This window comes from Janthinobacterium sp. BJB426, assembly GCF_002735705.1.
Taxonomy (GTDB): Bacteria; Pseudomonadota; Gammaproteobacteria; order Burkholderiales; family Burkholderiaceae_D; genus Janthinobacterium.
The window spans coordinates 171,736-227,289 of record NZ_PDZL01000004.1; the positions used below are offsets into that span (position 1 = coordinate 171,736).

Annotated in this window: 55 protein-coding genes and 1 tRNA gene (2 of these 56 cut by a window edge); 36 read left to right on the top strand and 20 right to left on the bottom strand. The window is 62.2% G+C overall.

The window, feature by feature from the left end:
• A protein-coding gene (locus CSQ93_RS08565) for a branched-chain amino acid ABC transporter permease (RefSeq protein ID WP_035823444.1) crosses the window boundary here: on the top strand, positions 1-342 show its end. 639 nt of this gene lie to the left of the window's left edge; 342 of the gene's 981 nt are visible here — the last part of the coding sequence; its start codon lies off the left edge, out of view; the stop codon is at positions 340-342.
• 76 nt (positions 343-418) lie between these two features.
• Positions 419-2,485, top strand: a complete 2,067-nt coding sequence (locus tag CSQ93_RS08570; RefSeq protein WP_099377702.1) for a 3-hydroxybutyrate oligomer hydrolase family protein — start codon at positions 419-421, stop codon at positions 2,483-2,485.
• Positions 2,486-2,531: 46 nt separating this feature from the next.
• Here CSQ93_RS08570 and CSQ93_RS08575 read toward each other — a convergent pair whose 3' ends face one another.
• The 4 genes from CSQ93_RS08575 to sugE all read right to left on the bottom strand — a co-directional run bounded on the left by CSQ93_RS08575 (position 2,532) and on the right by sugE (position 5,302).
• Complete coding sequence (locus CSQ93_RS08575) at positions 2,532-3,323, bottom strand: EAL domain-containing protein (RefSeq protein ID WP_099377703.1); 792 nt, start codon at positions 3,321-3,323, stop codon at positions 2,532-2,534.
• A gap of 44 nt (positions 3,324-3,367) precedes the next feature.
• Entirely contained in the window at positions 3,368-4,525 is a 1,158-nt protein-coding gene (locus CSQ93_RS08580; protein WP_099377704.1) for an iron-containing alcohol dehydrogenase, read from the bottom strand.
• 85 nt (positions 4,526-4,610) lie between these two features.
• Complete coding sequence (locus tag CSQ93_RS08585; protein ID WP_099377705.1) at positions 4,611-4,970, bottom strand: NADH-quinone oxidoreductase subunit A; 360 nt, start codon at positions 4,968-4,970, stop codon at positions 4,611-4,613.
• A gap of 11 nt (positions 4,971-4,981) precedes the next feature.
• Entirely contained in the window at positions 4,982-5,302 is a 321-nt protein-coding gene (gene sugE, locus CSQ93_RS08590) for a quaternary ammonium compound efflux SMR transporter SugE (RefSeq protein WP_035823456.1), read from the bottom strand.
• Positions 5,303-5,617: 315 nt separating this feature from the next.
• Here sugE and mnmG point away from each other — a divergent pair, with 315 nt between their 5' ends.
• The 13 genes from mnmG (at position 5,618) to CSQ93_RS08655 (ending at position 17,456) form a co-directional block, all read left to right on the top strand.
• Positions 5,618-7,567 carry a tRNA uridine-5-carboxymethylaminomethyl(34) synthesis enzyme MnmG gene (gene mnmG / locus CSQ93_RS08595; protein ID WP_099377706.1) on the top strand — a complete coding sequence of 650 codons (1,950 nt, stop codon included), beginning with the start codon at positions 5,618-5,620 and terminating at the stop codon, positions 7,565-7,567.
• Positions 7,564-8,208 (top strand): 16S rRNA (guanine(527)-N(7))-methyltransferase RsmG, encoded by a 645-nt coding sequence (gene rsmG / locus CSQ93_RS08600; protein WP_099377707.1) that lies wholly within the window; start codon positions 7,564-7,566, stop codon positions 8,206-8,208. Before mnmG ends, rsmG begins: the two co-directional genes overlap by 4 nt.
• Positions 8,209-8,366: 158 nt before the next feature.
• Positions 8,367-9,137: a ParA family protein gene (locus CSQ93_RS08605; protein WP_046681849.1), complete on the top strand. Its 771-nt coding sequence runs from the start codon at positions 8,367-8,369 to the stop codon at positions 9,135-9,137.
• A 64-nt stretch (positions 9,138-9,201) separates the two neighbouring features.
• The gene (locus CSQ93_RS08610) at positions 9,202-10,086 is read left to right on the top strand and encodes a ParB/RepB/Spo0J family partition protein (protein WP_099377708.1); all 885 of its coding nucleotides are present in this window, start codon (positions 9,202-9,204) and stop codon (positions 10,084-10,086) included.
• A 270-nt stretch (positions 10,087-10,356) separates the two neighbouring features.
• Entirely contained in the window at positions 10,357-10,725 is a 369-nt protein-coding gene (locus CSQ93_RS08615) for an ATP synthase subunit I (RefSeq protein WP_099377709.1), read from the top strand.
• 51 nt (positions 10,726-10,776) lie between these two features.
• Positions 10,777-11,586 carry a F0F1 ATP synthase subunit A gene (atpB, locus tag CSQ93_RS08620; RefSeq protein ID WP_051959258.1) on the top strand — a complete coding sequence of 270 codons (810 nt, stop codon included), beginning with the start codon at positions 10,777-10,779 and terminating at the stop codon, positions 11,584-11,586.
• A 59-nt stretch (positions 11,587-11,645) separates the two neighbouring features.
• Complete coding sequence (atpE, locus tag CSQ93_RS08625) at positions 11,646-11,924, top strand: F0F1 ATP synthase subunit C (RefSeq protein ID WP_034752695.1); 279 nt, start codon at positions 11,646-11,648, stop codon at positions 11,922-11,924.
• Between the two features lie 43 nt (positions 11,925-11,967).
• Entirely contained in the window at positions 11,968-12,438 is a 471-nt protein-coding gene (locus CSQ93_RS08630; protein ID WP_034752697.1) for a F0F1 ATP synthase subunit B, read from the top strand.
• Positions 12,439-12,440: 2 nt separating this feature from the next.
• Positions 12,441-12,986, top strand: coding sequence for a F0F1 ATP synthase subunit delta (locus tag CSQ93_RS08635; RefSeq protein WP_034783838.1), 546 nt, complete (start codon positions 12,441-12,443; stop codon positions 12,984-12,986).
• Between the two features lie 78 nt (positions 12,987-13,064).
• Entirely contained in the window at positions 13,065-14,606 is a 1,542-nt protein-coding gene (gene atpA, locus CSQ93_RS08640) for a F0F1 ATP synthase subunit alpha (RefSeq protein ID WP_077398373.1), read from the top strand.
• A gap of 62 nt (positions 14,607-14,668) precedes the next feature.
• Entirely contained in the window at positions 14,669-15,544 is an 876-nt protein-coding gene (gene atpG / locus CSQ93_RS08645; protein WP_046681852.1) for a F0F1 ATP synthase subunit gamma, read from the top strand.
• A gap of 29 nt (positions 15,545-15,573) precedes the next feature.
• The gene (gene atpD, locus CSQ93_RS08650) at positions 15,574-16,974 is read left to right on the top strand and encodes a F0F1 ATP synthase subunit beta (RefSeq protein ID WP_010393778.1); all 1,401 of its coding nucleotides are present in this window, start codon (positions 15,574-15,576) and stop codon (positions 16,972-16,974) included.
• A gap of 62 nt (positions 16,975-17,036) precedes the next feature.
• The gene (locus CSQ93_RS08655) at positions 17,037-17,456 is read left to right on the top strand and encodes a F0F1 ATP synthase subunit epsilon (RefSeq protein ID WP_058050961.1); all 420 of its coding nucleotides are present in this window, start codon (positions 17,037-17,039) and stop codon (positions 17,454-17,456) included.
• A gap of 73 nt (positions 17,457-17,529) precedes the next feature.
• Here the strand turns inward: CSQ93_RS08655 and rsgA are convergent, their stop codons facing one another.
• From rsgA to CSQ93_RS08685, 7 genes are all read right to left on the bottom strand, one after another.
• The gene (gene rsgA, locus CSQ93_RS08660; protein WP_099377710.1) at positions 17,530-18,594 is read right to left on the bottom strand and encodes a ribosome small subunit-dependent GTPase A; all 1,065 of its coding nucleotides are present in this window, start codon (positions 18,592-18,594) and stop codon (positions 17,530-17,532) included.
• A 275-nt stretch (positions 18,595-18,869) separates the two neighbouring features.
• On the bottom strand, positions 18,870-19,424 hold the full coding sequence (locus CSQ93_RS08665; RefSeq protein WP_099377711.1) for a hypothetical protein: 555 nt from the start codon (positions 19,422-19,424) through the stop codon (positions 18,870-18,872).
• Positions 19,425-19,487: 63 nt separating this feature from the next.
• The gene (gene speD / locus CSQ93_RS08670; protein ID WP_099377712.1) at positions 19,488-19,859 is read right to left on the bottom strand and encodes an adenosylmethionine decarboxylase; all 372 of its coding nucleotides are present in this window, start codon (positions 19,857-19,859) and stop codon (positions 19,488-19,490) included.
• A 2-nt stretch (positions 19,860-19,861) separates the two neighbouring features.
• Positions 19,862-20,032, bottom strand: a complete 171-nt coding sequence (locus CSQ93_RS29170; protein WP_199534316.1) for a hypothetical protein — start codon at positions 20,030-20,032, stop codon at positions 19,862-19,864.
• Complete coding sequence (locus tag CSQ93_RS08675; RefSeq protein ID WP_099377713.1) at positions 20,029-21,492, bottom strand: DUF4178 domain-containing protein; 1,464 nt, start codon at positions 21,490-21,492, stop codon at positions 20,029-20,031. The genes CSQ93_RS29170 and CSQ93_RS08675 overlap by 4 nt, the downstream gene beginning before the upstream one ends.
• 10 nt (positions 21,493-21,502) lie before the next feature.
• A complete protein-coding gene (locus tag CSQ93_RS08680; protein ID WP_099377714.1) occupies positions 21,503-22,531 on the bottom strand; it encodes an SPFH domain-containing protein in 1,029 nt (342 codons plus the stop codon).
• A gap of 27 nt (positions 22,532-22,558) precedes the next feature.
• Entirely contained in the window at positions 22,559-22,945 is a 387-nt protein-coding gene (locus CSQ93_RS08685) for a DUF350 domain-containing protein (protein ID WP_034783828.1), read from the bottom strand.
• A 59-nt stretch (positions 22,946-23,004) separates the two neighbouring features.
• Here CSQ93_RS08685 and CSQ93_RS08690 point away from each other — a divergent pair, with 59 nt between their 5' ends.
• Together CSQ93_RS08690 and CSQ93_RS08695 are read left to right on the top strand one after the other, a co-directional pair.
• Positions 23,005-24,516, top strand: coding sequence for a polyamine aminopropyltransferase (locus tag CSQ93_RS08690; RefSeq protein WP_099377715.1), 1,512 nt, complete (start codon positions 23,005-23,007; stop codon positions 24,514-24,516).
• Positions 24,516-26,147 (top strand): NAD(P)/FAD-dependent oxidoreductase, encoded by a 1,632-nt coding sequence (locus CSQ93_RS08695; RefSeq protein WP_099377716.1) that lies wholly within the window; start codon positions 24,516-24,518, stop codon positions 26,145-26,147. The genes CSQ93_RS08690 and CSQ93_RS08695 overlap by 1 nt, the downstream gene beginning before the upstream one ends.
• Before the next feature lie 64 nt (positions 26,148-26,211).
• Here the strand turns inward: CSQ93_RS08695 and mmsB are convergent, their stop codons facing one another.
• The 3 genes from mmsB to chvE all read right to left on the bottom strand — a co-directional run bounded on the left by mmsB (position 26,212) and on the right by chvE (position 30,096).
• Positions 26,212-27,429 (bottom strand): multiple monosaccharide ABC transporter permease, encoded by a 1,218-nt coding sequence (gene mmsB, locus CSQ93_RS08700; RefSeq protein WP_099377717.1) that lies wholly within the window; start codon positions 27,427-27,429, stop codon positions 26,212-26,214.
• Entirely contained in the window at positions 27,419-28,960 is a 1,542-nt protein-coding gene (gene mmsA / locus CSQ93_RS08705) for a multiple monosaccharide ABC transporter ATP-binding protein (protein WP_099377718.1), read from the bottom strand. Before mmsA ends, mmsB begins: the two co-directional genes overlap by 11 nt.
• A gap of 113 nt (positions 28,961-29,073) precedes the next feature.
• Positions 29,074-30,096, bottom strand: coding sequence for a multiple monosaccharide ABC transporter substrate-binding protein (gene chvE / locus CSQ93_RS08710; RefSeq protein ID WP_223278970.1), 1,023 nt, complete (start codon positions 30,094-30,096; stop codon positions 29,074-29,076).
• A gap of 430 nt (positions 30,097-30,526) precedes the next feature.
• Here chvE and CSQ93_RS08715 point away from each other — a divergent pair, with 430 nt between their 5' ends.
• The 15 genes from CSQ93_RS08715 to gabD all read left to right on the top strand — a co-directional run bounded on the left by CSQ93_RS08715 (position 30,527) and on the right by gabD (position 47,382).
• Positions 30,527-31,684: a fumarylacetoacetate hydrolase family protein gene (locus tag CSQ93_RS08715; protein WP_099377719.1), complete on the top strand. Its 1,158-nt coding sequence runs from the start codon at positions 30,527-30,529 to the stop codon at positions 31,682-31,684.
• A 27-nt stretch (positions 31,685-31,711) separates the two neighbouring features.
• A complete protein-coding gene (locus CSQ93_RS08720) occupies positions 31,712-32,479 on the top strand; it encodes an SDR family NAD(P)-dependent oxidoreductase (RefSeq protein WP_099377720.1) in 768 nt (255 codons plus the stop codon).
• Positions 32,476-34,263 (top strand): IlvD/Edd family dehydratase, encoded by a 1,788-nt coding sequence (locus tag CSQ93_RS08725; protein ID WP_099377721.1) that lies wholly within the window; start codon positions 32,476-32,478, stop codon positions 34,261-34,263. Before CSQ93_RS08720 ends, CSQ93_RS08725 begins: the two co-directional genes overlap by 4 nt.
• Before the next feature lie 91 nt (positions 34,264-34,354).
• On the top strand, positions 34,355-35,329 hold the full coding sequence (xylF, locus tag CSQ93_RS08730) for a D-xylose ABC transporter substrate-binding protein (protein ID WP_099377905.1): 975 nt from the start codon (positions 34,355-34,357) through the stop codon (positions 35,327-35,329).
• A gap of 76 nt (positions 35,330-35,405) precedes the next feature.
• Positions 35,406-36,977 (top strand): D-xylose ABC transporter ATP-binding protein, encoded by a 1,572-nt coding sequence (gene xylG / locus CSQ93_RS08735; RefSeq protein ID WP_099377722.1) that lies wholly within the window; start codon positions 35,406-35,408, stop codon positions 36,975-36,977.
• Positions 36,974-38,116 carry a sugar ABC transporter permease gene (locus CSQ93_RS08740; protein ID WP_099377723.1) on the top strand — a complete coding sequence of 381 codons (1,143 nt, stop codon included), beginning with the start codon at positions 36,974-36,976 and terminating at the stop codon, positions 38,114-38,116. Before xylG ends, CSQ93_RS08740 begins: the two co-directional genes overlap by 4 nt.
• A gap of 32 nt (positions 38,117-38,148) precedes the next feature.
• Positions 38,149-39,348 carry a XylR family transcriptional regulator gene (locus tag CSQ93_RS08745; protein WP_099377724.1) on the top strand — a complete coding sequence of 400 codons (1,200 nt, stop codon included), beginning with the start codon at positions 38,149-38,151 and terminating at the stop codon, positions 39,346-39,348.
• Positions 39,345-40,118 (top strand): aldose epimerase family protein, encoded by a 774-nt coding sequence (locus CSQ93_RS08750; RefSeq protein ID WP_099377725.1) that lies wholly within the window; start codon positions 39,345-39,347, stop codon positions 40,116-40,118. Before CSQ93_RS08745 ends, CSQ93_RS08750 begins: the two co-directional genes overlap by 4 nt.
• An 84-nt stretch (positions 40,119-40,202) precedes the next feature.
• A complete protein-coding gene (locus tag CSQ93_RS08755; RefSeq protein WP_099377726.1) occupies positions 40,203-41,216 on the top strand; it encodes a 2-dehydro-3-deoxygalactonokinase in 1,014 nt (337 codons plus the stop codon).
• Entirely contained in the window at positions 41,213-42,943 is a 1,731-nt protein-coding gene (araD, locus tag CSQ93_RS08760) for an L-arabinonate dehydratase (protein ID WP_099377727.1), read from the top strand. Before CSQ93_RS08755 ends, araD begins: the two co-directional genes overlap by 4 nt.
• Positions 42,944-42,957: 14 nt before the next feature.
• Positions 42,958-43,854 carry an SMP-30/gluconolactonase/LRE family protein gene (locus tag CSQ93_RS08765; RefSeq protein ID WP_416208729.1) on the top strand — a complete coding sequence of 299 codons (897 nt, stop codon included), beginning with the start codon at positions 42,958-42,960 and terminating at the stop codon, positions 43,852-43,854.
• A gap of 13 nt (positions 43,855-43,867) precedes the next feature.
• Positions 43,868-44,521 carry a bifunctional 2-keto-4-hydroxyglutarate aldolase/2-keto-3-deoxy-6-phosphogluconate aldolase gene (locus CSQ93_RS08770; RefSeq protein ID WP_099377728.1) on the top strand — a complete coding sequence of 218 codons (654 nt, stop codon included), beginning with the start codon at positions 43,868-43,870 and terminating at the stop codon, positions 44,519-44,521.
• Positions 44,522-44,585: 64 nt separating this feature from the next.
• Positions 44,586-45,008, top strand: coding sequence for a CoA-binding protein (locus CSQ93_RS08775; protein ID WP_099377729.1), 423 nt, complete (start codon positions 44,586-44,588; stop codon positions 45,006-45,008).
• On the top strand, positions 45,005-45,847 hold the full coding sequence (locus CSQ93_RS08780) for a PPK2 family polyphosphate kinase (protein ID WP_099377730.1): 843 nt from the start codon (positions 45,005-45,007) through the stop codon (positions 45,845-45,847). The genes CSQ93_RS08775 and CSQ93_RS08780 overlap by 4 nt, the downstream gene beginning before the upstream one ends.
• Before the next feature lie 80 nt (positions 45,848-45,927).
• Entirely contained in the window at positions 45,928-47,382 is a 1,455-nt protein-coding gene (gabD, locus tag CSQ93_RS08785; protein WP_034783799.1) for an NADP-dependent succinate-semialdehyde dehydrogenase, read from the top strand.
• A gap of 6 nt (positions 47,383-47,388) precedes the next feature.
• Here the strand turns inward: gabD and CSQ93_RS08790 are convergent, their stop codons facing one another.
• The gene (locus CSQ93_RS08790) at positions 47,389-48,525 is read right to left on the bottom strand and encodes an extracellular catalytic domain type 2 short-chain-length polyhydroxyalkanoate depolymerase (protein ID WP_099377731.1); all 1,137 of its coding nucleotides are present in this window, start codon (positions 48,523-48,525) and stop codon (positions 47,389-47,391) included.
• A 181-nt stretch (positions 48,526-48,706) separates the two neighbouring features.
• Between CSQ93_RS08790 and CSQ93_RS08795 the strand changes: the two genes are divergently transcribed.
• Together CSQ93_RS08795 and CSQ93_RS08800 are read left to right on the top strand one after the other, a co-directional pair.
• Positions 48,707-49,300 (top strand): glutathione peroxidase, encoded by a 594-nt coding sequence (locus CSQ93_RS08795; protein ID WP_099377907.1) that lies wholly within the window; start codon positions 48,707-48,709, stop codon positions 49,298-49,300.
• A gap of 115 nt (positions 49,301-49,415) precedes the next feature.
• Complete coding sequence (locus tag CSQ93_RS08800) at positions 49,416-49,775, top strand: DUF1428 domain-containing protein (protein ID WP_070258351.1); 360 nt, start codon at positions 49,416-49,418, stop codon at positions 49,773-49,775.
• Positions 49,776-49,859: 84 nt separating this feature from the next.
• Here the strand turns inward: CSQ93_RS08800 and pabB are convergent, their stop codons facing one another.
• The 3 genes from pabB to CSQ93_RS08815 form a co-directional block, all read right to left on the bottom strand.
• Entirely contained in the window at positions 49,860-51,704 is a 1,845-nt protein-coding gene (gene pabB / locus CSQ93_RS08805; RefSeq protein ID WP_099377732.1) for an aminodeoxychorismate synthase component I, read from the bottom strand.
• Between the two features lie 21 nt (positions 51,705-51,725).
• A complete protein-coding gene (gene slmA / locus CSQ93_RS08810; protein WP_034752791.1) occupies positions 51,726-52,301 on the bottom strand; it encodes a nucleoid occlusion factor SlmA in 576 nt (191 codons plus the stop codon).
• A gap of 101 nt (positions 52,302-52,402) precedes the next feature.
• Positions 52,403-53,137: an HAD-IA family hydrolase gene (locus CSQ93_RS08815; RefSeq protein ID WP_099377733.1), complete on the bottom strand. Its 735-nt coding sequence runs from the start codon at positions 53,135-53,137 to the stop codon at positions 52,403-52,405.
• Positions 53,138-53,232: 95 nt separating this feature from the next.
• Here CSQ93_RS08815 and CSQ93_RS08820 point away from each other — a divergent pair, with 95 nt between their 5' ends.
• Positions 53,233-54,102 carry a TraB/GumN family protein gene (locus CSQ93_RS08820; RefSeq protein ID WP_233516113.1) on the top strand — a complete coding sequence of 290 codons (870 nt, stop codon included), beginning with the start codon at positions 53,233-53,235 and terminating at the stop codon, positions 54,100-54,102.
• Between the two features lie 67 nt (positions 54,103-54,169).
• Here the strand turns inward: CSQ93_RS08820 and CSQ93_RS08825 are convergent.
• Positions 54,170-54,244: transfer RNA gene (locus tag CSQ93_RS08825), tRNA-Thr, on the bottom strand.
• 65 nt (positions 54,245-54,309) lie between these two features.
• Positions 54,310-55,203, bottom strand: coding sequence for an acetylglutamate kinase (gene argB, locus CSQ93_RS08830; RefSeq protein ID WP_010393729.1), 894 nt, complete (start codon positions 55,201-55,203; stop codon positions 54,310-54,312).
• Between the two features lie 231 nt (positions 55,204-55,434).
• Here argB and CSQ93_RS08835 point away from each other — a divergent pair, with 231 nt between their 5' ends.
• A protein-coding gene (locus CSQ93_RS08835) for a cysteine-rich CWC family protein (RefSeq protein WP_099377735.1) crosses the window boundary here: on the top strand, positions 55,435-55,554 show its 5' portion. Its footprint extends 78 nt past the window's final position; only the first 120 of its 198 coding nucleotides appear in the window; its start codon is at positions 55,435-55,437; the stop codon falls past the right edge of the window.

The following is a 55,554-nucleotide window of genomic DNA, read 5'->3' on the forward strand; positions in this document are numbered from 1 at the left end:
GCCGGCGCCACCAAGACGTTGGTGCTGGGCTTTGAGACGTTGACCGACGTGTATTGGGGCATGTCGGGCCTGGTCGTGCTGATGACACTGGTGGGCGGCATGGGCACCTTGTCCGGTCCCATCCTCGGCGCCGTCTTGATCATCGCGCTGGAGAACAAGCTGGGCGATGTCGGTACCTATCTGGCCACGCACACGGGCATCGAGTGGTTCGGCACCCTGGGCGAATCGGTGGGCATGGTGACCGGCGTGATCTTCGTCATCTGCGTGCTGATGTTCCGGCGCGGCATTGTCGGCGAAGCCATCGCGCGCTTTGGCGGCAGGCCAGCCAAAGCCGCTGTCTGATTTTCAAGCAACGCCGGACGGATCGTCCGGCGTTTTTCATTGTGCGTCCACTGTTACTTTAACGGAGAGTACCACCATGCAAACGACGATCACGCGCGCGGGCACTAGCGCAAGCCTGTGCACCTTGCTGGCATTGGCAGCCTGCGGCAGCAACCATGCGCCGGAAGAACTGAACCAGATGCCCGGCTACCTGGGCACCATCACGCGGGCCGACTATGACGGCAAGACGAACGATCTGCTGACGGCTGGCCTCGGCAAGACGGGGCTGGCGGGAGCAACTCCCGCGTATGCGAACGTGGAACAGCCGACACCGCTCGAACTGCGCCGCAATGCGATTTACGCCAATTACCGGGCCGTGCTCGACATTGCTGCCAACAGCGGCTACGGCACCTTGTACGGACCAAATGTCGATGCCAACGGTAGCATCGGCACGGGCGAGGGCCTGGTTGCCGGCAGTGAATACATCGCCTATGCCGACGATGGCACGGGCAAGAAGAATGTCACCTTGATGGTACAGGTGCCGGCCAGCTTCGATCCGGACCACCCCTGCATCGTCACGGGCACGTCGAGCGGCTCGCGCGGCATTTACGGCGCCATCGGCAGCTCAGGCGAATGGGGCCTGAAAAAAGGCTGCGCCGTGGCGTATGCCGACAAGGGTTCCGGCACGGGCCTGTACGTGTTCGAGGACGACAGCGTCAACCTGCAAAATGGCGTGCGCGCGGGCAGGGTGGCCGCCGGCAAGAATGCGCTCTTCGCGCCGGAATTGAGCGATGCCGACCGCCTGGCCTGGGCGGGCAGCAATCCGAACCGCATCGCCTTCAAGCATGCGCACTCGCAGCAGAATCCCGAGAAGGACTGGGGCAAGGTCACCTTGCAGGCGGTCGAGATGGCATATTATGTGTTGAACGAGCGCTATGGCGTGCTGGCCCGCGACGGCAGTTCCCACCTGGTGCGCCTGACACCGAAGAACACCATCACGATCGCCTCGAGCATTTCCAACGGCGCCGGCTCGGCCTTGCTGGCGGCGGAACAGGATACGCAAGGCTTGATCAGCGGCGTGGCGGCCAGCGAGCCGCAGATCCAGCCGACGGCGTCGACTGCCTACAGCGTGCGCCAGGGCGGGGCGGTGGTCGCCAATCACGGCCGCGCGCTGTTCGACTACGCCACCTATGCGGCCTTGTATCAGCCGTGCATCGCCTCCGTGGCCGGCAATGCGGGACGCTGCACGGCGCTCGTCAGCAAGGGGCTATTGAACGGCGCCGACCTGGCCGCACAGCAGGCGGACGCGAAGCAGCGCTTGCGCGCGTATGGCTGGCTGCTTGATGCCGATCCGCTGCAGGCAGCGCACGCGGGCACGAATATCCTGGTGGCCGTCACGTATGCGTATGCCTACGGGAAATTCCCCGTGACCGATAAAGTGTGCGGTTTCACGTTTGCGCAGACGGACGGCGGCGGCAATCCGATCGCGTTTACTTCGGCACAGAAGGCGGCCAGCTTTGCCGCGCAAAACGGCATCCTCGGTAGTGTCGTGTACGAGAACAGTGTAGGCGGCGCCAGGGTCTACACGGCCGGCGTATCGCCGTCAAACAGCCTGGCGGACCAGTCGCTCGATGGCTTCCTGTGCCTGCGCAGCCTGGCGACGGGACGCGATACCGTCAGCGGCGCCAACTTGCAAGGCACCTTGGCCGGGCAAAGCGTGCGCGTGCGGGCAGGCATGGCCGAAGTGGCTGCCAGTGGCAAATTGAATGGCAAGCCGGCCATCATCGTGCACGGCCGCAGCGATACCTTGATTCCCGTGAATCACGCTTCGCGCGCCTATCTGGGCTTGAACGCTGCCGTGGAGGGGAGTAATAGCAAGCTGCGCTACATCGAAGTGACGAACGCCAACCACTTCGATTCCTTCAGCAGCGCCTTGCCGACCTTGATCGTGCCGCTACACGTCTACCTGAATCGGGCGCTTGACGCCATGTATGCGCATTTGTCCGCCAAGCAAGCCTTGCCGCCATCGCAGGTGGTGCGGACGGTGACGCGCGCCGATGCGTCGACCCTGATCACGAATGTCAACGTGCCGGCGATTGCGGCAACGCCGGCACCTGGCAATGCCATCAGCGTGACGGGGACTGTCGTCGATATTCCCAACTAGGCTGTATTTCCTGTGGAAGCTGCGGCCACGTTTCACGTGGCCGTTTTTATTCCCAGGCCGACTCGGCAATATCGCCCAGTCCCTGGAAGACAGGCTTGGAAAACCAGTAGCCCTGCATCAGCGAAATGCCGCAGCTGGCCAGAAAGTCGCGCTCGGCGCGTGTCTCGATGCCTTCGGCCAGCACGCGGATACCCAGCTCCTGGCACAGGCTGGCGATGGCCCGCACGATGGCCTGGCGTGGCGCGTGCGTATCGATGCCGCGCACCAGGTCCATGTCGATCTTGATGATGTCGGGCTGGTATTCGGCCAGCAGATTCAAGCCCGCATAGCCGGCGCCGAAATCATCGATGGCGGTCTGGAAACCGAAGCGCCGGTAGGCGCGGAAGATCTCGACGAGGTGGGGACGGTCTTGCACCCGTTCGCCTTCCGTCACTTCAAAGATGATTTTATCGGTGGGGAAGCGGTGCAAGGTGGCCGCTTCCAGAGTGCTGCGGATGCAGACTTCAGGACGGTAGACGGCATTGGGCAGGAAGTTGATCGACAGAATGCCCTGCATGCCCAGCCTGGCGGCGCCGGCCACGGCCTTGACGCGGCAAGCCTGGTCGAAGCGGTAGCGGTTGGCATCGTTGACTTGCGCCAGCACGCTGGCCGCGCTTTCGCCGTTGGGACCGCGCACCAGTGCCTCGTGCGCATAGATGCTGCGTGTGGCGAGATCGACGATGGGTTGATAGGCATACTCGAAGGCAAACGGCAGCGGCGCGCTGTCGTGGCAGCCGGCACAGGCACCGTGCGGAAAGCTGGTGCTGTCAGGATGAATGGGGATATCGGGAGGCGTCATGGCGGCAGTGTAGCAGGGTGGGTTGGCAGATTCAGTCTGCTGGTTCACAGTGCGGCGGCATAGATGGCGCGCACATCGCCGCGTGTGACGGGCCGGGGATTGTTGCCCAGCAAGCGCGTCTGCAGCATGGCTTCATCGGCCAGCCGGTCCAGATCGCTGGCCGCGATGCCCACCTCGCGCAGGGTGCGCGCGATGCCGGTGGCCAGGGCAATCTCCTGCATGACGTCGATCAGGGCCATGGCCCGCGCTTCCTCGCTGCCCGCGATGCCGGGCTGGAAAATGGCGGCCAGTTGCGCATACAGGGGCGCCGCATGGGACAAATTAAAGCGCAGCACGTGCGGCAACACCAGCGCATTCGACAGGCCATGTGGCACGTGGAACAGTCCCCCGATGGGATAGGCAAGCGCATGCACGGCGGCCACGGGCGCATTGGCAAACGCCTGGCCGGCCAGCATGGCACCGAGCAGCATGGCTTGGCGCGCCGGCAGGTTGCTGCCATCGCGGCAGGCGGTGACCAGGTTGCTCGACAGCAGTGACAGCGCCTCGGTGGCCAGCATGTCGGACAAGGGATTTTTCAGCAGGCGGCTGGTGTACGCTTCGATCGCGTGCACCATGGCATCGATGCCGGTGGCGGCTGTCACGGCCGACGGCAAGCCCAGGGTCAGGCTGGCGTCGAGGATGGCCAGGTCCGCATACAGTTGCGGCGCGACTACGCCCATTTTGCTGGTGGCGCCCGTGGTGACGATGGCGATGTGCGTCACTTCCGAACCCGTGCCGGCCGTGGTGGGCAATTGCACCAGGGGCAGGCGCTGGCCGTGGACATTGCCGATGCCATACAGTTCGGCCAGTTCCTGGCGGCCCGGCGCCAGCACGGCGATCAGTTTGGCCACGTCCAAGGAGCTGCCGCCACCGAGGCCGATAATCAGTTCCACGTGAAACATCTGCGCCTGCGCTACGCCGGCCAGCACGATGGCTTCGGGCGGATCGGCTTGCACCTCGGAAAAGACGTGGACCTCGATGCCGGCCACCTGCAAGCTGCGCAGGGGAGCATCGGCCAGCCCCGTGCGCAAAAAGCCTGCATCGGTGACGAGCAGGGCGCGGCGCACGCTGGGGAAGTGACGGGCGATATGCGCACCCAGCTGGGCGGCGGCGCCCGCTTCAACGATCAGATGCGGCACGGTGCGGAACTGGAAGGCGGACATGCAGACTCCTGACAGTGATGGCAGAAGCCCAGCTTACTCCGCTTTCCCGCCCCGCGCCTGTTTCACGTGGAACAGGATGCGCGGGTTACTCCCACTCCAGCGCGCCGCGTTTCCATTCATAGGCCAGGCCGATGGCCAGCACGCTCAGGAAACCCATGACGGCCCAGAAGCCAGGCAGGCCCAGTTCGTTCACGTTGGCCGCCCAGGGCATCAGGAAGATCACCTCGATATCGAACAGGATGAAGAGAATGGCGACCAGGTAGAAGCGGATGTCGAACTTCATGCGCGCGTCGCCGAACGCTTCGAAGCCGCATTCATACGGTGACAGCTTTTGCGCATCGGGCTTGTGCGGACCGAGTACGCGTCCCAGCAGCATGGGCACGATGCCGACCAGGATGCCGATCAGAATGAACAGGAGGACGGGAAAATAATTTTCGAGGAGCATGGGAATTCCTCTCAGTGACTGGACGACAGTTTCATCAGCACGATGCCGCACACGATGAGGACGGCGGCGCACACGCGCATGGTATTGACTTGCTCGCCCAGAAAGACGATGCCGACGATGAAGGCGCCGACGGCGCCGATGCCGGTCCAGATCGTATAGGCCGTGCCCAGGGGCAGGGTGCGCATGGCAAGCGACAGCAAGCCAAAGCTGGCGATCATCATGACGATGGTAATGACGGAGGGAGTGAGTCTGGTGAAACCCTCGGAGAGTTTCATCGAGTATGCCCACACGACTTCAAACATGCCGGCAATCAGTAATAGTATCCAGGCCATGGCGGCTCCTTTACAGAGCGGGCCGTCCCGGTGTGTTCCCATGATGGGGGAGGCCGTCCTCCTGGATGATCGTCCCGTTGGCCACTGGCGTGACCACGAATGCAGACGATGCAGCAATTGTAGCAAACATTGTCCAGTGCCGCACCTCCATCCTGGATGCGATTCGTGTTCCACGTGAAACAGAAATCTCCGTTGACTTGCCACTGCTGAGTAAAAATTAAGCAAAAATTGGCCGTTGCAAGGTTGCGCTTGCAAAAAGACTCTATAATCGGAGCTCTCTTTCCGCATTTTTACTTGCACTGTTACCTATTTATCATGTTATTTCCTACAGAATTCGACGTCATCGTTGTCGGTGGTGGTCACGCCGGTACCGAGGCGGCCCTCGCTTCCGCCCGCATGGGGCAGAAGACGCTATTGCTCACGCATAATATTGAGACACTGGGCCAGATGTCGTGCAACCCCTCCATCGGCGGCATCGGCAAGGGCCACCTGGTCAAGGAGGTCGATGCCATGGGCGGCGCGATGGCGATTGCCACTGACGAGTCCGGCATCCAGTTCCGCATCTTGAATTCCTCGAAGGGCCCGGCAGTCCGCGCCACGCGCGCCCAGGCCGACCGTATTTTGTACAAGGCCGCCATCCGCACGCGCCTGGAAAACCAGCCGAACTTATGGCTGTTCCAGCAAGCCGTTGATGATTTGATCGTTGAAGGCGACCGCGTCGTTGGCGCCGTGACGCAGATTGGCCTGAAGTTTCTCGCGCGCGCCGTCGTGCTGACGGCTGGCACTTTCCTCGATGGCAAGATCCACGTGGGCTTGAATAACTACTCGGCTGGCCGCGCCGGCGACCCGCCTGCCATTTCGCTGTCCGCCCGTTTGAAAGAACTGAAACTGCCGCAGGGGCGACTGAAAACAGGCACGCCGCCGCGCATCGATGGCCGCACGATCGACTTTTCCGTGATGCAAGAGCAGCCGGGCGACCTCGATCCCGTGCCAGTCTTCTCGGTCATGGGCAACACGTCCATGCACCCGCGCCAGGTGCCGTGCTGGGTCACGCACACGAATAGCCAGACGCACGATATCATCCGCGCTGGCCTGGACCGTAGCCCCATGTACACGGGCGTGATCGAGGGCGTCGGCCCTCGCTATTGCCCGTCGATCGAAGACAAGATCCACCGTTTCTCGGGCAAGGAATCGCACCAGATATTCCTCGAGCCGGAAGGCTTGACGACGCATGAGTTCTATCCGAACGGCATCTCCACCAGCCTGCCGTTCGACGTGCAGATCGCCCTGGTGCAATCGATGAAGGGCATGGAAAACGCGCACATCCTGCGCCCCGGCTACGCCATCGAATACGATTATTTCGACCCGCGCGGCTTGAAGGCGTCGCTGGAAACGAAGGCCGTCGCCGGCCTGTTCTTCGCCGGCCAGATCAACGGCACCACCGGCTACGAGGAAGCGGCCGCGCAAGGCATGCTGGCGGGCCTGAATGCGGCCTTGCTGACGCAGGACAAGGAAGCCTGGGTACCGGGCCGCTCCGAGGCCTATCTGGGCGTGCTGGTCGACGATTTGATCACCCAGGGCGTGCAGGAACCGTACCGCATGTTCACCAGCCGCGCCGAGTACCGCCTGAGCTTGCGCGAAGACAATGCCGACATGCGTCTGACGGAAATCGGCCGCACCCTGGGTTGCGTGGGCGACGCCCAATGGCAAGCCTTCGAGACCAAGCGCGAAGCGGTGGCGCGCGAACTCGAGCGCCTGCGTTCCACGTGGGTCAACCCGCGCATCCTGGCGGCCGCCGAATCGGAACGCATCGTTGGCCAGGCTATCGAGCGCGAGTATTCCCTGGCGGACTTGCTGCGCCGCCCGAACGTCGCCTACGACACCTTGATGAGCATGACGGGCATGGAAGGCCAGGCCCTGGCCGGCCCCGGCGTGATTGACCCGGCCGTGCGCGAGCAGGTGGAAATCCAGCTCAAATACGCGGGTTACATTGAGCGCCAGAGCAAGGAAATCGAGCGCCACGAACACTATGAAAACCTGGCTTTGCCGGAAGGTTTCAATTACCTGGATATCGGCGCGCTGTCCGTCGAAGTGCGGCAAAAACTCGACAAGCAGCGCCCGGAAACCCTGGGCCAGGCCTCGCGCATTTCCGGCGTGACGCCGGCGGCGATTTCGCTGCTGCTGGTGCACCTGAAAAAGCGCGGTTTTGGTGCAGGTCAGGCCGAAATACAGACCACCACTTTAAAGGACGAGGTTGTTGAATGAAGCAGTTTGACCGGGCCGCATTGGCCCAGATTTTGAATGAAGGCATCGCCGCGCTGGGACTCGACCTGAGCGCGGATCAGACGGAAAAACTGCTCGATTACCTGGCCTTGCTGGCCAAATGGAACAGCGTGTACAACCTGACGTCGGTGCGCGATCCACTGCAGATGCTGACCCTGCACGTGCTCGATTCGCTGGCCGCCGTGCCGGCGTTCGCGGATGCAAAGAATGTGCTCGATGTGGGCGCCGGCGGCGGCTTGCCGGGCATGGTCCTGGCCATCGCGCGGCCTGATGTGAAGGTGTCGATGATCGATACCGTGCACAAGAAGACGGCATTTTTGACGCAAGTGAAGGCGGAACTTGGCTTGAGCAACGTCACCGTGTACACGAAACGGGTGGAACAGCTGGAAGTGCAGCAGAAATTCGATGTGATCACTTCGCGCGCCTTTGCCGACCTGTCTGACTTCGTCAACTGGTCGAACCACGTGCTGGCCGAGGGCGGGCAATTCATCGCCTTGAAAGGGGTGGCACCGCCAGACGAGCGCGAGCGACTGCCGGCAGACTGGAAAGTGACGGAATTACGCGCAATTCAGGTGCCAGGGCTAAATGCAGAGCGTCATCTGGTCTTTATAGCAAGAATTTAAAAGACGAAGAATAAATGATATAAACAATTTATACGGTATAAATAATATAAACCGTATAAATGATTTATATCGTATAAATGAAATAAATAGTATAAATCGTTTCGGCCAGATGCCGGGGCGCACGATGAAGTTTGCATCTCTTTACAACTAGAAGATACATGGCCAAAATTTTTTGTGTAGCAAATCAAAAGGGTGGTGTTGGTAAAACCACAACAAGCGTCAACCTCTCCGCCGGTCTGGCCAAGTTGAACCAGCGCGTGCTGCTGGTCGACCTCGACCCGCAGGGCAATGCGACCATGGGCGCCGGCATCAACAAGGCCGGTCTGAAGGCGTCGACCTATGAAGTGATGCTGGGCGAGTCCGATGTCAAAACGGCACGCCAGCGTTCGGAAGCGGGACGCTTCGATGTCTTGCCGTCAAACCGCGAGCTGGCCGGCGCCGAAGTGGAGATGGTCGAACTCGACAACCGCGAACGCCGCCTGAAGGATGCACTGGCCGAAGTGGACAGCGAATACGATTTCATCCTGGTAGATTGCCCACCGGCATTATCGATGCTGACCCTGAACGGCCTGTGCGCCGCGCATGGCGTGATCATTCCGATGCAGTGCGAGTACTACGCATTGGAAGGCTTGTCCGATCTGGTCAACACCATCAAGAAGGTGCATGCCAACCTGAACCCGGATCTGAAGATCATCGGTCTGCTACGCGTGATGTTCGATCCACGCATGACATTATCGCAACAAGTGTCGGCGCAGCTGGAGCAGCACTTCGGCGACAAGGTTTTCAATACCATCATCCCGCGCAATGTACGCCTGGCCGAAGCGCCGTCGTACGGCCTGCCCGGCGTGACCTTCGACCCCAGCTCGAAAGGCGCCCAGGCATATATCGCCTTCGGCGCCGAGATGGTCGAACGCATCAAACATATGTAAACAAGGAGCGAGCGTCTGCACATAATGATGTGAGCGCTTACTCTGAAAACACGATTAGGACAGCATGGCTACGAAAAAATTAAAAGGACTGGGTCGCGGACTCGACGCCCTGTTGGGCGGCGGCGGCGACTTCGCCAGTCCGGACACGCATCAACCGTCGAACTTGCCCGTGTCACAAATGCAAGCCGGCAAATATCAGCCGCGCACCCGCATGGACGAGGGAGCGCTGAATGAACTGGCCGCCTCGATCAAGGCGCAAGGGCTGATGCAGCCGATCCTGGTGCGCCCGATCGGGCAAGATACCTTGAGCGGACTTGTTAAATATGAAATCATCGCCGGCGAACGCCGTTTCCGCGCTTCGCAACTGGCCGGCCTGACGGAAGTGCCAGTGCTGGTGCGCGATGTGGACGACCTGGCCGCCGCCGCCATGGCGCTGATCGAGAATATCCAGCGCGAAGACCTCAATCCGCTGGAAGAAGCGCAGGGCATCCACCGCCTGATCGCCGACTTCAGTTTTACGCATGAGCAAGCGGCCACTGCGCTGGGACGCTCGCGCAGCGCCGTGTCGAACCTGTTGCGCTTGATGAACCTGGCCCATCCCGTGCAGACCATGCTGATGGCCGGCGATATCGACATGGGTCATGCGCGCGCGCTGCTGGCCGTCGATGCGGCCAGCCAGATCACGCTGGCGAATCAGGTCGTGGCCAAGCGCCTGTCGGTGCGCGAAACGGAAAAGCTCGTGACGCGCACGGTCGAGGAAGCGGCCAACCCGGTCGAGCCGCGTCAGAAGGAAAAATCGGGCGACATCGCGCGCCTGGAAGAAGAGCTGTCCGATGCGCTGGCCACCCCCGTGGTGTTCAAGATGGGCAACAAGGGCCGTGGCCAATTGGTGATTGATTTTGCCGATCTTGACGTGCTCGATGGTTTGTTGACCCGCTTGCGTGGTTAAATAGCAAGCTGCAAAGGCAGGGGCCATGCGGGTGTGGACAATCCGGCCATGCTTTCCAGATGCACCACGTAATTCCTTGATAACACGGCTGGAAGCGGCCAGACAAGCGACTTTGCCATATAGTGGTGCAAATGGCGGCGAATAGTCGGTAAAGCGTCAGTTTCACGCAGCAATTGCCCTGCTGCGGTGCAGCAACGTTTGACTCTATAGATCAAAGCCAACTATAATCCCGTGTCTTTGCGTGTGTAGATTTTTCTGGGAACTTGGCAATTGAGTGATTCACAACAAAGTATTGCCAAGCCAGTCTACAAAGTAGTTGCATTGCAGCTAGCAATCGCTATCAGCTTTGCCACGGTCACCCTGTTTTTCGGTGGTCATGTCAGAGGCTGGTCCGCCGCATACGGCGGCGCTATCGCAGTCATCGGTAGCCTGGTGTATGCCCTGTTGGTCGTTCGCGGTTCTAGCGACGCCAACAAGGCATTCCGGGCGCATTTGCGCGCAGAAGTGGTGAAAATATTTATCACAGCGGTGCTGTTTATATTGGCACTGGTGTTGTTTCAGTCGGCCGCCTGGTTATGGCTGATCTTGGGTTTCGCGGTGGCAACCTTAGCATACTGGTTTTCATTGCTCGCTGTTTAATCATTGGTTTTGGGGCTTGTTGAGCTCTGAAACGACAAATCTAAATTCATTATGACCACAGAACACGCTATTGAAGCGGGCCATGCTGCCCCGGCCAACGCCACAGAATACATCAGTCACCATCTGGCCCACCTGAGAAGTGCCGACGGCATGATCAATCTGGATACGTTCTGGATTTCGGCCATTCTGGGCTTTGTTTTCCTGGCTGTTTTCTATATGGCGTCGCGCCGCGCGACGGCTGGTGTCCCTGGCAAGTTGCAAAACTTCGTCGAAATGGTCATGGAAATCGTCAATGACACTATTAATGGGGCCTTCCACGCGAAAAGCAAGGTCATCGCGCCGCTGGCCATCACTATTTTTGTGTGGGTCTGGTTGCTCAACGCGATGGACTTCCTGCCGGTTGACCTGTTGCCGAAGATCCTGAGCTGGTTTGGCGTGCATAAACTGCGCGCCGTGCCGACCGCCGACGTCAACCACACCTTCGCCATGTCGCTGTCGGTCGTGCTGTGCGTGATCGCCTTCTCGATCAAGGCCAAGGGCTTGGGCGGCTGGATCAAGGAACTGTTCACGGCACCGTTCCATGCGAATGGCCTGATCGCCACGATCGCCCTGGCACCTGTCAATTTCTTGTTGCAAATGGTTGAGCTGGTTGCAAAACTGATCTCCCTGTCGCTGCGACTGTTCGGCAATATGTATGCCGGCGAACTGATTTTCATCTTGATCGCGTTGTTGCCTTGGTGGGCACAGTGGGCGTTGGGTGGTCCATGGGCAATTTTCCATATCTTGATTGTAACTTTGCAAGCTTTTGTGTTTATGGCGTTGACGGTTGTGTATCTGAGCCTCGCGGTTGAGAAACATTAATCATTAACTTTATATTTTGTTTTTTTAGTATCTTTCGTTTTTAAATTTAGGAGAATTTTATGCAAGCTCTGATCGCACAAGTACAAAGCATGACCGTTCTGGCAGCAGCAATCATCATCGGCCTGGCCGCAATCGGCACCGCTCTGGGCTTCGCTATCTTGGGTGGCAAATTCCTGGAAGCTTCGGCACGTCAACCAGAACTGATGCCACAACTGCAAACCAAACTGTTCGTTATCGCTGGTCTGCTGGATGCTATCTCGATGATCGGCGTTGGTGTTGCTCTGCTGTACACGTTCGCTAACCCGTTCCTGTCCGCTCTGACGGCTGTTGCTCAGTAATTCGCTCCAACCCTAGGAGAAACTTTTAGTTAGGAGCAAAGGTATGGACATCAATATGTCGCTCATCGGCCAGATGATCACCTTCGCGGTGTTGGTCTGGTTCTCGATGAAGTTCGTATTTCCAGCGCTGAACAATGCGCTGGATGAGCGTGCCAAACGAATCGCGGATGGATTGGCTGCGGCCGATCAAGGTCAGGCTTCGATGGCAGTCGCTGAAAAGCGTGCGCAAGAGGCATTGAACAGTGCACGTGAAGAAGCGTCGCAACGCGTTGCGGACGCTGAAAAGCGCGCGCAGCTGGTTGCTGAAGAGATCAAGCAAAATGCACAAGCTGAAGCTGCGCGTATCATTGCGCAAGCCCAGTCGGACGCCGAACAGCAACTGTCGAAAGCACGCGAACAATTGCGCGCTCAGGTGGCTGACCTGGCTGTCAAGGGTGCCGAGCAGATCTTGAAGCGTGAAGTAAACGCTACGGCTCACGCCGAAATGTTGCAGCGTCTTGCTGTCGAGCTGTAATCATGGCAGAACTCGCAACCGTCGCCCGTCCCTACGCGGAAGCTTTGTTCCGCGTAGCCCAAGCTGGTAAGGAGTCAAGCAACCTCGCGGCGTGGTCCGAACTGGTGTCCGAACTGGCACAGATCGGTAGCCACCCCGAGGTACAGGCGTACGCGCGCAATCCGAAAGTTTCGGAAAGCGACGTCGCCGCCACCATCCTGTCGTTGTTGAAATCGCCGCTCAATGAGGAAGTGAAAAACTTCGTCACGATGTTGATCGAAAATGGCCGCATCAGCCTGCTGCCGGAAATCGGCGCGCAATTCCATACGTTGAAAAACGGTCTGGAAGGTGCGGCTGACGCCGAGATCACGAGCGCTTTCGATCTGAGCGAAGGCCAAACGGCCGAGCTGGTCGCAACGCTGGAAAAGAAATTCAGTCGTAAGCTCAACCCTGCCGTCACAGTGGATCCATCGCTGCTCGGCGGCGTGCGCGTGGTCGTTGGCGACCAAGTGCTCGATACCTCGGTGCGCGCCAAGTTGCAGCAACTGCATGCTGCACTGGTGTCGTAAGACACGCGCTTCGGCAGGCCAGCTTAGACAGACCCTTACCCCTCGCGCAAGCTGAGAGAAACACTTTTAGGAGTTAGTATGCAACTCAACCCATCTGAAATCAGCGAGTTGATCAAGAGCCGGATCCAAGGTCTTGACGGCGGCGCTGAAGTGCGTAATCAAGGCACGGTTATTTCCGTCGCCGACGGTATCTGCCGCATCCACGGTTTGTCGGACGTGATGCAAGGCGAGATGCTGGAATTCCCAGGCAACACGTTTGGCCTGGCAATGAATCTGGAACGCGACTCCGTCGGTTCCGTGATTCTGGGTGCCTACGAGCACATCTCCGAAGGCGACACGGTGAAATGCACCGGCCGCATTCTGGAAGTGCCAGTCGGTCCTGAGCTGCTCGGCCGCGTTGTCAACGCGCTGGGTCAGCCAATCGACGGCAAAGGCGCCATCGACACGAAACTGACGGCCGCGATTGAAAAAATCGCGCCGGGCGTGATCGCCCGTGAGTCCGTTTCGCAACCAATGCAAACCGGCCTGAAGTCGATCGATGCGATGGTTCCAGTTGGCCGCGGCCAGCGCGAACTGATCATCGGCGACCGTCAAACCGGTAAGTCGGCTGTGGCGATTGATGCGATCATCAATCAAAAAGGCCAGGGCATGAAGTGTATCTACGTCGCGATTGGCCAAAAAGCCTCGTCGATCAAGAACATCGTGCGCTCGCTGGAACAGCACGGCGCGATGGAATACACCATCGTTGTCGCCGCTTCCGCTTCGGAATCGGCCGCCATGCAATACATCTCGCCGTACTCCGGTTGCGCCATGGGCGAATACTTCCGTGACCGCGGTGAAGATGCACTGATCGTCTACGATGATCTGTCCAAACAAGCTGTTGCATACCGTCAAATCTCGCTGCTGCTGCGCCGTCCACCAGGTCGCGAAGCGTACCCAGGCGACGTGTTCTACCTGCACAGCCGCCTGCTGGAACGCGCAGCACGCGTGAACGCCGACTACGTCGAGAAGTTCACCGATGGTGCCGTCAAAGGCAAGACCGGTTCCCTGACGGCGCTGCCGATTATTGAAACGCAAGCTGGCGACGTGTCCGCATTCGTTCCAACCAACGTGATTTCGATTACCGACGGTCAGATCTTCCTGGAAACCTCGCTGTTCAACGCCGGTATCCGTCCTGCGATTAACGCCGGTATTTCCGTATCGCGCGTCGGTGGCGCCGCCCAGACCAAGGTCATCAAAAACCTGTCCGGCGGTATCCGTACCGACTTGGCGCAGTACCGTGAACTGGCCGCGTTTGCGCAGTTCGCTTCGGACCTGGATGAGTCGACCCGCAAGCAGCTGGACCGTGGTGCCCGCGTAACGGAATTGCTCAAGCAAGCCCAGTACTCGCCACTGTCGATCTCGCTGATGGCCGTATCGTTGTTCTCGGTGAACAAAGGCTTCATGGACGACGTGCCAGTCAAGCAAGTGCTGTCGTTCGAAGCTGGTGTCCACGCTTACATGAAGACCAAGCAAGCTGCTCTGCTGGCCAAGATCGAAGAAACCAAGCAACTCGACAAAGACAGCGAAGCAACTCTGTCGGCGGCCATTGCTGATTTCAAGAAATCCGGCGCATATTAAGCGGCCAGGCGGCGCCCACCTCGAGTGAGGCGCCGCCCTACGCGCAGAAGGAGTAAGGACTCATGGCATCAAGCAAAGAGATACGAGGCAAGATCAAGAGCGTAGAGAATACGAAGAAGATCACCAAGGCGATGGAAATGGTCGCCGCGTCCAAAATGCGCAAGGCGCAAGACCGGATGCGGGCCGCTCGTCCCTACAGTGACAAGATTCGGAATATCGCCGCCAATCTGGCGACCGCCAATCCGGAATACACGCACCCGTTCCTGGCAGCTGCCCAGGGTACGCAAGCGAAGGCAGTGGGTTTCATCGTTGTCACGACCGACAAAGGTCTGTGCGGCGGCATGAACACCAACATCCTGCGCCAGGTGACGTCGAAGTCGCGCGAGCTGGAAGCAGCTGGCAACCGGGTTGAAGCAGTTGCCATCGGTAACAAGGGTTTGGGTTTTTTGAATCGCATCGGCGTCAAGATCGTCGCCTCTGCCATTCAGACCGGTGATACGCCCCACCTGGACAAACTGATCGGACCCGTCAAGGTCATGCTCGAAGAGTTCCAGGCAGGCAAGATCGATGCAGTGTACCTGTGCTACACCAAATTCATCAACACGATGAAACAGGAACCAGTCGTGGAGCAATTGCTGCCCCTGACGGCCGACAAGATGGTCGCCGACAAGGGTGCCCACTCGTGGGATTATATCTACGAGCCGGACGCGCAAAGCGTGATCGACGAATTGCTGGAGCGCTATGTAGAAGCGCTGGTGTACCAGGCAGTCGCGGAGAATCTGGCGTCCGAGCAATCGGCACGGATGGTCGCGATGAAAGCTGCAAGCGACAACGCGGGTAGTGTGATCGGCGAATTGAAGCTGATCTACAACAAGACCCGCCAAGCTGCGATTACCAAAGAACTCTCCGAAATCGTCGCCGGTGCGGCTGCGGTTTAAACGAATTTAACTATATTGAAGGAACGAACATGGCTGATGGCAAAATCGTTCAGTGTATCGGCGCTGTGGTGGACGTTGAGTTTCCCCGCAACGCGATGCCTAAGGTATTTGATGCCTTGAAGATGGCAGGCTCGGAACTGACCCTGGAAGTACAACAGCAGTTGGGCGACGGCATTGTCCGTACCATTGCACTCGGCTCGTCCGATGGCCTGCGTCGCGGCATGATGATCCAGAACACCGGCAAACCTATCATGGTGCCAGTCGGTAAAGCAACCCTGGGTCGCATCATGGACGTGCTGGGCAACCCGATCGACGAATGCGGCCCAGTGTCGCACGAGCAAGTCGCATCGATCCACCGCACCGCTCCTGCATACGACGAACTGTCGCCATCGCAAGAACTGCTGGAAACCGGCATCAAGGTGATCGACTTGGTTTGCCCGTTTGCAAAAGGCGGTAAAGTTGGTCTGTTCGGCGGCGCTGGCGTAGGCAAGACCGTCAACATGATGGAACTGATTAACAACATCGCTAAAGCGCACAGCGGCGTGTCCGTGTTCGCCGGTGTTGGTGAGCGTACTCGTGAAGGTAACGACTTCTACCACGAGATGGCTGACGCGAAAGTGGTCGATCTGGAAAATCCGGAGAACTCCAAAGTGGCGATGGTCTACGGTCAGATGAATGAACCGCCAGGTAACCGTCTGCGCGTTGCGCTGACCGGCCTGACGATCGCTGAATCGTTCCGTGATGAAGGCAAGGACGTTCTGTTCTTCGTCGACAACATCTACCGCTTCACGCTGGCAGGTACCGAAGTATCGGCACTGCTGGGCCGTATGCCGTCGGCTGTGGGTTACCAACCGACCCTGGCTGAAGAAATGGGCCGTCTGCAAGAGCGTATCACGTCGACCAAGACCGGTTCGATCACCTCGATCCAGGCCGTCTACGTTCCAGCCGATGATTACACCGATCCGTCGCCTGCTACCACGTTTGCTCACTTGGATTCGACCGTTGCGCTGTCGCGTGACATCGCTTCCCTGGGTATCTACCCAGCCGTGGACCCACTGGATTCGACCTCGCGTCAGCTCGATCCGTTGATCGTTGGTCAAGAGCACTATGACACCGCGCGTGCCGTGCAAACGACCCTGCAACGCTACAAGGAATTGCGCGACATTATCGCGATTCTGGGTATGGACGAGCTGGCACCGGAAGACAAACTGCTGGTTGCCCGCGCACGTAAGATGCAGCGTTTCCTGTCGCAGCCTTTCCACGTCGCTGAAGTCTTTACCGGCGCGCCTGGTAAATACGTTTCGCTCAAAGACACGATCAAGGGCTTCAAAATGATCGCTTCGGGCGAACTCGATCACCTGCCGGAACAAGCGTTCTACATGGTCGGCACGATCGAAGAAGCAATCGAAAAAGCCAAGAAACTTAACTAAGTTAAGTCTGGGCCTAACCCTGCCCCTTACAAGGCGGGGTTCTTCAACCCGATAGGACACACATGGCACACACAATTCACGTTGACGTGGTTTCCGCTGAAGAACTGATTTTTTCAGGCGAAGCAGAATTCGTCGCGTTGCCGGGTGAACAGGGCGAGCTGGGTATCTACCCACGCCACACGCCTTTGATTACCCGCATCCGTCCGGGCGCGGTCCGCATCAAGGTAGTCGGCCAGGCTGAAGAAGAGTTCGTCTTCGTTGCCGGCGGCCTGCTGGAAGTGCAACCGGATACCGTGACCGTCCTGGCCGATACCGCGATCCGCGGTCACGACCTGGACGAAGCGAAAGCGCTGGAAGCGAAGAAGTTGGCGGAAGAAAATATCCACAACAAGGATTCGGGCATCGACTACGCGCAAGCGCAAGCCGAGCTGGCCAGCGCTATTGCGCAACTGGCAGCGATCCAGAAGCTGCGCAAGATTTAATTTCAATCTGCGCCGCACAAGAAAGGCAGCCTTCGGGCTGCCTTTTTTTTCAGCAAACGAATTTCAGTAAAAATCAGCGGCGCTTGTCCTTTCCCCTTTCCATTCCCGCCTTTAATACCGTCTTCCACTTGGCGCGCGCGGCAATGCGCTCGAGCGGCGTTTCCTCGCTGCGGTGCGCATCGCGCAGCAGCTTGTGATAATTGCTCAAGCGGTCCGCATCGACGGCGCCGCGCACGGCGCAACCAGGCTCGCTGGCATGCCGGCAATCGCGGAACTGGCATGTCGCCGCCAGCGCCGCGATGTCGTCGAAGGTGGCCGCCAGGGTCTGCGCGTCGGCGTCCGCGCGCCAGCTGCGCAGCCCCGGCGTATCGATGATGCAGGCGCCGCTGGCGCACAGGTGCAGCGAGCGCGCCGTCGTCGTGTGCCGGCCACGGCCGTCGCCATGGCGCACGCCATTGGTCGTTTGCTGCGCCGCTGACAAGGTGTTGGTCAGGCTGGACTTGCCGGCGCCCGATGAGCCGAGCAGCACCAGGGTCTGGCCAGCATCCAGCCAGGGTTCCAGGATGGCCACGTCATACGCATGGCGCGTATCGATGGCAAACAGGGGCACGTGAGGCGGCAGGCGCTGTTTGAGCTGCGCCAGCTTGCCAGCCACGTCCTCGGCCACGTCGGCCTTGCTCAGCACCACCACGGGGCTGACCTGGGCCGCCAGCACGATGGCCAGGTAGCGTTCCAGGCGGCGCGGGTTGAAATCCCCATCGAGTCCCATCACCAGCAGGGCCGTATCGACATTGCTGGCGAGCACTTGCCGCCGGCCGTCATTGCCGCGCCGGGCGATTTGCGTGACCGGGGATAAGTGCGCCGTTATCCACAGCGTGCCGTGCGCATCGGGTTCGGCGGCGATCCAGTCACCCACCGTGAGGACGGTGTCCTGGGCCAACAGCTCGTGCAGCAGGCGCGGCACGATGTACGCGGGGTGTTCCCGGATGCCGTCGTGCCCGCCGATGCTGTCGCGGTGTACGGCGCTCACGCGCAGCAGTTGTGCGGCAGGGCAAGAGAGGTCGAGTTGGGTGGCTGCGCTGGCGATGGCCTGCTGCAGCCCGATAAGGCGTAGTTGCGCGAAATCGAATGCGATCATGGTAGCGTGATTCCAGATTCTGTCGTCCGCGTGCGGACGTGTAGCCTGCGCGAGCAGGCACCGCCAGTCGCTATGACTGGCACGAAAGAAAGGGAAGTCGGCTACGCGATCACGCGTATGGGAAGTGCGAGCTAAAAAGGCTTAGCAGGGGAAAACAGTGATCAGGCAGCCGACAGCACGGCAGTATCCGAATGGCGCATGTTGTCTACTCCTGAGGTGTGATGGAAAACGCCAGTGTGCCAGCGGCGCGCGCCGCCGTCAATGGAGCGTGTGGCTCAGCTGCACATGCCGTAAGCCTGGCGCTCGGGGAAGTAGCGGTAGGTAAACGTGCGCACCGGGTAGCGCTTGCCGGCGACGAGCATGTCGGGCATCGACAGGTCAAAGCGCTGCGGCAGCTGGCGCGGCAGTTGCAGGCGCAAGCGCCACTGGGTTTCGGCGCTCGAACCGACGGCGGAAAACATGATGGGCAGCTGCTCGATGACGTCGACGATTTCCGCCTTGCGGTTCATGCCGCGCTGGTAGATGGTCAGCACCTTGGCTTCGGCGAATGGCTGCTTGTGTGGTTCTTCCAGCAGGAAGGACAGGCGCGTAAAACTGGCTTGCGTGCCGATGGGAAGCGTAAAAATCAGCGCCAGCTCCGTGCCGCCTTCCTTCAAGGTGACGGGTGGCGTGGCATACACGCTGATACCGCGCGGCAGTTCGAAGCGCGAACCCTCCGTCCACGTCTTGCACTCGGGCGTGGTGGCCTGGTACAGGCTGGGCGCCGTGTAGTCGTTGCAGGCGGAGACCAGCAGCAGCAGGGGCAGGGCGAGGAGGGCGGAACGGTGCATGGGAGTCACGGTTGGGATATGAGCCGACAGTGTAAGCGATCCCTCCGCGATCCACCAGCGACGCTAGGAATGCCCGGGTGGCGCGCGCCGCACCGATTGCAGCTGGCAGTGCGCCGCCTGCAGCGCGTCCTTGATGGCGTCCAGCGCCAGCTGCGGCTGCGCCGCGCCGCACATGAAGATATCGACGGCGGCAAAGCCGCATTCCGGCCAGGTGTGGATGGAGATGTGCGATTCGGCCAGCAGCACCACGCCGGTGACGCCCTGGCCGGCGCCAAAGCTGTGGAAATGGCTGTGCAGTACTTGCGCGCCGGCCGCGACGGCCGCCTCGCGCAGCAGACGCTCGAGCGCCGCGCTCTCGCACAGGCGTTCCGGCGCGATGCCAGACAAATCGGCCAGCAAATGGGTGCCCAGGGGCAGATGCGGTGTGGCTGCCATGCTTACTTGTGGCTGCCGCCGCTGGAGCCGCCACCATAGCTGCCGCCGCCGCCGCCCGTGCGCGAACTCCAGCTGCTGCCGCTGCTGCTGCCGGCTACCTTGAACATGCGCACCCAGTTGGCGGCCGTGACACTGAAGGTCACCATCAGGGCATAGATCACGTATTTACTCATGGGGGATTCTTTGCATTCTTGTCGAGAAAAGCGGCGGGCAGGAACAGCGCCAGGCAGCCAAGCAAACTCCACATCAAGGTGCTGGAGAACGAGACAAACATGGGGATCGCATTCAAGACCAGCACGATGACGATGAAGACCTTGGCGATGCCGCGATGGCTCAGCTGGATATTCTGCGCTTTGGTGCCACCATGGAAGGCGGCGCCGAACCAGGCGGCCATCTGGTCATAGGCGACGGGCACGGAGCGCGACCACGTCATTTCCTCGCCGGTGAGCTCCGCCGCCAGTTTGGTCTGTCCCTGCTCGAATTCATGGACATGCGTGCTGTCGCCGACGGCCACTTTCCAGTTGAAGGCACCGGCCGCGTACACGACCTGCGAGCCGTAGTCATACAGTTTGCGGTAGGTGGCGCCATCGAGCGTGCAGGTAGCGGTGTCCAGCGATGCCCAGTTGGGCCAGTTCGGCAGCACATTCGAGCGCGACCAGCCATCGTCCGTCTCCACCAGCCAGAAGAAGCCGGCGCGCGCGTTGTACAGCAGGTATTCGTTCCACTCGCTGCCCTCGTCGTCGGCGCGGCGCATCATGCCGATCACTGTGAAGTCGACATTGCTGATCTTCGCGCTGGCGCCCAGCTCCAGCGTGATGTCGGCGTTGTCGTGCACTTGCTTGCCGATGGCCAGCACCTGCGCCTCCGGGCCGCTGGCGTCGAGCTGCGCGTGGCAGGCGGGGCACACGAGTTGCGCCGCCGCGCCAGGTACGTACTTGATGCCGCTGCCGCAGGACGGGCAGTCGAGCGCGTCGAGCTTGCCGCGGTATTTGCCGGCGCTCTTGGCGATGGCGTCGTCGTCGCGCAGCAGCTGGCACTGCAAACCGTCCAGGGTGACGGCGACGCCCTGGTAGACGACGGGTTGCGGGCCATCCGTGTAGTCGAGCGTGACAAAGCTGGCGTAGTTGCGGAAGTCCGCCACCTGGATGCGCCAGCCGGCGCCCACCTTGAACGGCAATTCGCCCTGGCCGGCGATGCATTCGGCGCTGCGGATCTCGGCCGCCGTGTACGGCTCGCCGCAGATCGTATAGCGCTTGCCCGGCGCCAGCTCGCCAAAGACGGGCAGGGCGTCTTGCGTGCTGCGTTCGCGCGTCAGCGTGTACAGGCCGGACGAGTCGCCCAGCCACGCCGTGCTGGCGTCGTCGAACAGCAGATACCACTCGTTCCACGTGCCGGCGCTGTAGCGCTGCTGGATGCGGCCGACGACCGTGAAGTGCACGCCATCGTGCACGCCGGCCGTGCCGATCTGGATCGGCGAATAATCTTCCAGGACGGCCGACATCTTGCCCACGTCCCTGACGGAATCGGCGTCCTTGAGGATGGTGCTGTGGCAGTACTCGCACACGGCGAGCACGGAAGCATGCGAGCGGAAGTGGACTTCCGCACCGCAGCTGGGACAGGAAACAGTTTGCATGCAGTCGCGCTTAGCCGATCAGTTTTTTCAGCAGTTCAGCCTTGGCGCCGTCGTAGTCGGCCGGCGAAATGAGGCCCTTGTCGAGCAAGCCCTTGAGTTTTTCCAGACGCGTCTCGATCGCTTCTTCCGCGGGGGCCGGAGCTGGCGCCGGGGCGGGCTGCTGCAGCGCACCGCCCATGCTTTGCGCCATCACCTGGCCAATCGACAGCCCGGCGCCCAGGCCCGCGCCGATGCCGGCCATGCCGCCCTCGTTTTGCGCCGCCAGCGGGATCGCGTTGGCCACCTGGAATTTGGTAAAGCCGCTCATCTTGTCGGCGCCCAGGCCGCCCTTCATGCCGGCCGAGATGCGCTCGTCGAGCGCCGCCTGCAATTCTTCGGGCAGGCTGATGCTGGCCACGTTGAATTCATCGAGGCCCACGCCATAGCGGGCAAACGCCTGCGCCAGGCCATCCTTGACTTCCTGCGCCATCAGCGCCTGGTTGGCCGCCATGTCGAGGAAGGGGACATTTGCCCCGCCCAGCGAGCTGGCCATGCTCGACATCAAAATGCCGCGCAATTGATCTTCCACCTCGTCGCGCGTATAGACTTCGCGCGTGCCGCTGATCTCGGTGAAGAAGGTGCGGGCGTCTGCGATGCGGTACGAGTACATGCCGAAGGCGCGCACGCGGATCATGTCGAAATCCTTGTCGCGGATGGTGATCGGCTGCGGCGTACCCCACTTGCGGCCAGTCTGCACGCGGGTGCTGAAGTAATACACGTCCGACTTGAACGGCGAATCGAACAGCTTGTCCCAGTTTTTCAGGTTGGTCAGCAGCGGCAAAGTCTGCGTCGTCAGCTTGTGCGTGCCAGGACCGAAGACGTCGGCGATCTTGCCTTCATTGACGAAGACGGCCACTTGCGATTCGCGCACATTCAGGATGGCGCCGTTCTGTATCTCGAAATCCTGCATGGGGAAGCGCCAGGCCAGTACGCCTTCCGTCTCTTCGTTCCATTGCAGTACATCGATAAACTGCTTCTTGATAAAGCTGCCGAGGCTCATGATGGTGTCCTTGAATGAGGTAAAACGTCAGGAAATGCAGGCGGCGTTGATGGCGCCGATCGACAGGGAAATGGCGGCCAGCAGGCCGCCGAAAGCGCTGTTGTTCGATTCGATCTGGTCTTTCGACATGCGCAGCAGGCGCGTGGTGACCACATAGGCGAGCAATTGCACCACCATGGCGCCGAAAGCCCAGGCAAAAAACTGCTGGTAGTCGGCCGTGTGCATCAGGGACGAGGCGATGGTGGCGGAAAAACCCAGCATGGCGCCGCCTAGCGACAGGGCCGCCGCCTGGTTGCCCTGGCGGATCAGCAGCACTTCGTTATACGGCGTAACGCGCGTGTAGATGATAAAAAATACAATCAGCAGCCCGGCGGCCAGTAAAAGGTGGATCAGATAGTTTAGGATGGCGGGCACGGCATTCCTCACAATGAGTATTTGATAACGTCAACGCATATTAGAACAAAAAAAGTCCAATGAACAAAAAGATTCTGATTTTGTCTGTCTTCGTGGTCGCTTCCTGCGGCCTCGCGTATGAGCTGATCGCCGGCGCCATGTCCAGCTACCTGCTCGGCGACTCCATCCTGCAGTTTTCCACCATCATTGGCTGTTACCTGTTCGCCATGGGTGTGGGTGCTCACTTTTCAAAGTATGTACACGACGACGACGTGCTTTCGCGCTTCGTCGACATCGAACTGGCCGTGGGCCTGATCGGCGGCCTGTCGGCCGCCATCCTGTTCATGACCTTTTCGTGGATGGCCGCGCCATTTCGCACCTTATTGTATGTGATGGTGTTCCTGATCGGCGCACTGGTCGGCATGGAAGTGCCGCTGGTGATGCGCGCCCTGAACACGCGCCAGACGGAATTTTCCGAGCTGGTCAGCCGCGTGCTGACCTTCGATTACCTGGGCGCGCTGGCCGTTTCCCTGCTGTTCCCGCTGGTCCTGTCGCCGTACCTGGGTCTGGTGCGCACGGGCTTCCTGTTCGGCATGCTCAACGTGGGCGTGGGCCTGTGGAGCATTTATGTGTTCCGCGCCGAGCTGAAAAATCTCGCCGGGCGTTTGCTGCGCGCCTGCGCCGTGATGCTGCTGCTGATCGCCGGCTTTGCCATGTCGGACCGCATGGTGGCCTGGGGCGAGCACGGCCTGTTCGGCGACCAGATCGTGTATTCCACCACCACGCCTTACCAGCGCCTGGTGATCACGCGCTGGAAGGACGATACGCGGCTGTACATCAATGGCAATTTGCAGTTTTCCTCGCGCGACGAATACCGCTACCACGAGGCGCTCGTGCACCCCGTGCTGGAAGCCTTGCCGTGGGCGCGCCGCGTGCTGGTGCTGGGCGGCGGCGATGGCCTGGCGCTGCGCGAAATCCTCCGTTATCCCCACATCGAACACGTCACCGTGGTCGACCTTGATCCGGCCATGACGGCCGCGTTTACCACGCGCCCGGAACTGGCAAAGTTAAATAATAATTCGTTCTCCGACAAGCGCGTCACCGTCGTCAATGCCGATGCCGCCGTCTGGCTGCGCAACAACGGCGATATGTTCGACGCGGCCATCGTCGATTTCCCCGACCCGTCCAGCTTTGCGCTCGGCAAGCTGTATTCGGTGCCGTTCTACGACCTGGTGAAAAAGCACCTGGCGGCCAAGGGCCTGATGGTGGTGCAATCGACGTCGCCGTTCTTTGCCCCGCACGCCTACTGGACCATCAATTCGACCCTGCGTGAAGTGGGCATGCGCACCTGGCCCTATCACGCCTACGTGCCCTCGTTCGGCGAATGGGGTTTTATCCTCGCTTCGCCCCAGCTCGACTACACACCGCCGACGAAATACCGCCTGCCCATGCGCTACCTGAACGCGGACACCACACGCGAAATGTTCATCTTCCCGCCCGACATGCAACCGCTGCCGATGGCGCCGAATCGCCTGAATACCCAGTCGCTCGTGCATAAATTTGAGCAGGACTGGAACCGGGTGATCCGCTGATGCAGCGCCGTTCCTTCATGCTGTGGGCCGCCGGCGGCACGGCGGCCGCCGCCGCTGGCATCGGCAGCATCGCCGCCTACCTGCGCTGGCAGGAAATCACGCCGAAGGTGCTGTATCCGGGCCGGGAAGAGGGGCACTATCTGCGCAAGCTGCTGCGCGAGCGCACGGCGCTGCCGGCGCCCTCGGCCACCATCACCACAGACGTGGCCATCCTCGGCTCCGGCATCGCCGGCCTGACGGCGGCCTGGCGCTTGAACAAGCTGGGGCACAAGGATTTCCTCATGATCGATGGGCCGCAGCCATATGGCAACGCGGCGGGCGGCCACTTCGGCGACCTGGCCTATCCTACGGGCGGCCATTATTTGCCGCTGCCTTCGCCTGAATCGACCCATGTGCGCGAAATCCTGTTCGATCTGGGGATTATCCAGCGCGATCCACAGGCGGAAAAGCCGTACTACGATGAGCGCTACATCCTGCACGCGCCCGAGGAACGCCTGCTGTTCAACGGCCACTGGCAGGAGGGCTTCATTCCCACCGAAGGTATCTCCGCCGAAGAACTGGCGCAGCACGAGCGCTTCTTTGCCGAGGTGCGGCGCCTGCGCCAGGCGCATGGCAACGACGGCAAGCGCGTCTTCGTTTTTCCTACCGTGGAATCGTCGCAAGACCCGGCCTGGCAGGCGCTCGACACCATCACGTTAAAGCAGTGGATGGAGCGCGAAGGCTATACCTCGCCCACCTTGCACTGGTATCTGAACTACTGCTGCCGCGACGACTACGGCACGCGCTACGACCAGGTGTCGGCCTGGGCCGGCTTGCACTACTATTGCAGCCGCTGGGGCCAGGCGGCGAATGCGGGCAATGGCGCCTGGCTGACCTGGCCGGGCGGCATGCAGCCGGTGGCCACGGCCATGGAGCAGGCGTCGGGCGTCAAACGTCATGCGGGCACGGTGGTTTCCGTGCAGACGACGGACCAGGGCGTCGAAGCGCTGTGCCTGGAACTGGTCGACGGCCAGCCGCGCACCTACCTGGTCAAGGCGCGCAAGGCCATCTGCGCCATGCCGCTGTATGTAGCGGCGCGCGTAGTGAAGAATATCGCCGGCTATGGCTTTGACGCGAAGCGCGATACGCCCGCGTATGCACCGTGGATGGTGGCGAATTTTTTACTGAAACGCTTTCCCGACGAACTGCCGCATGCGCCCCTGTGCTGGGACAACGTCGTGTACCAGGAACCGGGCCTCGGCTATGTCGTCTCCACGCACCAGGACATCCGCGTGCGTCCGCCCGAAAAAACCGTCTTCAGCGCCTACGTGGCCCTGTCCGACCGCACGCCGCAGGAAGCGCGCAAATGGTTAGACGTGGCCACGCCCGACGAGTTGCTGGCGCTGGCCAGCGTCGATTTGAAGACGGCGTATGGACGCGATTTTGCCAGCTGCGTCGAGCGCGTCGATATCACCGTGCGCGGCCACGCCATGGCAGCGCCGTTGCCGGGATTTCGCAGCAATGCGGGCTTGAAGGCGCTGCGCGAGCACGATGGCGCGATTCTGTTTGCGCATGCCGATCTGTCGGGTTTTTCCGTATTTGAAGAGGCGGCGTGGTGGGGGGATCGGGCGGCCCGATTAGCTGCCGCATAAAAAAGGCCGGCGCAAGCGCCGGCCAGAGCCCCCTAAGGCTCGAACCTGTGCTTCCTTGTTCTTCTCATTTATTTTTATTAATGACGTCGATGAACACGGCTGCCAGCAGCACCAGGCCCTTGATCACCTGCTGGTAATCGATGCCGATGCCCATGATGGACATGCCGTTGTTCATCACGCCCATGATGAAGGCGCCGATGACGGCTCCCATCACCTTGCCCACGCCGCCCGAGGCCGAGGCGCCGCCGATGAAGCAGGCGGCGATCACGTCCAGCTCGAAACCCGTACCCGCCTTCGGCGTGGCCGTGTTCAGGCGCGCCGCGAAGATCAGGCCGGCCAGCGCGGCCAGCATGCCCATGTTGACGAAGGTGTAGAAGCTGACCCGTTCCGTCTTGATGCCGGACAGGCGCGCCGCCTTCTCGTTGCCGCCCACGGCATACACGCGCCGGCCCAGCACGGTGCGGTTGGTAATGAAGGTGTAGGCGACGATGAGCAGCGACATCACGGCCAGCACGTTGGGAAAACCGCGGTACGACGCCAGCAGGTAGCTGAAATACACCATCACTGCGGCGAAGATCGCGTTTTTCAGCAGGAAGAAGGCGCGCGGTTCGTTTTCCATGCCGTGTTTCAGTTGCTTGGCGCGGCTGCGCAGCGAGGTGATGATCAGCGCCGCAGCGGCGATCACGCCCAGCAGCAGCGACAGGCCGCGCAGGTTTTCGCCGCCGAACGGATCGGGCAAAAAGCCCGAGCTGAGCATCTGAAAGCCTTCCGGGAAGGGGCCGACCGACTGGCCAGCCAGCAGCGCCAGGGTCAGGCCCTTGAATACCAGCATGCCGGCCAGGGTGACGATGAAGGACGGGATTTTAAAGAAGGCGACAAAATAGCCTTGCGCGCCGCCGATGACGGCGCCGGCCAGCAGGCAGATGATGCTGGCGGCGACAAAATTCATGTTGTAGTTGACGATCAGGACAGCCGCCAGCGCGCCGACGAAACCGACCACCGAGCCGACGGACAAATCGATATGGCCGGCCACGATGACCATCAGCATGCCCAGCGCCATGATGACGATGTAGCTGTTTTGCAGCACCAGGTTGGTCAGGTTCAGCGGCTGCATCAGGGTGCCGTCGGTCATGTACTGGAAAAAGCCCATGATGACGATCAGCGAGAGCAGCATGCCGTAGTCGCGCATATTGTTCTTCAAAAAGCCGGCATAGCTTTTCGCTTGCGGCGCGGCCGCTGGCGCTGCTGCTGCCGGCGCGCCCGCTGTCAATTTATTGTCCATTGTTTTCTCCGTGTGTAACGATCGCGCGCATGATCCGCTCCTGCGACGCTTCTGCTGCGCTTAATTCGGCCGCGAAGCGGCCTTCGTTCATGACATAGATCCGGTCGCACATGCCCAGCAATTCCGGCATTTCCGAGGAAATCATGATGATGCATTTGCCTTCGGCGGCCAGCTCGCTGATGATGCTGTAGATCTCGTACTTGGCGCCCACGTCGATGCCGCGGCTCGGTTCATCGAGGATCAGGATGTCGGGGCGCGAAAACAGCCACTTCGCCAGCACCACTTTCTGCTGGTTGCCGCCGGACAGATTGACCACCTTCTGCGCCACGCTCGAGCAACGGGTCTTGAGCTTGCGGCGGAACTCCTCGGCCACGCCGAATTCACGCTGCTCGTCGATCACCATACGCTTGGAAATCGCGTCCAGGTTGGCCAGGCTGGTGTTCTTCTGGATGTCTTCCTCGAGGATCAGGCCCAGGCCCTTGCGGTCTTCCGTGACATACGCGAGGCCATGGGCGATCGCCTTGCCGATGGTGCTGACGTCGATCTCCTGGCCATTCTTGAGCACCGTGCCGCTGATGCGCTGGCCGTAGGCGCGTCCGAAAATGCTCATCGCCAGTTCCGTGCGCCCGGAGCCCATCAAGCCGGCGATGCCGATGATCTCGCCCTTTTTGGCATGCATGTTGATGCCCTTGATGACGGGGCGGTCGGCATGCTCGGGATGGAAGACGCGCCAGTCGCGCACTTCAAAAATGGTCTCGCCGATGGTGGGCGTGCGCGGCGGATAGCGGTCGGCCATTTCGCGCCCGACCATCTTTTCGATGATGCGGTCTTCGCTGACGGGCTCCACGCGGCAGTCGAAACTGTCGACTGTGTTCCCGTCGCGCAGCACCGTGATGGCATCGGCGACCCGTGAAATTTCATTGAGCTTGTGCGAAATCAGGATCGAGGCGATGCCCTGGGCTTTCAGGCCCAGCAGCAGGTCGAGCAGGGCCGCGCTGTCGCTTTCGTTCAGGCTGGCCGTCGGCTCGTCGAGGATCAAGAGCTTGACGTCCTTGCACAGCGCCTTGGCGATCTCGATCAGCTGCTGCTTGCCTACGCCCAGGTTGGTGATCAGGGTGTCCGGGGACTCTTTCAGGCCGACTTTCTGCAGCAGTTCGCGTGTTTTCGCTTGCGCGTATTCCCAGTCGATGACGCCCATGCGGGACGGTTCGTTGCCGAGGAAGATATTCTCGGCGATCGACAGCTGGGACACCAGCGCCAGTTCCTGGTGGATGATGATGATGCCGATTTCTTCGCTGTCCTTGATGCCGCGGAAGTGCCGCGTCTGGCCCAGGTAATCGATGTCGCCCGTATAGCTGCCATGGCCGTAGACGCCGCTCAGCACTTTCATCAGGGTCGATTTGCCGGCGCCGTTTTCGCCGACGATGGCGTGGATCTCGCCGCTGCGTACCCGCAGGTTGACATTGTCGAGCGCAACGACGCCCGGGAATGTTTTGCGTATCCCGCGCATTTCCAGGATAGTGTTCGTCATATAACCTCTCTGGCACGGCCGCGCTGGTCGGCGCCGGTCGTGCGGCAGTTTTGTTCTTGATCGTGCATGAAGCGAAAGGCCCGGCAGCGCCGGGCCTTCAGTACCTTGATTGCTTATTTCACTTGCGCTTCCGTGTAGTAGCCGCTGCCGGTGACGAGCACCTGCTTCCAGTTCGCCTTGTCGACGGTGACGGGTTTGAGCAGGTACGATGGCACCACCTTGACGCCGTTGTTATAGGTCTTGGTGTCGTTGACGGTTGGCGTCTTGCCGCTCATCATCGCGTCGACCATGTTTGCCGTCACCTTGGCCAGTTCGCGCGTGTCCTTGAACACGGTCGATGCCTGTTCGCCGCGGATGATCGATTTCACCGACGGGATTTCCGCATCCTGGCCCGTCACGACGGGGAACGGCTGTTTCGGCGTGCCGTAGCCGACGCCCTTGAGCGAGGACAGGATGCCGATGCTCAAGCCGTCATATGGCGACAGTACGGCATCGACGCGCGCATTGCCGTAGTAGGCGCTGAGCAGGTTGTCCATGCGGGCTTGCGCCACGGCGCCATCCCAGCGCAGGGTGGCGACCTTTTCCATGCCCATCTGCTTCGAGCGCACCACCAGCTTGCCGCTGTCGATGTACGGTTTGAGCACCGACAGGGCGCCGTTGTAGAAGAAGTGCGCATTGTTGTCGTCGGCCGAGCCGCCGAACAGTTCGATGTTGAACGGGCCTTTGCCTTCCTTGAGTTTCAGCGCCGATTCGATATAGCCCGCCTGCAGCACGCCGACCTGGAAGTTGTCGAAGGTGGCGTAGTAATCGATGTTTTTCGTGCCGCGGATCAAACGGTCATACGAGATGACCTTGATGCCCTTGTCGGCCGCCTTTTGCAGCACGTTCGACAAGGTGGTGCCGTCGATGGCGGCGATCACCAGCACCTTGGCGCCCTTGGTGATCATGTTTTCCACCTGCGCCAGCTGGTTCGGGATATCGTCGTCGGCAAACTGCAGGTCCGTCTTGTAGCCGCGCTCCTTGAATACCTTGACCATGTTGTCGCCATCGGCGATCCAGCGCATGGACGACTTGGTCGGCATCGAGATGCCGATCGCGCCCTTGTCGGCGGCGCTTGCCACGGGCATTACCGCCATGCCGGAGATGGCCAGCGCCAGGCTCGCGGTCAGCATTTTCATTGTTGTTTTCATTTCAGGTCTCCACCGTCTTCGATAGTTGAATGTGCCAGGGCCGTCGTCCCAGTGGGCGGGCTCCGTGCGGATGGCCGATTGCAGGCCACGGCTGATACTAGTTTGTCCATCCATCCCTCACCAATCACTTTTTTTGCATAGCCGATATCCAAAACGATATCGATGACTCAATTGATGCAATGCGCCATGACACCGCTTTCCACCTGCTGGCAGGGCCGAAACGGGGGCCGGGCGGCGGCTTTTTTTGGTGCACTGCAATACCAATAATCATCATTCAATTTGGTGATTTTCGTAATTGCGGCGGCACAGGGTGGCGCGCAGAATCGCTCCGAACTTGACCAATTGCCTTCCCATCACGCTCCTTTGAAAGCTTGCCATGCAGCCGATTTCACCCGCCTCCCTGTTGCCCGCCGACCTGGCGCAGGCCCTCCTTGTTGGCCGCATCTGGCGTGACGGCCCCTGCGTCGTCGCCGTGCGCGGCGGCGAGGTGGTCGACATCACGCAGACGGTAGCGACGGTGGCCGAGCTGTTCGAGCGCAGCGATGCGCTCGATATCGCCCGCCATGCACCCGGCATCGCGCTTGGCTCCGTGCAGGCCCTGCTGGAGCAGGCGCTGGCCGCACCGGCAGGCGAGCTGCTGCTGGCGCCGTGCGATCTGCAGGCCGTCAAGGCATGCGGCGTGACTTTCGCCGTCAGCCTGCTCGAACGGGTGATCGAAGAACAGGCCGGTGGCGACGCGGCACGTGCGGCGAGCCTGCGCGCCGCCCTGCAAACGACCCTGGGCGGCGACTTGTCCGCCCTGAAACCGGGTTCGGACGCGGCGCAGCGCCTGAAACAGCAGCTGCAGCAGCGCGGCGCCTGGTCGCAATACATGGAAGTGGGTATCGGCCCCGATGCGGAAGTGTTTACCAAGGCGCAGCCGATGTCGTCGGTGGGCTGCGGCGCGCAGGTGGGCTTGCTGCCTTCGTCCGCCTGGAACAACCCGGAGCCGGAGATCGTCCTGGCCGTCAACAGCCGCGGCGAGGCGCTGGGGGCGACCTTGGGCAACGACGTCAACCTGCGCGATATCGAAGGGCGCAGCGCCCTCTTGCTGGGCAAGGCCAAGGACAACAACGGCTCCTGCGCCATCGGCCCCTTCATCCGCCTGTTTGACGAACACTTCACGCTCGACACCGTGCGCCAGGCGGAAGTGTCGCTGCTGATCGAAGGCGCGGACGACGGCTTTGTGCTTGAAGGCGCCAGCTTCATGCGCGAGATCAGCCGCGACCCGCTCGACCTGGTGCGCCAGACGGCAGGCCAGTACCACCAGTATCCGGACGGCTTCATGCTGTTCCTGGGGACCATGTTCTCGCCCGTGAAGGACCGCGGCGCGCAGGGCGGCGGCTTTACGCACCACCTGGGCGACCGGGTCACCATTGCCAGCGCTTCGCTGGGCGCGCTGGTCAACGAAGTGCAGCGCTGCGATGCGATTACTCCCTGGACGTTCGGCGTGCGCGCGCTGTACCAGAACCTGGCCAAACGCGGTTTGCTTTGATCCGATTATTTTAAAAAGAGAGACACCATGCAGCATGCAACTTACCCAAGCCTGTCTGGCAAGCGCGTCGTCATCACGGGCGGCGGCACCGGCATCGGCGTGGCCATCGTCGAGGCGTTCGCGCGCCAGGGCGCCCACGTCACTTTTCTCGACATCGCCCGCGAGGCGTCGCTGGCGCTGCAGGAAAAGCTGGCCCACCTGCCGCAGCCGCCCGTTTTCCGCTATTGCGACCTGACGGATCTGGCCGTCCTGGCCGCCACCTTCGCCGAGATCGAACACAGCGCGGGCACCACGGATATCCTCATCAACAACGCGGCCAATGACGACCGCCACGAACTGCAGGACGTCACGCCCGCCTACTGGGACGAGCGCATGGCCGTCAACCTGCGCCACCAGTATTTCTGCGCTCAGGCAGTGGCGCCCGCCATGCGCGCCAAGGGCGGTGGCGTGATTCTCAACCTGGGATCGATTTCCTGGCACCTGGCGCAAGCGCGCCTGTCGATCTACATGACGGCCAAAGCCGGCATCGAGGGCCTGACGCGCGGCCTGGCGCGCGACCTCGGTGTCGACGGCATCCGCGTCAACTGCATCATTCCCGGCGCCGTGCGCACGCCGCGCCAGGAAAAGCTGTGGCATACGCCGGAAGCGGAAGCCGTGATCCTTCAGGGACAATGCCTGCAGCTGCGCGTGGAGCCGGAAGACGTGGCGGCGCTGGCGCTGTTCCTCGCGTCGGACAATGCGGCCAAGTGCGCCGGACGCGAGTACTACGTCGACGCAGGCTGGTACGGCGCATGAGCATTCCCGCCCAACCCAAGGCGCGGCGCTTCCGCTCGCAGGACTGGTTCGACAATCCCGACCATATCGACATGACGGCGCTGTACCTGGAGCGCTTCATGAACTACGGTATCACGGCCGAGGAGCTGCGCTCGGGCCGGCCCATCATCGGTATCGCGCAAAGCGGCAGCGATATCAGCCCCTGCAACCGTATCCACCTGGAATTGGTCCAGCGCGTGCGCGACGGCATCCGCGATGCGGGCGGCGTCCCGATGGAATTCCCGCTGCACCCGATTTTTGAAAATTGCCGCCGTCCCACGGCCGCGCTGGATCGCAACCTGGCGTATCTGGGCCTGGTGGAAATCCTGCATGGCTATCCGATCGACGCCGTGGTGCTGACGACGGGCTGTGACAAGACGACGCCGGCCCAATTGATGGCCGCCGCCACGGTGGACATCCCCGCCATCGTGCTGTCGGGCGGTCCCATGCTCGACGGGTGGATGGACGGCGAACTGGTGGGCTCCGGCGCCGCCATCTGGAAGGGCCGCCGCCAGCTATCCGCCGGCCTGATCGACAATGACAAATTCCTGCAGATCGCCGCCGCCTCGGCGCCGTCGGCCGGCCACTGCAACACCATGGGCACGGCATCGACCATGAATGCGCTGGCCGAAGCGCTGGGCATGTCGCTGACGGGCTGCTCGGCCATCCCCGCGCCGTATCGCGAACGGGGCCAGATCGCCTATGCAACGGGGCGCCGCATCGTCGGCATGGCGCATGACGATGTGCGCCCGTCGAGCATCCTCACGCGCGCAGCGTTTTTGGACGCCATCATCGTCAACGCGGCCATCGGCGGTTCCACCAACGCCCAGCCGCACCTGATGGCCATGGCGCGCCATGCGGGCGTGGAACTGCACTCGAGCGACTGGATGGCGCACGGCTACGACGTGCCGCTGCTGTTGAACATGCAGCCGGCCGGGAAGTATCTGGGCGAGCGCTTCCACCGGGCCGGCGGCGTGCCGGCCGTGATGTGGGAGCTGCAGCAGGCGGGCTTGCTGCACGCGGACCGGTTGACGGTGACGGGCCAGACGATGGCGGCGAACCTGGCGGGCCGCGAGAGCGCGGACCGCGAGATGATCCGCCCGTTTGCCGCGCCGCTGAAGGAAAAGGCCGGTTTCATGGCCTTGCAGGGCAACCTGTTCGACTTCGCCATCATGAAGACCAGCGTGATCTCGCCCGCTTTCCGCGAGCGCTACCTGTCGCGTCCCGGCAGCAAAGGCGTGTTCGAGGCGCGGGCCATCGTCTTTGACGGTTCAAGCGACTACCACGCGCGCATCAACGACCCGGCGCTCAATATCGACGACAGCTGCATGCTGGTCATGCGCGGTGCAGGTCCCGTGGGTTGGCCCGGTTCGGCCGAAGTGGTCAACATGCAGCCGCCCGATGCCTTGCTCAAGGCGGGAATTCTGAACCTGCCGACCCTGGGTGACGGGCGCCAGTCGGGTACCTCGGACAGTCCCTCGATCCTGAACGCCTCGCCCGAGAGCGCCGTGGGTGGCGGCCTGGCGCTGCTGCGCACGGGCGACATCATCCGGGTGGACTTGAGCGCGGGCCGGTGCGACATGCTGGTCGATGCAGACGAACTGGCACGCCGCGCCCAGGAACTGCCGCCGCCTGTCAACGACAGCGCCACGCCGTGGCAGGAAATCTACCGCGCCAGCGTGGGCCAGCTGGAAACGGGCGCCTGCATGGAGCTGGCGCTGAAATACCGCGCCGTGGGACAGACCCTGCCACGCCACAATCATTGATTTTTGAAGCCGCAACACCCGTAGTGAAAAAACGTAGTTAATAAAATCCACAAGGAGACACACAATGAACAAGATCATCAGTGCAGCCATCATGACCGCCATGCTGGCATTGAGCAGCAGCGCCGCCCTGGCCGATGCGAAAAACCCGAAAATCGGCTTCTCTATCGACGACCTGCGCGTAGAGCGCTGGACGCGCGACCGTGATTTCTTCATCGCCGCCGCCGAGAAGCAGGGCGCCAAGGTCTTCGTGCAATCGGCCGACGCCAGCGAGCAGCGTCAGATTTCGCAAATCGAAAACCTGATCTCGCGCGGCGTTGACGTGCTGGTGATCGTGCCGTTCAACGCCACTGTCCTCAACAACACCGTCAAGGAAGCGAAAAAGGCCGGTATCAAGGTGCTGTCGTATGACCGCCTGATTCTGAACGCCGATATCGACGCGTACATCTCGTTCGACAACGAGAAAGTGGGCGAGATGCAGGCCGAAGGCGTGACCAAGCTGCAGCCGAAGGGTAATTACTATTTGCTGGGCGGCTCGCCGACCGACAACAACGCCAAGATGCTGCGCGAAGGCCAGATGAAGGTACTCAAACCGTTCATCGACAAGGGCGACATCAAGATCGTCGGCCAGCAGTGGGTGAAGGACTGGAGCGCCACCGAAGCGTTGTCCATCGTGGAAAACGCGCTGACGGCCAACGGCAACAAGATCGACGCCATCGTCGCCTCCAATGACGGCACGGCCGGTGGCGCCATCCAGGCCCTGGCTGCGCAAAAGCTGGCCGGCAAGGTGCCGGTCTCGGGCCAGGATGCCGATCTGGCGGCGGTGAAGCGCGTGATCGCCGGCACGCAGTCGATGACGGTCTACAAACCGTTGAAAACCATCGCTGCCGAAGCGGCCAAGCTGGCCGTGCAACTGGCGCGCAATGAAAAGCCGGCCTACAACTCCAGCTATGACAACGGCCTGAAAAAGGTCAGCACGGTACTGCTGAAGCCTACGCCGCTGACCAAGGCGAATGTGAACATTCTCGTCGATGACGGCTTCTATACCAAGGCGCAGCTGGGTAATTGATCACCCGCTTGATGTCGGGTTACGCGCTGCGCGCTAACCCGACCTACTCCTTCCTGGTGACTGAATGTGAGCTCAGATGTCTGAATATCTGCTTGAAATGAAAGGCATCGTCAAACAGTTTGGCGGTGTCCGCGCGCTTGACGGCATCGACCTGCAGGTGCGGGCCGGTGAGTGCATCGGCTTGTGCGGCGAGAATGGCGCCGGCAAGTCGACCCTGATGAAGGTGTTGTCCGGCGTGTACCCGCACGGCACCTGGGAGGGCGAGATCCTGTGGGAGGGCCAGCCCCTGCGCGCGCAATCGATCCGCGACACGGAAGACGCGGGCATCATCATCATCCATCAGGAACTGATGCTGGTGCCGCAGCTGTCCGTGGCCGAGAATATCTTCATGGGCCGCGAGCTGACCCTGCCCGGCGGGCGCATGCATTACGCGGCCATGTACAAGCGCGCCGACGAGCTGCTGCGCGAACTGAAAATTCCCGAACTGAACGTGGCGCAGTCCGTGATGAATTACGGCGGCGGCCACCAGCAACTGGTGGAAATCGCCAAGGCGCTCAACAAGAATGCGCGCTTGCTGATCCTCGACGAGCCGTCGTCGTCGCTGACGGCGTCGGAAATCGCCGTGCTGCTCGATATCCTGCGCGCGTTGAAGGCCAAGGGCGTCACCTGCATCTACATTTCGCACAAGCTCGATGAAGTCGCGGCCATCTGCGACACCATCGTCGTCATCCGCGACGGCAAGCATATCGCCACCACGCCGATGGCGCAGATGAACGTCGAGCGCATCATCGCGCAGATGGTGGGCCGCGAAATGAGCCAGCTGTACCCGCAGCGCGTGCAGCCGGCGCCTATCGGCGAAGTGCTGTTCGAGGCGCGCCACGTGACGTGCATCGATGCCGACAACCCGCAGCGCAAGCGGGTCGACGATGTGTCGTTCACCCTGCGCAAGGGCGAGATCCTTGGCATCGCCGGTCTGGTGGGGGCGGGGCGCACGGAGCTCGTGTCGGCCCTGTTCGGCGCCTACCAGGGGCCATGCCAGGCCGAGGTGTGGCTCGATGGCCGCAAGATCGATACCCGCTCGCCGCAAAAAGCCATTGCCATGGGCCTGGCCATGGTGCCGGAAGACCGCAAGCACCACGGCATCGTGCCCGACCTCGACGTGGGGCAGAACATCACCCTGGCCGTGCTGGAGGAATTCGCGCGCGCCACGCGCATCGATGGCGAGGCGGAATTGACGGCCGTGCGTGGCGAGATCGCGCAGCTGGAACTGAAGGCGGCCAGCCCGTCGCTGCCCATTACGAGCCTGTCGGGCGGCAACCAGCAAAAGGCCGTGCTGGCCAAGATGCTGCTGACGCGCCCGCGCGTGCTGATTCTCGACGAACCCACGCGCGGCGTGGACGTGGGCGCCAAATATGAAATCTACAAATTGATGCTGGCCCTGGCCGACCGGGGCGTGGCCATCATCATGGTCTCGTCGGAACTGGCCGAAGTGCTGGGCGTGTCCGACCGCGTGCTGGTGATGGGCGAAGGCCGCCTGCGCGGCGACTTTATCAACGATGGCCTGAGCCAGGAAACCGTGCTGGCGGCGGCGCTCGACCAGCGCCCGGCACCCGCCGCCAACCCCGCAAACAAGGAAACCGCAGCATGAAACCGCACAGTATCAAACAGCTGTTCACCCAATACAAGATGCTGGCCCTGCTGATCGCGGTCGCCTTGATCTGGGCCTTCTTTTCGTGGAAGACGGAGGGCAGTTTCCTCACGCCGCGCAACCTGTCGAACCTGCTGCGCCAGATGTCCGTTACCGGCATCCTCGCCTGCGGCATGGTGCTGGTGATTATCGCCGGCGAGATCGACCTGTCGATCGGTTCCCTGCTGGGGCTACTCGGCGGTATCGCCGCCGTGCTGGACGTGACGCAGCACTGGCCGCTGGCCTTGAATCTGGCGGCCGTACTGGGCTGCGGCCTGGTGATCGGCCTCCTGAATGGCTACCTGACTGCGTACCGGGGTATCCCCTCCTTCATCGTGGGCCTGGGCGGCATGCTCGCATACCGCGGCATCCTGCTGGGCATCACGGGCGGCATCACGATCGCGCCCGTTTCCGAGCCGATGGTCTACCTGGGGCAAGGCTACCTGCCCGCGGTGCCCGGCATCGTGCTGGGCATCGGCCTGTTCCTGCTGGCCGCCTTCCTGACGTGGCGCGCGCGCGCCAGCCGTGCGCAGCATGGCTTGCCGCAGACGGCGGCCTGGGCCGACGGCTTGCGCCTGGCCGTCATCGGCGCCGTGCTGTATGCCTTTGTGCAAACCCTGAACGGCTATGAAGGCATCCCGCTGCCCGTGCTGTTGCTGCTGGCCTTGCTGGGACTGTTCAGCTATATCACCAGCCAGACCGTGTTCGGCCGCCGCATCTACGCCGTCGGCAGCAATATGGAAGCGACGCGCCTGTCCGGCATCAACGTGAAAGCCGTCAAGCTGTGGATCTTCGGCATCATGGGCCTGATGTGCGCGCTGGCTGGCCTGATCAACACGGGCCGCCTGGCGGCCGGTTCACCCTCGGCCGGCACCTTCAGCGAACTCGATGCCATCGCCGCCTGCTTCATCGGCGGCACCTCGATGCGCGGCGGCTCGGGCACCGTGTACGGCGCCCTGATTGGCGCGCTGGTCATGGCCAGCCTCGATAACGGCATGTCCATGCTGGACGTGGACACCTACTGGCAGATGATCGTGAAAGGCAGTATCCTCACTTTGGCCGTGTGGGTCGATGTCAGCACGCGAGCGGGGCGTAGATAGCCGTGAAACGATCTGGCACGGGAGGAGACACCATGAAGATGCCGACCGCGCACCGGATCGCGCTGCTGTTTAACGGGAATAAGATCTACGACCGCGACATCATCGCGGGCATCGCCGCCTACCTGAACACCACGCGCGTGTCGTGGGACCTGTTCCTGGAAGAGGATTTTCGCTGCCGCCTGCCCGGCATCGAACGCTGGCAGGGCGACGGCATCATCGCCGATTTCGACGATCCCGCCGTTTGCGCGGCGCTGGCAAACAGCCGCCTGCCGGTGGTGGCCGTGGGCGGCTCGTATGCGCGCGCCGAGGATTACCCGGCCGGCATCCCGTACGTGGCGACCGACAATTTCAAGATAGTCAAGCTGGCCTATGAACATCTGGTGGAAGCGGGCCTGACGCGTTTCGCCTGTTTCAGCCTGCCCGAGGCCGATGTCAACCGCTGGGCGCAGGAGCGCGAGACGGCGTTTTGCACCCTCATGGAGCGCGACCACATGCGCGCCGACGTGTACCGTGGCGTCGCCACCAGTGCGCCCTCGTGGGACGAAGCGGTGGAGCAGCAGATTGCTTGGCTCAACAGCCTGGAAAAACCCGTCGGCATCATCGCCGTCAGCGACGCGCGTGCGCGCCAGCTGCTGCAAGCGTGCATGCACGCGGGGATCGCCGTGCCGGAGCAGGTCGCCCTGATCGGTATCGACAACGACCCGCTGGCGCGCATGCTCACGCGTATTCCCTTGAGTTCCGTGATCCAGGGCACCGAGGAAATGGGCCGCACGGCCGCGCATTTGCTGCACCAGATGTTGAATGGCGCGCGCCTGTCCGGCACGCGCATCCTCGTGCCGCCGGCCGGCCTGAACGTGCTCGCCTCCACGCGCCACCAGCCTTTCCAGCATCCGCAGGTAATGCAGGCGCGCCACTTCATCCGCCAGTACGCCTGCCAGGGGATCAAGACGGAGCAGGTGGCCGATTACGTGGGCGTGTCGCGCTCCTCGCTCGAAGCGCATTTCCGCCACGAGCTGGGACGCAGCGTGCACGACGAAATCCTGCATTTCAAGCTCGATGCGGCCAAGACATTGCTGGCGCGCGGGCCGGGACAGGTGGCCGAGGTGGCCGTGCGTTGCGGCTTTACCACGGTGCAGTACATGCATGCCGTCTTCAAGCGCGAACTCGGTTGCACGCCGCGCGAATTCCAGCAGCGCAGCCGGCCGCCGCCAGCGCCCGGGCAGGCGCCATGATGCATCTGCTGCGCAATGCGCGCGGCATGCGCGTGGCCATCGACGCGCACGATGCCAGCGTGCGGGCCTGGTGGGCGCCCGACCGCTATGGCCGACTGGCCGATGTGCTGGGCGCGGCGCCCCCTGCGGCGCGGTCTTCCACGGGCTGGCAGTGCGCGCCGCCGGAAGACGGCCACTTGCGGTTGTGCCTGCTGCAGGACGGCCTGTCGGTGCGGCTGACCTACCGGTTCGACGACGATGGCAGCCTGCAGCTCGACTGCGATGCCTCGGCTGAGACGCTTTCCCGTTTTGCGCTTGCCGCGCCCCTGTTCAACCTGCAGGGCGGCCGTGCCGCCGTGGGCGATCATGTGCTGCGCCTGGCCGCCGACCGTTACCGGCCTTGGCCAGGCGGCTGCGCGGACGGCTCGCCGCTTGATGTGGCGGGCAGCGCGTTTGACTTCCGCCAGCCGGCGCCGCTCGCTACACGCCTGGCCTGGCCCGCGCTCGTGCATTTACCGGGATTCCGGCATGACTTTTACTGGACGGGCAGCGGACAGCTGCGCGAGGCGGCGCGGGTTGCCGACCCTTCGTCTGGCCGGGTCTTGCGTTTTTCCAGCACCCAGGACAGCTGCCATTTGTATTCCGATGCGCGCTGTTTTTCCCTGCTGGCGCAGGGCGTGCAATTGCAGCCGGGACAGGTGATGCGCTTCAAGCTCGCCTACCGTTTGGGTGTGCAGGATATTGATGCGTTTGACATATCGGAACCGGTATCAATGATGTCAAATAAGTGATTGGTCAGATATGCGGGGCAGTTCTACCATGGGGTAGTTTTTCCCTCATTTATTTTTGTCCTGACCGACGCTGCGAACCTGCCCATGAACATACTCACCATCGATGCCGGCACCACCAATACGCGTACCTTGCTGTGGCGCGCAGGCGTCGTCGTCGCCCAGGCGCAGCTGGAAACGGGCGTGCGCAATACCGCCATCGATGGCCATAACGGCGCGCTGAAACAGGCGCTGCGCGACACCATCGCCAGCGTGCTGGCCAGCGCCGGCATCGCGCCGTCCGAGGTGGACCTGGCGCTGGCCTCGGGCATGATCACATCGCCCATGGGGGTGCAGGAGGTGCCGCATTTGCCGGCGCCCGCGGGCCTGGCCCAGCTGGCGCAAGGCATGCAGGCGGTGGACTTGCCCGACGTGCTGGCGCAGCCCCTGTGGCTGATTCCCGGCGTGCGCAACCAGCATGGCGCCGTCGGCCTGCACAACGTCGAAGCGATGGACATGATGCGCGGCGAAGAGACGGAAGTCGTCGCGCTGCTCGAGCGCCTGCAATTACGCGGCGCGGCGACCCTGATCATGCCCGGTTCGCATACCAAACTGATCAGCGTGGACGAGCAGCGCCGCATCCTCGGCTGCAGCACCACCATCGCGGGCGAGCTGCTGCAGGCGATCACGCAGCACACGCTGATCAAGCAATCGGTCGAGGGCGGTTTTGCCCAGACCCTGGTGCCGAAAATGCTGCTGGCCGGCGCGGCGGCGGCGCAAAAAACGGGGCTGGCGCGCGCCTGCTTCAGCGTGCGCACGCTGGGCCAGTTCAGCGCCGTCGAATGCAATGAGCGGGCCAATTTCCTGATGGGCGCCGTCCTCAGCGGCGACCTGCTGGCGCTGCGCAACAGCACCGCCATCCAGATGCGGCCCGATAGCCCGCTCGTCATTACAGGTAAACCCATGCTGCGCCAGGCGCTCGGGCTGCTGATCGAAGAACACGGATTTTTTTATGGCAAGCGCATCATCGTCGACGACCAGCAGCAAGACTATCTGGCCGGTCACGGTGCGCTGCTGATCGCCGCCGCACGCGGCTTGATTTTCCCGCAGGAGACAGTATGAGCAGCAACAAGAACAAGCGTCCCTTGCGTTCGCAAGCGTGGTTTGGCGGCGACGACAAGGACAGTTTTATTCACCGCAGCTGGATGAAGAACCAGGGTTATCCCAGCGACGCCTTCGATGGCCGTCCCGTCATCGGCATCTGCAATACCTGGTCCGAACTGACGCCCTGCAATGGCCATTTCCGCGACCTGGCCGAGATGGTCAAGCGCGGCGTGCTCGAGGCGGGCGGCTTCCCCGTCGAATTTCCCGTCATGTCGCTGGGCGAGACGAATCTGCGCCCGACGGCCATGCTGTTCCGTAACCTGGCCAGCATGGATGTGGAGGAATCGATCCGCGCCAACCCGATCGACGGCGTGGTGCTGCTGACGGGCTGCGACAAGACCACCCCGGCCCTGCTGATGGGCGCGGCCAGCGTGGACTTGCCCACCATCGTGCTGTCGGGCGGCCCTATGTTGAACGGGAATTACCGCGGCAAACCGATCGGTTCGGGCACGGACGTATGGAAATTTTCCGAAGACGTGCGGGCCGGGCGCATGACGTCCGCCGAATTCAAGCAGGCCGAATCGTGCATGTCGCGCTCCGCCGGCCACTGCATGACCATGGGGACTGCTTCCACCATGGCCAGCATGGTGGAAGCGCTGGGCGTGACCTTGCCCGGCAACGCGGCCATTCCCGCCGTCGATGCGCGCCGCAAGCTGCAGGCGCAGCTGACGGGCCGGCGCATCGTCGACATGGTGCATGAAGACCTGAAACTGTCGCAGATCCTCACGCGCGAAGCGTTTGAAAACGCCATCATGGTCAACGGCGCCATCGGCGGCTCGACCAATGCCGTGATCCACCTGCTGGCCATTGCCGGGCGCATCGGCGTGGACATGCGCCTGGGCGACTGGGACCGCCTGGGCCGCGACATTCCCTGCCTGCTGAACCTGATGCCGTCGGGCCAGTACCTGATGGAGGATTTTTACTATGCGGGCGGCCTGCCCGTGATCATCCGCGACTTGCTGGGTAAATTGCACGGCGAGGCGCTCACCGTTACGGGCGCCAGCATGGCCGTCAACGTGGCCGAAGCCGAAAATTTCAATCCCGAGGTGATCACGCCGCTGGCGCAGCCTTTCAAGGACGAGGGCGGCATCGCCGTCCTGCATGGCAACCTGGCCCCGCGCGGCGCCGTCATCAAGCCTTCCGCCGCCTCGCCCGAGCTGATGCAGCACCGTGGCCGCGCCGTCGTCTTCAACAGCATCGAGCATTATAAAAAGCGCGTCGACGATCCCGCCCTCGATATCGACGCCAGTTGCGTGATGGTGCTGCAAAATTGCGGCCCGCAGGGCTATCCGGGCATGGCGGAAGTGGGCAATATGGGACTGCCGAAAAAACTGCTGGAACAGGGCGTGCGCGACATGGTGCGCATCTCGGACGCGCGCATGAGCGGCACGGCCTACGGCACGGTGGTGCTGCACGTGGCGCCGGAAGCGGCCGTGGGCGGGCCGCTGGCCCTGGTGCGCGATGGCGACATGATTGAACTCGATGTGGCCGGACGCCGCTTGCACCTGGACGTCGACGAGGCCGAACTGGCGCGCCGGCGCGAAGAGTGGAGCGCACCGCCGCCGGCCATGAAGGGCGGCTACCAGTCCATGTACATCAAGCACGTGACGCAGGCCGATGAAGGCGCGGATCTCGATTTCCTCGTCGGCTGCCGCGGTTCGGCCGTTCCGCGCGAATCTCACTGAAAACAAGGAAAAAAATGATGGGGACACAGGCCCAATTACTGGTCGATGCACAAAATTTTCTCGGCGAGGGCGTGCGCTGGTGCGAACGCAGCGGCCGCGTTTTCTGGACGAATATCGAAGGCTGCCAGCTGCATGCGCTGGTGCTGGCCACGGGCGAACGCCAGAGCTGGGCCATGCCCGAGCGCCTGGCGTGCTTCGCGCTGACGGACAGCGACGACGTGCTGCTGCTGGGACTGGCCTCGCGCCTGGCCTGGTTTGACGCGCGTAGCGGGGCTGTCACGTCCTTGCACATGGTGGAGGGGGACTTGCCCATGACGCGCCTGAACGATGGCCGCTGCGACCGCCAGGGGCGTTTTGTCTTCGGCACGCTCGATGAACGTCCGTGCCGCGATGCCATCGCCAGCTTTTACCGCCTCAACCTGGACTTGACGCTGGAGCGATTGCCGCTGCCGCAGATCGCCATCTCGAACAGCATCTGCTTCAGCGTCGATGGCACGGCCATGTACTTCTGCGATTCGATGAAAAAGGCGATCTACCGCTGGGACGATTACCTGGGGGGCGACGTCAGCCGTGTGCGCGTGTTTGCCGTGCTCGATCCGGGACCGGGTGCCGCCGATGGCGCGACCATCGATGCGGATGACCACCTGTGGAGCGCGCAGTGGGGCGCCGGCACGGTCTTGCGCTTCGCGCCGGACGGCAGCGTCGAGCGCAAGATCAGCCTGCCCGTCTCGCAGCCCAGCTGCGTGAGCCTGGGCGGCCCGCACTACGACGAATTGTTCGTCACGACGGCGCAGGAGAGCTTGACCCCGGCCCAGCTGGCGAGCGAACCGCTGGCCGGCGGATTGTTCCACGCGCGCCAGACGGGCGTGCGCGGTTTGCCGGAAGTGCGCTTTGGCGCCCTGCCGGCCTGAAAAGAGAGAGCATATGCAAAAACATACGGTTTTCGAGGGCATCCTCGCACGGGGCATGGTCGGTATCGTGCGCGCCGACTCGCCCGATGTGGCGCTGCAGATCGCCGAGGCGTGCATCGCCGGTGGCATCACGGCGCTGGAAGTGGCGTTTACCACGCCCGACACCCTGGGCGTGCTGCGCACCCTGCGCGAACGCCATGGTCATGACGTGCTGCTGGGCGCGGGCACGGTGCTCGATACGGAAACGGCGCGCGCCGCCATCCTGGCCGGCGCCCAGTTCATCATTTCACCCAGCGTCAACGTGGAAACCATCACGCTGTGCCAGCGCTACCAGGTGCTGTCCATGCCGGGGGCGATGACGCCGACGGAGATCGTCACGGCCCTGCAGGCCGGCGCCGACATCGTCAAGGTCTTCCCCGCCGAGATGTTCGGCCCCGCTTACATCAAGGCCCTGCGGGCACCCTTGCCGCAAGCGCCGTTGATGCCGACGGGCGGCGTGACGGTGGAGAACCTGCATGAATGGTTTGCCAGCGGCGCCGTGGCCGTGGGCATTGGCAGCAGCCTCAGTGGTCCGGGCGCCACGGGAGATTACGCGTCCGTGACGGCGCGCGCGCAAGCTTTCGTGGCGAAGATGGCGGCCGTGCGCAAGGCTAAGTCTTCTGGCTAGCTCCCGGCGGGACGGGAATCTGCTACGCTAGGCGGGCAATGTCGCACGCCTCATAGACCAGAATATGTCCAACATCGCCCGCATCCTGCAAGACAGCCGCATCATCGCCATCGTCGGCATGTCCGACAAGCCCGAACGCGCCAGCCATGAAGTGGCCGACTACCTGCTGCGGCATGGCTACCGCGTGTTGCCCGTCAATCCGGCGCTCGCCGGGCGCGACGTGCTGGGGCAGCGCGCTTACGCCACCCTGACGGAGGCTGCGGCGGCGGTGGCACCGGCGCGCATCGACATCGTCGACTGCTTCCGCAAGTCGGAAGATATCCTGCCCATCGCCGAGGAAGCCATCGCCGTCAAGGCCGGCTGTCTGTGGCTGCAGCTCGACATCGTCAACGAGCAGGCGGCGCAACTGGCGCGGGCGGCGGGACTCGATGTGGTGATGGATCATTGCACAAAAATCGAGCACCGCAAGCTGGCGGTGGCGGCATGAAGGCGCGCACGCAATTTCGCGCCGGCAAGGGTTTTGACCTGAGCGAGGATTTCGCCGGCAAGCGCCTGCTGGGCGCCGCCACCAAGGCGGCCAACAAGAAGCTGACGCCGGCCCAGTGCAAGGCCATCGATCGCGAGGAAACCGTGGCCCTGACGGCGCAGATCGCCGAGTGCCAGAGCATGCTGTATGCGCAGCACAAAAAGAAGCTGTTGCTGGTCTTGCAGGGCATGGATACGTCGGGCAAGGATGGCACGGTCAAGGCGATCTTCAGCAACATCAACCCGATGGGCATCCGCGCCGTGGCGTTCAAGGGACCCACCGATATCGAACTGGCGCACGACTACCTGTGGCGCGTGCACCAGCACGTGCCCGTCAAGGGCGAGATCGCCATCTTCAACCGCAGCCATTACGAGGATGTGCTGATCACGCGCGTGCAGGACATGATCGACAAGGCCGAATGCCAGCGCCGCTACGCGCAGATCCGCGATTTCGAGCGCATGCTGAGCGAAACAGGCACCGTCATCCTGAAAATCTTCCTGCATATCTCGAAGGACGAGCAGCGCGGACGGCTGCAGGAGCGGCTCGACGATCCCGACCGCCAGTGGAAGTTCGACCCCAACGATATCGCCCAGCGCAAGAAGTGGGATGGCTACCAGCGCGCCTATGAAACGGCGATCCGCGAGACGGATGCCGACCACGCGCCGTGGTACGTGGTGCCATCGAACTCCAAGACGCAGCGCAACCTGGTGGTGGCGTCCCTGCTGCTGGAAACCCTGCAGGGCATGAAGCTGGAATACCCGGCGCCGGACCCGAAACTGTCGTCTTTCAAGGTCGAGTAGTTCCGCGCATCGCCTGCGGAATCGGCCGCGCTGTGGCATAGTATCCCTCGTCGATAATTCAAACCAGACCGGAGATCCATATGCTGCAGTTGAAAGATCCTACCTTGTTGCGTCACCAGGCTTACGTGAATGGAGCCTGGGCGGATGCCGATGGTGGCCAGACGATTAATGTGAGCAATCCCGCCACGGGCGAGCATATCGGCACGGTGCCCCTGATGGGAGCAGCCGAGACGCGCCGCGCCATCGAGGCGGCCAATGCCGCCTGGCCCGCCTGGCGCAAGAAGACGGCCAAGGAACGCGCCGCCGTGCTGCGCCGCTGGCATGACCTGATCCTGGAAAACGCCGACGACCTGGCGCTGATCATGACCACCGAGCAGGGCAAGCCGCTGCCGGAAGCGAAGGGCGAAGTGCAGTTCGGCGCCTCGTTCATCGAGTGGTTTGCCGAAGAAGGCAAGCGCGTTGCGGGCGACACCCTGCAATCGCCATGGCCGGACCGCCGCCTGGTCATCACCAAGGAACCGATCGGCGTGTGCGCCGCCATCACGCCGTGGAACTTCCCCGCCGCCATGATCACCCGCAAGGTCGGCCCGGCCCTGGCCGCGGGCTGCCCGATGGTCTTGAAACCGGCGGAAGCGACGCCGTTTTCCGCGCTGGCGCTGGCCGTGCTGGCCGAGCGCGCGGGCGTACCTGCCGGCGTGTTCAGCATCGTTACGGGCGCGCCGAAAGACATCGGCGGCGAAATGACGTCGAATCCCATCGTGCGCAAGCTGACGTTTACGGGTTCGACCCAGGTGGGCCGCCTGCTGGCGGAACAGTGCGCGCCAACGATCAAGAAACTGTCGTTGGAACTGGGCGGCAATGCGCCGTTCATCGTCTTCGACGATGCCGACCTGGATGCGGCTGTGGAAGGCGCCATCGCCTCGAAATACCGCAATGCGGGCCAGACCTGCGTGTGCGCCAACCGCCTGTACGTACAGGACAGCGTGTATGACGCGTTTGCCGAAAAATTGGTGGCCGCCGTGGCCAAGCTGAAGGTCGGCAATGGGATCGAGGCGGGCGTCACGCAAGGCCCGCTGATCGACGCCAAGGCTGTCGCCAAGGTGGAAGAACACGTGGCCGACGCGCTGGGCAAGGGCGGCCGCCTGCTGGCCGGCGGCAAGCGCCATGCGCTGGGCAATGGCTTCTTCGAGCCGACCATCATCGCCGATGTGACGAACGACATGCGCGTGGCCACCGAGGAAACCTTCGGCCCGCTGGCGCCCCTGTTCCGCTTCAAGACGGACGATGAAGTGATCGCCCTGGCCAACAACACGGAATTCGGCCTGGCCGCCTACTTCTATTCGCGCGACATCGGCCGTATCTGGCGCGTGGCCGAAGGCCTGGAAACGGGCATGGTCGGCGTCAACACGGGCCTGATCTCGAACGAGATCGCCCCCTTCGGCGGCGTCAAGCAATCGGGCCTGGGCCGTGAAGGGTCGACCTACGGTATCGAAGACTATCTCGTCATCAAATACATTTGCATGGGCGGGATCTAAGGCCGCTTAACGCGAGCCGCGGCGCGCGGCGAGGCGGTCCAGCATGCCCTTGACCGCTTCCATCTGCGTGCCGCTCTTGCGGTAGAAATCCGGGTCGATCGGATTGATGCTGGTGTAGCCCCAGAAATCCCAGCAGCCTTTCGGGTTGTACGGGTAGACGGGGCTCGGTTCGGCTTGCGGATACAGCACGATGATCTTGTTGGCGTCCGCCACCTGGTTGTAGCCGGTGCTGGTATAGAAACGGTCGCCGATCGCCTGCGTCGTTTGCAGGCAGCCGTGGAACACCACGTGCACGCGGCAGCTCTCGCTGTCGCAGGCTTTCGGGATGTAGGCGTAGCCCGTATTGTTCATGCTCGAGTACGCGTTCTGGATGAAGCTGCGCTGGTTGAAGGCGATCAGCTTTCCCGTCAAGGTGGTCGCCGACGGTTGCAGGTCCGGGTACAGGTGCTGCAGGATGTCGCGCGCCTGCACGAAGTCGCAGTCATTGATGAAGGGCGACGCCGTTACATCGCAAGCCTTGTCCTGGTTGTTGTCCGTGATGATGGCATGGCCTGCGCCGACATTGTCGACGAAGCGGATCTGCTCGGCCGGCGTGCCCGCCAGCGCATAGAATTTTCCCACCTGCTCCACCACCGGCTGCGTCACGGTCCGGTCTTTCGTTCCGCTGAACAGATACACGCGCTGGCGTTTCAGGTTGGCCGTGTCGTCGATGAGACGGGCGCGCGCAAAATCGTTCGCCGCGCGCAGCAATTCGCTGGCGACGGGCGGCGCCACCTGCGCGCTGCCGGGATTCATGCAGGTGGTCAGGGCATTCGTCAGGTAGGGGATGTAGGGGAAGCGGCCCGGCTGGCCCGAGCAGAAATACGGACCGCCCGCGATGATGCCGGCGCCGGCCACCGTAGCCGAGTAGGCGACGGCAAACTGCGCCGCCATGAAGCCGCCCGAGGACAGGCCGGACACGGTGGTCTGGCTCAGGTCAGCCTGGTAGCCGGGCAGGGCGGGGGCGTCCTTGGTCGTGGCGGGCTTGACGGCCTTGGCCGTCGTGGCGGCGTGCGCGCCGCCTGGCGCCAGGATGAGCAGGCTGGCGGCCAGCAGGGCGGTGGTTAGTGTAGTCAGGTGCGCGGTCAGGTGCGGGAAGGGCATGGCGACTCCAGAAGGCAAGGAAAGGGACAGGAAGGCCGAGCATAGGTAAAAAAACTGTGCTTTGGGCAAGTACTGCACCGTCGTTGATGTCGCTCAAGCAATCGCTGTTGTTGTCCGTCTCATACGCGCGCGCGGCGTTTGACATAGAATGGTTTTTTTCCGTTCAACCATGGTGCCCTTCATGTCCAAGACCCTTGCCCAGCTGTTTGCGCTCACCACCCTTGCCGCCGGCGCCAGCCTGGCCATGCCGGCCCATGCCGCCGACACCGCGCCAGCTGCCGCCGCGTCAGCGGCCTGCCCCGCCATCCTCAAGCAGACTTTCAACCGCCTGCAGGATGAAGCGCCGCAAAACCTGTGCCAGTATGCGGGCAAGGTCGTGCTGGTGGTCAATACGGCCAGTTATTGTGGTTTTACCAATCAGTATGAAGGGCTCGAGGCGCTGTACGCCAAGTACGGCAGCAAGGGCCTGGTAGTACTGGGCTTCCCGTCGAACGATTTCGGCAAGCAGGAGCCCGGCAACAGCAAGGAAATCGCCGATTTCTGCTACAACACCTATGGCGTGAAGTTCCCCATGTTTTCGAAGTCCGTCGTCTCCGGTCCTACGCCGAATCCGCTGTACGTGGACCTGATCAAGCAGACGGGCAAGACCCCGGCCTGGAATTTCCACAAATACCTGATCGACCGCCACGGTAAAGTGGTGGAAAGCTTCCCCAGCAAGGTGACGCCGGACGACAAGAAACTCGTTGGCGCGGTGGAAAAAGCGCTGGCGCTGTAAGTTGCCGAGACGCAAGCAGGCTTGATCGCCTGCTTTTTTTTAATGCCGCGCTTGTCGTCTTGCCATCATTGTCCTAAGCTGGTTGTTCGCGTTTGTCACAACCAAGGAGAACATCATGGCGTATGTCGATGGATTTGTGGTACCCGTACCGAAGGCCAAGCTCGATGCCTATCTGGCCATGTCGCGCAGTTGCGGCGCCGTCTGGCGCGAATATGGCGCGCTGGAATTTCGCGAATGCGTGGGCGACGATGTCAAGCCAGGCAAGCTGACTTCGTTCCCGCAGGCGGTGGACTTGCAAGATGGCGAAGTGGTGGTGTTTTCCTGGATCGTGTATGCGTCGCGCGCCAAGCGCGATGAAATCAACGACAAGGTCATGAAAGACCCGCGCCTGGCCGAGATGATGGACCCGGCCAAGCTGCCGTTCGATGGCAAGCGGATGATCTACGGCGGTTACGAGATGCAGGTAGATCTCTAGCGACTGAAACAGTCCATGGCGGCGTTGCAATGCCTCGTCGTGCCGTTGCACTGCCTTCGGCAATGCGCCTTGCCTTGAACGGTTTCAGGCGCTAGCGATAATATGTGCCGGCAGCGCCCCGCGCAGCGCATTGCACACGACGATCGCATCGGCCCGCGCCAGCATGGCGCGCGTGATGATGGTTTCCTGCGCGTTCCAGGCGGGATCGGCCAGCATGGCGGCGCGCTGCACGCCGGGCAGCAGGCCGCAGGACAGGGGCGGCGTGTGCCAGCGGCCGTCCAGGCGGACGAAGACATTGCTGCGTCCGCCCTCGGTCAATTCGCCCCGTTCGTTAAAGAACAGCATGTCGAAGCCGCCTTGCGCTTCGGCCGCGCGCCAGGCCGCATCGTAGCGCGCGCGCACGCTGCTCTTGTGACGCAGGAACAGGTCGTCGGCAGTCGTGGCGTCGGGCGCCAGCAGGATGTTGACTGTCTCCGGCAAGGCGGTGAGGGCACCGCTTTGCGTCGTAAACCGGCCATCCTGGCGCAGCGCCAGGCGCAGGCGGAACGGGACATCATCGGGGCGTGCTGCGCAGGCTGTCTGCAGCGCGGCGCGGGCGGCATCTTGGTCCCAGGTAAAACCGAAGTAGGCGCAGGAGGCGGCCAGGCGTGCCAGGTGGCGCTCTTGCTGGCGGCAGCCATCGTTGCGGCTGGCGTGCAGGGTCTCGAACAGTTCGAAGTCGTTCGTGAGGCCCGTGAGGAAGCGGGCCTTGAGCTGGCATTCCGCAAATTCCTCGTGCGGGTCGCTGTCCAGGACGATACCGGCGCCCACGCCCATCTCGCCGCGCCGGATGCCGTCAGGGCCAGCCGGCTGCAAGGCCAGGGTGCGGATCGGCACGGACATGCAGAAATCGCCCACGGCGTGGGCGGCGCCGGCGGCTGGCGGATCGAACCAGCCGATGGCGCCCGTGTAGATGCCGCGTGGCGCTGGTTCCAGTTCGGCGATGATTTCCATGGTGCGGCGTTTTGGCGCGCCCGTGATCGAGCCGCATGGATACAAGGCCTGGAAGATGTCGGCCAGGCTGGCGTCGCCGCGCAAGCGCGCCTGCACGGTGGAGGTCATTTGCAGCACGCTGCTGTAGCGCGTCACCTCGAACAGGGCCGGCACCTTGACGGAGCCCGTGACGGCGATGCGGCCGATATCGTTGCGCAGCAGGTCCACGATCATCAGGTTTTCCGCGCGGTTCTTCGGATCGGCAGACAAGGCCGCGGCGCGGCGCGCGTTTTCTGCCGTTTGTTCAGGCGGGGCGGCCGGCGCCGTGCCCTTCATGGGACGCGCCATCAACTCGCCCTGCGCATGGCGCACGAACAGTTCCGGCGACAGCGACAGCAGGGCGCCGCCATCGGGTAGCATTACCAGCGCGCCGTAGGGCACGGGCTGGCGCGCACGCAGCCGCGCATACAGGGCCAGGGGCGAGCCGAAAGCATCGAAGCGCAAGCGATACGTGTAGTTGACCTGATAGGTGTCGCCAGCCACGATATAGTCGTGGATGCGGTGCAGTGCCTGCGTGAATTCGGCCTGATCCACGTTCGCGCGGATATCGGCCACGCCGGCCGGCGCGGCGTCCGCGCTGACGCGCTCGTCCAGCCACTGCGCCACCTCGTCCTGCGACAGCTGCGTGCAATGCTCGAAGACGAGCACTTGCGCCAGCGGCGGCGCGTTGATACCTGCCGCGCGCGGCGGCATGGCCAGCAAATGCGCGCCCAGCTCGTAGCTGCACACGCTGACGGCGTACTGGCCGCGATGTAAGGCCTCTTGCAGCCCTTCAAGCAGGGCCGGCCACTGTCGCCCCTCGGTGCACTGCAAGACTGCCGCCAGGCCCGTGTACAGGCGCGAACCGGCGCCCGGAGTGCTGGCGTCGTCGAGCAGGGCGAAACAGTCGGTGTGCATGGGGACAGCCGCAGCGGTGACTTACCCCAGCAGCATGGCGATTTGCAGCGCCGCTTCCTGGGAGGGATTGATCTTGAAGCCGCTCTTGGCGTAGCGGTGCCAGCGTCCGATGACGAAGCTGACGATCAGGGTGGCGCGCGCCGCCACTTCGCTTTCCTTGCCATGGCCTTCGGCGGCGGCCACGCGCAAGGCCTGCTTGAGCGCCAGTTCCACGCGGTCGTAGAACTGGTTCATGCGCACTTGCAGGCGCTCGTCCTCATTGACCAGCGCATCGCCGATCAATACGCGCGTCATGCCCGGATTGCTGATGGCGAAATTGAGCAGCATGCCGATGATGTCGCGCGTTTGCGTCATGCCGTCGCTGTGCTTTTCCGCGATCTGGTTGATCAGGCCGAAGACGCTCGACTCGATGAATTCGATCAGCCCTTCGAACATTTGCGCCTTGCTGGCGAAATGGCGGTACAGGGCCGCTTCCGACACGGTCAGTCTGGCTGCCAGTGCGGCAGTGGTGATCTTTTCGCCTTTCGGCTGCTCCAGCATTGCGGCGAGGGCCTGAAGAATTTGTAGCCTGCGTTGGCCCGGCGGTGTGCTTGCCATATTTTCTCTTGTCGTTAAAAAAAATGCTGCCTTGATGGGAGGTCCGTCACCGCCGCTAGCGGTGCGGCTTCCGGCGTCAACCGGAAGCCCAGGAGTCCCCTTCAACGCAGACGGTGAAGGCGGCGTGCCAAATGCCGGACAGATTTTACTTTGACATCGACATAAGCGGGGCGATTTAACGCCTTGGGCAACTTCGCCACGCCGATCGGATCGGCCATTTTCAGGTATTGCGTGACCCAGGCCGTGCGCAGGCCCAGTTTTTTCGCACCCTTCAGGTTGGCCAGGGTGTCTTCCACCAGGATGCAGCGGCCAGGGCGGATGTGGTGCTTGCGCATCAGTTTGCGCAGCATCAGGGTCGATGGCTTGGGCCGCAGCTGGCGGTGCACATGCATCGCTTCGATGGCGACGTGATGTGAAAAATGCTGGCGCAAGCCCAGGTGGCGCATCACGTCGCTCGAATAGCGCAGCGGCGCGTTGGTGAGTAAAATTTTACGGCCAGGCAGGCGCTTGAGTAAAGCCCCCAGCCCCCGCTCGGCGCGTATCATGGCCGGCAAATCGTCGAACGCGTGCGTCTCGTGCAAAAAATGCGCGGTTTGCACCTGGTGATGCTTGACCATGCCCAGCAAGGTGGCGCCATAGCGGCGCCAGTAGGCCGCGCGCGCCGCATTGACGATGGCGTCGTCGGCCGGCGTGACGCCATCGCCCAGCACGCGGGCAATATACGTGTTCATATTGGCCGTGATGGTGGGGAAGATGGCATGCGAGGCATTGTGCAGCGTGTTGTCGAGGTCAAACAGCCAGACCGGCGACGAGCGGTTAAGATGGGACACAGGCACAGGAGTCTTTAGGCAAGATGATAAGCAGGATGAAAAATTCAACAATCAGGAAAACCATGCGACGCCAGATTATAGTGATGTTTTGCGGATTATTCTTGCTGCCGTTGCCGGCGGCCTTTGCCGAAGCGCCGCCCGTGGCGCAAAACCGGGGCGCCCTGTTCAAGGTGCAGGATGCCAGCCATACCCTGTATCTGTTCGGTACCATCCACGTCGGCTCACCCGACTTTTATCCGCTCGAGCCGACCGTGACGCAGGCGCTGCATCAGGCTGGCGCGCTGGCGCTGGAGATCGATCCGGGCGCCGATCCGCGTGCCGCCCTGGGCGCCGTGCTGAAATACGGCATGGAGGCGCCGGGCAGCAAAGTGCCGCCTGACTGCCGCCAGACCCTGGCGCCACGCCTGGCGCCGCTGTTGCAAAAATACGGCATTCCAGCCGAGTCGGTGGCGCCGATGAAGCCGTGGATGCTGGCCAGCATGCTGGCCATCGGCGAATTTTCCATGCTTGGCTACCGCTCCGACCTGGCCGTCGACAATTATCTGTCGCAGCAGGCCAGGGCGCGCAAGATCCCGGTGCTGGAGCTCGAATCGATGGAAGGCCAGATGGCGCTGTTCGGTGCCATGTCGCCGCTGGATCAATGCCGCTTTCTGGAAGACGGCGTGGCGTCGATCGAAGACCAGGAACAAAGCCAGGAAGCGCGCGAGATCGCCAACGCCTGGCGCACGGCCGATGCGACCGCCTTTGACAAGCTGGCCGCGAAAGCGGCAACCGACCCGTCGTTCGCCGCGCAGTTCGTGCAAAAGGTGTTGTTAGATGGCCGCAACCCGGCCCTGGCCGACGGCATCGCCAACTTGCTTGCGCGCGAAAAGTCCAGCCTGGCCGCCATCGGCGTGCTGCACCTGGTCGGAACGAAAAGCGTGCCGGAGCTATTGCGTCAGAAGGGCTTGAAGGTCGAGCGGGTGTATTAGCGCTGAATGTACGGCGAGGAAGGACAACGCCGCCATGGACAGTTTTTTAGCTGCGGGGAAAGGATACTGGTGCCCTTGACGTGGATCGAACACGTGGCCTCTCCCTTACCAAGGGAGTGCTCTACCACTGAGCTACAAGGGCAAATTAAAAGCGGCGCCAGGTGATCTGCGCCGCCAAACTACTCGCTGTGATGCATTGCGATTTTTTTAGTGCGAACGGATCATAGTACCAAAAGCCTGCTCGGTCAACACTTCCAGCAATAATGAGTGTTCGATGCGGCCGTCGATGATGTGCACGGTGTTCACGCCGGACTTGGCGGCGTCGAGCGCGGACGAGATCTTCGGCAGCATGCCGCCCGAGATCGTGCCATCGGCGAACATCTCGTCGATTTCACGTGCCGACAGGTCTGTCACCAGGTTACCCTGCTTGTCCTGGACGCCAGCGATGTTGGTCATCATGATCAGTTTTTCTGCTTTCAGGATTTCCGCGATCTTGCCGGCTACCACGTCGGCGTTGATGTTGTAGGCCTGGCCATCCTGGCCGAAACCGATCGGCGAAATGATGGGAATGAAGGCGTCGTCCTGCAGCGCCTTGACGACGGCCGGGTTGATCGCGTCGATCTCGCCGACGAAGCCGATATCGAGGAATTCGCCCGGATGTTCGCGGTCCGGCATCTGCATCTTGCGCGCGCGGATCAAGCCGCCATCCTTGCCCGTCAGGCCCACAGCCTGGCCGCCGTAATGGTTGATCAGCATGACGATATCCTGCTGCACTTCGCCGCCAAGCACCCACTCCACCACTTCCATGGTTTCTTCATCGGTGATGCGCATGCCTTGCACGAAGGTGCCTTGCTTGCCGATTTTTTTCAGCGCATTATCGATCTGCGGTCCGCCGCCGTGCACCACGACAGGGTTCATGCCGACCAGCTTGAGCAGGATGACGTCGCGCGCGAAGCCGTGCTTCAGGCGTTCGTCCGTCATGGCATTGCCACCGTACTTGATGACGATGGTCTTGCCATGGAAATTGCGGATGTAGGGCAGGGCCTCGGCCAGAATCTGCGCCTTGATTTGTGGCGACACCGCCGTCAAGTCGTCATTCATGTCCAGGTTCAAGTTAGCTAGTTGATTCATGGCGAGTCCGGAAAATAGATTTGTGAGATTTTACAGGGAAGAAGAAAATCTTGGAGGCATTATAGGGCGATCTTGTTGTATTTTCCCTGATGATCCTATAGTCTGGCCCGATATGTTCCCCAGCCAGCCCTTTTACTGCCAGTTACATCTGCGTCGCATCCCGGCGCAGCATGACACACACTTGCCAATTCACACACAGCCATGAGCCAGTGCACTCTCTGCGGCGCCACCTTCCAGTGTGGCCAGCGCGATCCGGACGCCAAGGAACCCTGCTGGTGCGTGGCCCTGCCGCCAGCCGTTCCCGTGCCCGGCAGCGCCGCC

What these genes read in the sequence shown, in the direction of transcription:
- CSQ93_RS08570 (WP_099377702.1), top strand. Translation starts at nt 419, where the DNA reads ATGCAAACGACGATCACGCGCGCGGGCACTAGCGCAAGCCTGTGCACC.
- CSQ93_RS08575 (WP_099377703.1), bottom strand. Translation starts at nt 3,323, where the DNA reads ATGACGCCTCCCGATATCCCCATTCATCCTGACAGCACCAGCTTTCCG.
- CSQ93_RS08580 (WP_099377704.1), bottom strand. Translation starts at nt 4,525, where the DNA reads ATGTCCGCCTTCCAGTTCCGCACCGTGCCGCATCTGATCGTTGAAGCG.
- CSQ93_RS08585 (WP_099377705.1), bottom strand. Translation starts at nt 4,970, where the DNA reads ATGCTCCTCGAAAATTATTTTCCCGTCCTCCTGTTCATTCTGATCGGC.
- sugE (WP_035823456.1), bottom strand. Translation starts at nt 5,302, where the DNA reads ATGGCCTGGATACTATTACTGATTGCCGGCATGTTTGAAGTCGTGTGG.
- mnmG (WP_099377706.1), top strand. Translation starts at nt 5,618, where the DNA reads ATGTTATTTCCTACAGAATTCGACGTCATCGTTGTCGGTGGTGGTCAC.
- rsmG (WP_099377707.1), top strand. Translation starts at nt 7,564, where the DNA reads ATGAAGCAGTTTGACCGGGCCGCATTGGCCCAGATTTTGAATGAAGGC.
- CSQ93_RS08605 (WP_046681849.1), top strand. Translation starts at nt 8,367, where the DNA reads ATGGCCAAAATTTTTTGTGTAGCAAATCAAAAGGGTGGTGTTGGTAAA.
- CSQ93_RS08610 (WP_099377708.1), top strand. Translation starts at nt 9,202, where the DNA reads ATGGCTACGAAAAAATTAAAAGGACTGGGTCGCGGACTCGACGCCCTG.
- atpB (WP_051959258.1), top strand. Translation starts at nt 10,777, where the DNA reads ATGACCACAGAACACGCTATTGAAGCGGGCCATGCTGCCCCGGCCAAC.
- atpE (WP_034752695.1), top strand. Translation starts at nt 11,646, where the DNA reads ATGCAAGCTCTGATCGCACAAGTACAAAGCATGACCGTTCTGGCAGCA.
- CSQ93_RS08630 (WP_034752697.1), top strand. Translation starts at nt 11,968, where the DNA reads ATGGACATCAATATGTCGCTCATCGGCCAGATGATCACCTTCGCGGTG.
- CSQ93_RS08635 (WP_034783838.1), top strand. Translation starts at nt 12,441, where the DNA reads ATGGCAGAACTCGCAACCGTCGCCCGTCCCTACGCGGAAGCTTTGTTC.
- atpA (WP_077398373.1), top strand. Translation starts at nt 13,065, where the DNA reads ATGCAACTCAACCCATCTGAAATCAGCGAGTTGATCAAGAGCCGGATC.
- atpG (WP_046681852.1), top strand. Translation starts at nt 14,669, where the DNA reads ATGGCATCAAGCAAAGAGATACGAGGCAAGATCAAGAGCGTAGAGAAT.
- atpD (WP_010393778.1), top strand. Translation starts at nt 15,574, where the DNA reads ATGGCTGATGGCAAAATCGTTCAGTGTATCGGCGCTGTGGTGGACGTT.
- CSQ93_RS08655 (WP_058050961.1), top strand. Translation starts at nt 17,037, where the DNA reads ATGGCACACACAATTCACGTTGACGTGGTTTCCGCTGAAGAACTGATT.
- rsgA (WP_099377710.1), bottom strand. Translation starts at nt 18,594, where the DNA reads ATGATCGCATTCGATTTCGCGCAACTACGCCTTATCGGGCTGCAGCAG.
- CSQ93_RS08665 (WP_099377711.1), bottom strand. Translation starts at nt 19,424, where the DNA reads ATGCACCGTTCCGCCCTCCTCGCCCTGCCCCTGCTGCTGCTGGTCTCC.
- speD (WP_099377712.1), bottom strand. Translation starts at nt 19,859, where the DNA reads ATGGCAGCCACACCGCATCTGCCCCTGGGCACCCATTTGCTGGCCGAT.
- CSQ93_RS29170 (WP_199534316.1), bottom strand. Translation starts at nt 20,032, where the DNA reads ATGAGTAAATACGTGATCTATGCCCTGATGGTGACCTTCAGTGTCACG.
- CSQ93_RS08675 (WP_099377713.1), bottom strand. Translation starts at nt 21,492, where the DNA reads ATGCAAACTGTTTCCTGTCCCAGCTGCGGTGCGGAAGTCCACTTCCGC.
- CSQ93_RS08680 (WP_099377714.1), bottom strand. Translation starts at nt 22,531, where the DNA reads ATGAGCCTCGGCAGCTTTATCAAGAAGCAGTTTATCGATGTACTGCAA.
- CSQ93_RS08690 (WP_099377715.1), top strand. Translation starts at nt 23,005, where the DNA reads ATGAACAAAAAGATTCTGATTTTGTCTGTCTTCGTGGTCGCTTCCTGC.
- CSQ93_RS08695 (WP_099377716.1), top strand. Translation starts at nt 24,516, where the DNA reads ATGCAGCGCCGTTCCTTCATGCTGTGGGCCGCCGGCGGCACGGCGGCC.
- mmsB (WP_099377717.1), bottom strand. Translation starts at nt 27,429, where the DNA reads ATGGACAATAAATTGACAGCGGGCGCGCCGGCAGCAGCAGCGCCAGCG.
- mmsA (WP_099377718.1), bottom strand. Translation starts at nt 28,960, where the DNA reads ATGACGAACACTATCCTGGAAATGCGCGGGATACGCAAAACATTCCCG.
- chvE (WP_223278970.1), bottom strand. Translation starts at nt 30,096, where the DNA reads ATGGCGGTAATGCCCGTGGCAAGCGCCGCCGACAAGGGCGCGATCGGC.
- CSQ93_RS08715 (WP_099377719.1), top strand. Translation starts at nt 30,527, where the DNA reads ATGCAGCCGATTTCACCCGCCTCCCTGTTGCCCGCCGACCTGGCGCAG.
- CSQ93_RS08720 (WP_099377720.1), top strand. Translation starts at nt 31,712, where the DNA reads ATGCAGCATGCAACTTACCCAAGCCTGTCTGGCAAGCGCGTCGTCATC.
- CSQ93_RS08725 (WP_099377721.1), top strand. Translation starts at nt 32,476, where the DNA reads ATGAGCATTCCCGCCCAACCCAAGGCGCGGCGCTTCCGCTCGCAGGAC.
- xylF (WP_099377905.1), top strand. Translation starts at nt 34,355, where the DNA reads ATGACCGCCATGCTGGCATTGAGCAGCAGCGCCGCCCTGGCCGATGCG.
- xylG (WP_099377722.1), top strand. Translation starts at nt 35,406, where the DNA reads ATGTCTGAATATCTGCTTGAAATGAAAGGCATCGTCAAACAGTTTGGC.
- CSQ93_RS08740 (WP_099377723.1), top strand. Translation starts at nt 36,974, where the DNA reads ATGAAACCGCACAGTATCAAACAGCTGTTCACCCAATACAAGATGCTG.
- CSQ93_RS08745 (WP_099377724.1), top strand. Translation starts at nt 38,149, where the DNA reads ATGAAGATGCCGACCGCGCACCGGATCGCGCTGCTGTTTAACGGGAAT.
- CSQ93_RS08750 (WP_099377725.1), top strand. Translation starts at nt 39,345, where the DNA reads ATGATGCATCTGCTGCGCAATGCGCGCGGCATGCGCGTGGCCATCGAC.
- CSQ93_RS08755 (WP_099377726.1), top strand. Translation starts at nt 40,203, where the DNA reads ATGAACATACTCACCATCGATGCCGGCACCACCAATACGCGTACCTTG.
- araD (WP_099377727.1), top strand. Translation starts at nt 41,213, where the DNA reads ATGAGCAGCAACAAGAACAAGCGTCCCTTGCGTTCGCAAGCGTGGTTT.
- CSQ93_RS08765 (WP_416208729.1), top strand. Translation starts at nt 42,958, where the DNA reads ATGATGGGGACACAGGCCCAATTACTGGTCGATGCACAAAATTTTCTC.
- CSQ93_RS08770 (WP_099377728.1), top strand. Translation starts at nt 43,868, where the DNA reads ATGCAAAAACATACGGTTTTCGAGGGCATCCTCGCACGGGGCATGGTC.
- CSQ93_RS08775 (WP_099377729.1), top strand. Translation starts at nt 44,586, where the DNA reads ATGTCCAACATCGCCCGCATCCTGCAAGACAGCCGCATCATCGCCATC.
- CSQ93_RS08780 (WP_099377730.1), top strand. Translation starts at nt 45,005, where the DNA reads ATGAAGGCGCGCACGCAATTTCGCGCCGGCAAGGGTTTTGACCTGAGC.
- gabD (WP_034783799.1), top strand. Translation starts at nt 45,928, where the DNA reads ATGCTGCAGTTGAAAGATCCTACCTTGTTGCGTCACCAGGCTTACGTG.
- CSQ93_RS08790 (WP_099377731.1), bottom strand. Translation starts at nt 48,525, where the DNA reads ATGCCCTTCCCGCACCTGACCGCGCACCTGACTACACTAACCACCGCC.
- CSQ93_RS08795 (WP_099377907.1), top strand. Translation starts at nt 48,707, where the DNA reads ATGTCCAAGACCCTTGCCCAGCTGTTTGCGCTCACCACCCTTGCCGCC.
- CSQ93_RS08800 (WP_070258351.1), top strand. Translation starts at nt 49,416, where the DNA reads ATGGCGTATGTCGATGGATTTGTGGTACCCGTACCGAAGGCCAAGCTC.
- pabB (WP_099377732.1), bottom strand. Translation starts at nt 51,704, where the DNA reads ATGCACACCGACTGTTTCGCCCTGCTCGACGACGCCAGCACTCCGGGC.
- slmA (WP_034752791.1), bottom strand. Translation starts at nt 52,301, where the DNA reads ATGGCAAGCACACCGCCGGGCCAACGCAGGCTACAAATTCTTCAGGCC.
- argB (WP_010393729.1), bottom strand. Translation starts at nt 55,203, where the DNA reads ATGAATGACGACTTGACGGCGGTGTCGCCACAAATCAAGGCGCAGATT.